The sequence below is a fragment of the Nocardiopsis sp. NPDC055879 genome (assembly GCF_053615935.1).
On the sequence record NZ_JBSHCT010000008.1, the window covers coordinates 172,090 to 229,240 of the forward strand.

General features: G+C 68.8%; 50 protein-coding genes and 3 tRNA genes (2 of these 53 running past the window's edge). 11 read left to right on the forward strand and 42 right to left on the reverse strand.

Features of this window, described 5'->3' with window-relative positions; all coding sequences use genetic code 11:
* Positions 1–358, forward strand: the final stretch of a protein-coding gene (locus ACWGKS_RS11655; RefSeq protein ID WP_452522542.1) for a serine hydrolase domain-containing protein. Its footprint begins 731 nt before the window's first position; the window shows 358 of its 1,089 coding nt (coding positions 732–1,089); its start codon lies off the left edge, out of view; it ends in the stop codon at positions 356–358.
* Positions 359–578: 220 nt separating this feature from the next.
* On the opposite strand, the gene ACWGKS_RS11660 is transcribed toward ACWGKS_RS11655, so the two are convergent.
* The 4 genes from ACWGKS_RS11660 to nadD all read right to left on the reverse strand — a co-directional run bounded on the left by ACWGKS_RS11660 (position 579) and on the right by nadD (position 2,468).
* Positions 579–651 (reverse strand) — tRNA-Ala (locus tag ACWGKS_RS11660).
* A 76-nt stretch (positions 652–727) separates the two neighbouring features.
* Entirely contained in the window at positions 728–1,351 is a 624-nt protein-coding gene (locus tag ACWGKS_RS11665; RefSeq protein WP_358512887.1) for a histidine phosphatase family protein, read from the reverse strand.
* Positions 1,352–1,398: 47 nt separating this feature from the next.
* The gene (rsfS, locus tag ACWGKS_RS11670) at positions 1,399–1,794 is read right to left on the reverse strand and encodes a ribosome silencing factor (RefSeq protein WP_358512885.1); all 396 of its coding nucleotides are present in this window, start codon (positions 1,792–1,794) and stop codon (positions 1,399–1,401) included.
* Between the two features lie 59 nt (positions 1,795–1,853).
* On the reverse strand, positions 1,854–2,468 hold the full coding sequence (gene nadD, locus ACWGKS_RS11675) for a nicotinate-nucleotide adenylyltransferase (RefSeq protein WP_358512934.1): 615 nt from the start codon (positions 2,466–2,468) through the stop codon (positions 1,854–1,856).
* 280 nt (positions 2,469–2,748) lie between these two features.
* On the opposite strand from nadD, the gene ACWGKS_RS11680 reads away from it, so the two are divergent.
* Complete coding sequence (locus ACWGKS_RS11680; RefSeq protein WP_358512883.1) at positions 2,749–3,831, forward strand: M48 family metallopeptidase; 1,083 nt, start codon at positions 2,749–2,751, stop codon at positions 3,829–3,831.
* A 98-nt stretch (positions 3,832–3,929) separates the two neighbouring features.
* Here ACWGKS_RS11680 and ACWGKS_RS11685 read toward each other — a convergent pair whose 3' ends face one another.
* From ACWGKS_RS11685 to ACWGKS_RS11700, 4 genes are all read right to left on the reverse strand, one after another.
* On the reverse strand, positions 3,930–4,646 hold the full coding sequence (locus ACWGKS_RS11685) for an alpha/beta hydrolase family protein (RefSeq protein ID WP_358512881.1): 717 nt from the start codon (positions 4,644–4,646) through the stop codon (positions 3,930–3,932).
* A 10-nt stretch (positions 4,647–4,656) separates the two neighbouring features.
* Positions 4,657–7,038: a bifunctional salicylyl-CoA 5-hydroxylase/oxidoreductase gene (locus ACWGKS_RS11690; protein ID WP_358512879.1), complete on the reverse strand. Its 2,382-nt coding sequence runs from the start codon at positions 7,036–7,038 to the stop codon at positions 4,657–4,659.
* A gap of 111 nt (positions 7,039–7,149) precedes the next feature.
* On the reverse strand, positions 7,150–8,796 hold the full coding sequence (locus tag ACWGKS_RS11695) for a benzoate-CoA ligase family protein (RefSeq protein WP_358512877.1): 1,647 nt from the start codon (positions 8,794–8,796) through the stop codon (positions 7,150–7,152).
* Between the two features lie 76 nt (positions 8,797–8,872).
* Positions 8,873–9,994 (reverse strand): acyl-CoA dehydrogenase family protein, encoded by a 1,122-nt coding sequence (locus ACWGKS_RS11700; protein ID WP_452456575.1) that lies wholly within the window; start codon positions 9,992–9,994, stop codon positions 8,873–8,875.
* Between the two features lie 166 nt (positions 9,995–10,160).
* On the opposite strand from ACWGKS_RS11700, the gene ACWGKS_RS11705 reads away from it, so the two are divergent.
* On the forward strand, positions 10,161–11,042 hold the full coding sequence (locus ACWGKS_RS11705; RefSeq protein ID WP_358512873.1) for a PaaX family transcriptional regulator: 882 nt from the start codon (positions 10,161–10,163) through the stop codon (positions 11,040–11,042).
* A 2-nt stretch (positions 11,043–11,044) separates the two neighbouring features.
* Here ACWGKS_RS11705 and ACWGKS_RS11710 read toward each other — a convergent pair whose 3' ends face one another.
* The 6 genes from ACWGKS_RS11710 to ACWGKS_RS11735 form a co-directional block, all read right to left on the reverse strand.
* Complete coding sequence (locus ACWGKS_RS11710) at positions 11,045–11,479, reverse strand: RidA family protein (protein WP_358512871.1); 435 nt, start codon at positions 11,477–11,479, stop codon at positions 11,045–11,047.
* Complete coding sequence (locus ACWGKS_RS11715; RefSeq protein ID WP_452456574.1) at positions 11,480–12,307, reverse strand: enoyl-CoA hydratase family protein; 828 nt, start codon at positions 12,305–12,307, stop codon at positions 11,480–11,482.
* Complete coding sequence (locus ACWGKS_RS11720; protein WP_452522547.1) at positions 12,304–13,068, reverse strand: SDR family NAD(P)-dependent oxidoreductase; 765 nt, start codon at positions 13,066–13,068, stop codon at positions 12,304–12,306. The genes ACWGKS_RS11715 and ACWGKS_RS11720 overlap by 4 nt, the downstream gene beginning before the upstream one ends.
* Before the next feature lie 168 nt (positions 13,069–13,236).
* Complete coding sequence (locus ACWGKS_RS11725; protein WP_452456573.1) at positions 13,237–14,211, reverse strand: hypothetical protein; 975 nt, start codon at positions 14,209–14,211, stop codon at positions 13,237–13,239.
* A 302-nt stretch (positions 14,212–14,513) separates the two neighbouring features.
* The gene (locus tag ACWGKS_RS11730; protein WP_452456572.1) at positions 14,514–15,797 is read right to left on the reverse strand and encodes a glutamate-5-semialdehyde dehydrogenase; all 1,284 of its coding nucleotides are present in this window, start codon (positions 15,795–15,797) and stop codon (positions 14,514–14,516) included.
* Between the two features lie 153 nt (positions 15,798–15,950).
* Positions 15,951–16,397 carry a type II toxin-antitoxin system PemK/MazF family toxin gene (locus ACWGKS_RS11735; RefSeq protein ID WP_358512861.1) on the reverse strand — a complete coding sequence of 149 codons (447 nt, stop codon included), beginning with the start codon at positions 16,395–16,397 and terminating at the stop codon, positions 15,951–15,953.
* A gap of 222 nt (positions 16,398–16,619) precedes the next feature.
* On the opposite strand from ACWGKS_RS11735, the gene ACWGKS_RS11740 reads away from it, so the two are divergent.
* Positions 16,620–17,369, forward strand: a complete 750-nt coding sequence (locus tag ACWGKS_RS11740; RefSeq protein ID WP_452522550.1) for an SDR family oxidoreductase — start codon at positions 16,620–16,622, stop codon at positions 17,367–17,369.
* 48 nt (positions 17,370–17,417) lie between these two features.
* Here the strand turns inward: ACWGKS_RS11740 and ACWGKS_RS11745 are convergent, their stop codons facing one another.
* The 7 genes from ACWGKS_RS11745 to ACWGKS_RS11775 all read right to left on the reverse strand — a co-directional run bounded on the left by ACWGKS_RS11745 (position 17,418) and on the right by ACWGKS_RS11775 (position 26,196).
* On the reverse strand, positions 17,418–18,305 hold the full coding sequence (locus tag ACWGKS_RS11745; RefSeq protein ID WP_358512857.1) for an alpha/beta hydrolase fold domain-containing protein: 888 nt from the start codon (positions 18,303–18,305) through the stop codon (positions 17,418–17,420).
* 151 nt (positions 18,306–18,456) lie between these two features.
* Positions 18,457–19,581 carry a glutamate 5-kinase gene (proB, locus tag ACWGKS_RS11750; RefSeq protein ID WP_358512932.1) on the reverse strand — a complete coding sequence of 375 codons (1,125 nt, stop codon included), beginning with the start codon at positions 19,579–19,581 and terminating at the stop codon, positions 18,457–18,459.
* 138 nt (positions 19,582–19,719) lie between these two features.
* Positions 19,720–21,084, reverse strand: coding sequence for a GTPase ObgE (gene obgE, locus ACWGKS_RS11755; protein WP_358512855.1), 1,365 nt, complete (start codon positions 21,082–21,084; stop codon positions 19,720–19,722).
* 159 nt (positions 21,085–21,243) lie between these two features.
* Positions 21,244–21,501 (reverse strand): 50S ribosomal protein L27, encoded by a 258-nt coding sequence (gene rpmA, locus ACWGKS_RS11760; protein WP_067602101.1) that lies wholly within the window; start codon positions 21,499–21,501, stop codon positions 21,244–21,246.
* Between the two features lie 13 nt (positions 21,502–21,514).
* A complete protein-coding gene (gene rplU / locus ACWGKS_RS11765; RefSeq protein ID WP_358512930.1) occupies positions 21,515–21,826 on the reverse strand; it encodes a 50S ribosomal protein L21 in 312 nt (103 codons plus the stop codon).
* A gap of 277 nt (positions 21,827–22,103) precedes the next feature.
* Positions 22,104–25,253 carry an Rne/Rng family ribonuclease gene (locus ACWGKS_RS11770; protein ID WP_452522553.1) on the reverse strand — a complete coding sequence of 1,050 codons (3,150 nt, stop codon included), beginning with the start codon at positions 25,251–25,253 and terminating at the stop codon, positions 22,104–22,106.
* Positions 25,254–25,416: 163 nt separating this feature from the next.
* Positions 25,417–26,196: a TIGR03936 family radical SAM-associated protein gene (locus ACWGKS_RS11775; RefSeq protein WP_358512928.1), complete on the reverse strand. Its 780-nt coding sequence runs from the start codon at positions 26,194–26,196 to the stop codon at positions 25,417–25,419.
* 774 nt (positions 26,197–26,970) lie between these two features.
* On the opposite strand from ACWGKS_RS11775, the gene ACWGKS_RS11780 reads away from it, so the two are divergent.
* Positions 26,971–28,587 (forward strand): recombinase family protein, encoded by a 1,617-nt coding sequence (locus ACWGKS_RS11780; protein ID WP_452522555.1) that lies wholly within the window; start codon positions 26,971–26,973, stop codon positions 28,585–28,587.
* A 71-nt stretch (positions 28,588–28,658) separates the two neighbouring features.
* Here ACWGKS_RS11780 and ACWGKS_RS11785 read toward each other — a convergent pair whose 3' ends face one another.
* The 10 genes from ACWGKS_RS11785 to ACWGKS_RS11830 all read right to left on the reverse strand — a co-directional run bounded on the left by ACWGKS_RS11785 (position 28,659) and on the right by ACWGKS_RS11830 (position 39,358).
* Complete coding sequence (locus ACWGKS_RS11785; protein WP_358509519.1) at positions 28,659–28,844, reverse strand: hypothetical protein; 186 nt, start codon at positions 28,842–28,844, stop codon at positions 28,659–28,661.
* Positions 28,841–30,781 carry a TIGR03960 family B12-binding radical SAM protein gene (locus ACWGKS_RS11790; protein WP_358509516.1) on the reverse strand — a complete coding sequence of 647 codons (1,941 nt, stop codon included), beginning with the start codon at positions 30,779–30,781 and terminating at the stop codon, positions 28,841–28,843. Before ACWGKS_RS11790 ends, ACWGKS_RS11785 begins: the two co-directional genes overlap by 4 nt.
* Before the next feature lie 190 nt (positions 30,782–30,971).
* On the reverse strand, positions 30,972–32,150 hold the full coding sequence (gene rodA, locus ACWGKS_RS11795) for a rod shape-determining protein RodA (protein WP_452522558.1): 1,179 nt from the start codon (positions 32,148–32,150) through the stop codon (positions 30,972–30,974).
* A complete protein-coding gene (gene mrdA, locus ACWGKS_RS11800) occupies positions 32,150–34,255 on the reverse strand; it encodes a penicillin-binding protein 2 (RefSeq protein WP_358509510.1) in 2,106 nt (701 codons plus the stop codon). Before mrdA ends, rodA begins: the two co-directional genes overlap by 1 nt.
* 4 nt (positions 34,256–34,259) lie before the next feature.
* The gene (mreD, locus tag ACWGKS_RS11805; protein ID WP_358509507.1) at positions 34,260–34,820 is read right to left on the reverse strand and encodes a rod shape-determining protein MreD; all 561 of its coding nucleotides are present in this window, start codon (positions 34,818–34,820) and stop codon (positions 34,260–34,262) included.
* A complete protein-coding gene (gene mreC / locus ACWGKS_RS11810) occupies positions 34,817–35,716 on the reverse strand; it encodes a rod shape-determining protein MreC (RefSeq protein ID WP_358509504.1) in 900 nt (299 codons plus the stop codon). The genes mreD and mreC overlap by 4 nt, the downstream gene beginning before the upstream one ends.
* Position 35,717: 1 nt before the next feature.
* Positions 35,718–36,752 carry a rod shape-determining protein gene (locus ACWGKS_RS11815; protein ID WP_358509501.1) on the reverse strand — a complete coding sequence of 345 codons (1,035 nt, stop codon included), beginning with the start codon at positions 36,750–36,752 and terminating at the stop codon, positions 35,718–35,720.
* Between the two features lie 254 nt (positions 36,753–37,006).
* A complete protein-coding gene (gene ndk / locus ACWGKS_RS11820; RefSeq protein ID WP_067602072.1) occupies positions 37,007–37,411 on the reverse strand; it encodes a nucleoside-diphosphate kinase in 405 nt (134 codons plus the stop codon).
* A gap of 158 nt (positions 37,412–37,569) precedes the next feature.
* Positions 37,570–37,974 carry a DUF4233 domain-containing protein gene (locus ACWGKS_RS11825; RefSeq protein ID WP_358509496.1) on the reverse strand — a complete coding sequence of 135 codons (405 nt, stop codon included), beginning with the start codon at positions 37,972–37,974 and terminating at the stop codon, positions 37,570–37,572.
* A 34-nt stretch (positions 37,975–38,008) separates the two neighbouring features.
* Entirely contained in the window at positions 38,009–39,358 is a 1,350-nt protein-coding gene (locus tag ACWGKS_RS11830; RefSeq protein WP_358509493.1) for a bifunctional folylpolyglutamate synthase/dihydrofolate synthase, read from the reverse strand.
* A 111-nt stretch (positions 39,359–39,469) separates the two neighbouring features.
* Between ACWGKS_RS11830 and ACWGKS_RS11835 the strand changes: the two genes are divergently transcribed.
* Positions 39,470–40,714, forward strand: a complete 1,245-nt coding sequence (locus tag ACWGKS_RS11835) for a hypothetical protein (protein ID WP_358509490.1) — start codon at positions 39,470–39,472, stop codon at positions 40,712–40,714.
* Positions 40,715–40,864: 150 nt separating this feature from the next.
* Positions 40,865–41,731 (forward strand): hypothetical protein, encoded by an 867-nt coding sequence (locus ACWGKS_RS11840; protein WP_452522562.1) that lies wholly within the window; start codon positions 40,865–40,867, stop codon positions 41,729–41,731.
* A 66-nt stretch (positions 41,732–41,797) separates the two neighbouring features.
* Here ACWGKS_RS11840 and ACWGKS_RS11845 read toward each other — a convergent pair whose 3' ends face one another.
* Positions 41,798–43,204 carry an LVIVD repeat-containing protein gene (locus ACWGKS_RS11845; protein ID WP_452522564.1) on the reverse strand — a complete coding sequence of 469 codons (1,407 nt, stop codon included), beginning with the start codon at positions 43,202–43,204 and terminating at the stop codon, positions 41,798–41,800.
* A 131-nt stretch (positions 43,205–43,335) separates the two neighbouring features.
* On the reverse strand, positions 43,336–44,745 hold the full coding sequence (locus ACWGKS_RS11850; RefSeq protein ID WP_358509481.1) for an LVIVD repeat-containing protein: 1,410 nt from the start codon (positions 44,743–44,745) through the stop codon (positions 43,336–43,338).
* A gap of 364 nt (positions 44,746–45,109) precedes the next feature.
* On the opposite strand from ACWGKS_RS11850, the gene ACWGKS_RS11855 reads away from it, so the two are divergent.
* Positions 45,110–45,823 (forward strand): DUF305 domain-containing protein, encoded by a 714-nt coding sequence (locus tag ACWGKS_RS11855; RefSeq protein ID WP_358509478.1) that lies wholly within the window; start codon positions 45,110–45,112, stop codon positions 45,821–45,823.
* Positions 45,824–45,948: 125 nt separating this feature from the next.
* Here ACWGKS_RS11855 and clpX read toward each other — a convergent pair whose 3' ends face one another.
* The 5 genes from clpX to ACWGKS_RS11880 all read right to left on the reverse strand — a co-directional run bounded on the left by clpX (position 45,949) and on the right by ACWGKS_RS11880 (position 50,840).
* Positions 45,949–47,226 (reverse strand): ATP-dependent Clp protease ATP-binding subunit ClpX, encoded by a 1,278-nt coding sequence (gene clpX, locus ACWGKS_RS11860; RefSeq protein ID WP_358509474.1) that lies wholly within the window; start codon positions 47,224–47,226, stop codon positions 45,949–45,951.
* A gap of 294 nt (positions 47,227–47,520) precedes the next feature.
* Positions 47,521–48,177 carry an ATP-dependent Clp protease proteolytic subunit gene (locus tag ACWGKS_RS11865; protein ID WP_358509471.1) on the reverse strand — a complete coding sequence of 219 codons (657 nt, stop codon included), beginning with the start codon at positions 48,175–48,177 and terminating at the stop codon, positions 47,521–47,523.
* Between the two features lie 60 nt (positions 48,178–48,237).
* Positions 48,238–48,786, reverse strand: coding sequence for a ClpP family protease (locus ACWGKS_RS11870; protein ID WP_067602127.1), 549 nt, complete (start codon positions 48,784–48,786; stop codon positions 48,238–48,240).
* A gap of 288 nt (positions 48,787–49,074) precedes the next feature.
* The gene (gene tig / locus ACWGKS_RS11875; RefSeq protein WP_452522568.1) at positions 49,075–50,538 is read right to left on the reverse strand and encodes a trigger factor; all 1,464 of its coding nucleotides are present in this window, start codon (positions 50,536–50,538) and stop codon (positions 49,075–49,077) included.
* Between the two features lie 227 nt (positions 50,539–50,765).
* Positions 50,766–50,840 (reverse strand) — tRNA-Pro (locus ACWGKS_RS11880).
* 117 nt (positions 50,841–50,957) lie between these two features.
* On the opposite strand from ACWGKS_RS11880, the gene ACWGKS_RS11885 reads away from it, so the two are divergent.
* From ACWGKS_RS11885 to ACWGKS_RS11895, 3 genes are all read left to right on the forward strand, one after another.
* Positions 50,958–51,031: transfer RNA gene (locus tag ACWGKS_RS11885), tRNA-Gly, on the forward strand.
* A 461-nt stretch (positions 51,032–51,492) separates the two neighbouring features.
* The gene (locus ACWGKS_RS11890; RefSeq protein WP_358509464.1) at positions 51,493–52,002 is read left to right on the forward strand and encodes an adenylyltransferase/cytidyltransferase family protein; all 510 of its coding nucleotides are present in this window, start codon (positions 51,493–51,495) and stop codon (positions 52,000–52,002) included.
* Positions 52,003–52,108: 106 nt separating this feature from the next.
* Positions 52,109–53,971 carry an ABC transporter ATP-binding protein gene (locus ACWGKS_RS11895; RefSeq protein WP_358509461.1) on the forward strand — a complete coding sequence of 621 codons (1,863 nt, stop codon included), beginning with the start codon at positions 52,109–52,111 and terminating at the stop codon, positions 53,969–53,971.
* 72 nt (positions 53,972–54,043) lie between these two features.
* On the opposite strand, the gene ACWGKS_RS11900 is transcribed toward ACWGKS_RS11895, so the two are convergent.
* From ACWGKS_RS11900 to ACWGKS_RS11915, 4 genes are all read right to left on the reverse strand, one after another.
* Positions 54,044–54,565, reverse strand: coding sequence for a (2Fe-2S) ferredoxin domain-containing protein (locus ACWGKS_RS11900; protein ID WP_358509458.1), 522 nt, complete (start codon positions 54,563–54,565; stop codon positions 54,044–54,046).
* Positions 54,566–54,770: 205 nt separating this feature from the next.
* Positions 54,771–55,037, reverse strand: a complete 267-nt coding sequence (locus ACWGKS_RS11905; protein WP_358509455.1) for an Rv0909 family putative TA system antitoxin — start codon at positions 55,035–55,037, stop codon at positions 54,771–54,773.
* Between the two features lie 143 nt (positions 55,038–55,180).
* Positions 55,181–56,521: a magnesium transporter gene (gene mgtE / locus ACWGKS_RS11910; RefSeq protein WP_358509452.1), complete on the reverse strand. Its 1,341-nt coding sequence runs from the start codon at positions 56,519–56,521 to the stop codon at positions 55,181–55,183.
* A 274-nt stretch (positions 56,522–56,795) separates the two neighbouring features.
* On the reverse strand, positions 56,796–57,151 hold the end of the coding sequence (locus ACWGKS_RS11915) for a PP2C family protein-serine/threonine phosphatase (RefSeq protein ID WP_358509449.1). Its footprint extends 748 nt past the window's final position; only the last 356 of its 1,104 coding nucleotides appear in the window; its start codon lies off the right edge, out of view; the stop codon is at positions 56,796–56,798.

Below are 57,151 nucleotides of genomic sequence, written 5' to 3' on the forward strand. Positions count from 1 at the left end.
GCTCACGTCCAGCAACGACCTGTACAGCACCACCGGTGACCTGATCACCTTTCAACGGGCGCTGCTCGACGGAAGGATCCTGGACGACCCGAGCCCACTGACCGAGCGGCGCAACCGACTGCGCAACCTCCCGATGATCCACTACGGGCTGGGCACCATGTACTTCCACGTCAATCGGCTCTTGGCCGGTGGCCGGGCGCCTCTCACGCTCATCGGCCACGCCGGCGGCACCGGGACCTGGCTGTTCCACTGCCCCGAACTGGACCTGCACCTGGCCGGGAGCATCGACCAGACCAAGGGGGCCGCGGTCCCCTTCCAGTACCTGGCCGGTTTCCTGAACGCCTGGCGTTCGTCGTAAGCCCTCTGGCCAGAAAGAACAAGGCCCCCGGCGAGCACACACCGGGGGTCTGGGGGTCGCCCCCCAGAAGAAACGACGAAACGACCTGGCGAGGCGGACGAAGTCCCCCGAGCAGAGTCGTCCTGAATATCGGGGGTCTGGGGGTCGCCCCCAGAAGAAACGACGAAACGACCTGGCGAGGTGGACAAAGTCCCCCGAGCAAGGTCGTTCCGGAGTGGAGTGGAGCTATGGGGATTCGAACCCCAGACCTCCTCCATGCCATGGAGGCGCGCTACCGACTGCGCCATAGCCCCTTGTGGGAGTCGTCGGGGCTGCGCCCTTTCGACTCCCTGAACTTTAGCGGATGATCGGCCGTTCGTCGAAACGGAATCAGGCGTCGTCGCTGAGGACGACGGGCTCGGGGAGGCTGGCGGCGTTGTGTTCCATGAGTCGCCAGGTCTCACCACGGGCCTGGAGGACGGACCAGTTGCAGTTGCCGAGGGGGCCGAGGAGCTCGCGGCGTTCGTCGGGGATGTCGAGCATGCGTGAGATCCCCACACGCAGGGCCGCCCCGTGGCTGACCATGACGAGGAGGCCGCCGGCGGGGGTCTTGGCGAGTCCCCGTTCGATGGCCGCGCGCATGCGGTCGCCGACGTCGGCGATGGCCTCTCCGTCGGGGATGTCCATGGTCGGGTGTTGGGCGGGGTAGCGCTCGGCGAGTTCGGTGGCGGTGTGCCCTTCCCAGGATCCGCCGTAGCGTTCCCGCAGGCCCTTGTCGAACTCCACCGGAAGCCCGGAGGCACGTTCGAGGTATCCGGCGGTGTCGGCGGCGCGCTTGAGGTCGGACGCGACGATGAGGGCGGGGTTCAAGGTCGCGAGCAGCCGACCGGCCCGTTCGGCCTGAGCGTGGCCGACCGGGTCGAGGTCGATGTCGGTCTGCCCCTGGAAGCGTTTCTCGACGTTCCAGGAGGTGCGTCCGTGCCGCCAGAACAGCACACGAGGGGTGTCACTCACGTGGTGTGTCTCTCTTGTCCGGCGGCCCCTGCGGCCGCGTGGGCTTGCTACTCGTCCAGCGGGGTGCGTTCGGCCCCGCGGGAGCCCTCGGGGAGCTCGATCTCGGGGCAGTCCTTCCAGAGGCGTTCGAGCCCGTAGAAGCCGCGCTCCTCCTCGTGCTGGACGTGCACGATGATCTCGGCGTAGTCCAGCAGGACCCAGCGGCCGTCGCGTTCGCCCTCGCGGCGGACGGGCTTGGCGCCGGACTTGATGCGCAGCTGGTCCTCGACCTCGTCGACGATGGCGCGGACCTGACGGTCGTTGGGCGCCGAGCACAGCACGAAGGCGTCGGTGATCATGAGCTGTTCGCTGACGTCGTAGGCGATGATCTCCTGGCCGAGCTTGTCGGAGGCGGCCTCTGCGGCGACCTGGACCAGTTCCACTGCCCTGTCGGTGGCTGTCACGTTGTGGTTGCTGCCTTCACTTGATCGGGTGCGACCGGTGACGGTTGTGGTCCGTCACCTCATGGCTCCAGGTAGAGCCCGGTCTTGTGGATGTAGCGGACGATGCCGTCGGGTACCAGGTACCAGATGGGTTCGCCCTTGCGGACGCGTTCGCGGCACTCGGTCGAGGAGATGGCGAGCGCGGGGACCTCCACCAGGGAGACCTTGCCTTCGGGAAGGCCGGTGTCGCTGAGGTGGTGTCCGGGCCGGTTACAGCCTACGAAATGCGCGAGGTCGAAGAGTTCGTCGACGTTGTGCCAGCTGAGGATCGCGCCGAGGGCGTCGGCTCCGGTGATGAAGTACAACTCCACGTCGGGCCCGTAGGAGGCGCGCATCTGGCGGAGGGTGTCGATGGTGTAGGTCGGCCCGGAGCGATCGATCTCGGCACGATCGACCCGGAATTGGGGGTTCTCGGCCGTGGCGATGACCGTCATCAGGTAGCGGTCCTCGGAGGGGGTGACCTTGGCGGGGTCCTTCTGCCAGGGCTGTCCGGTGGGAACGAAGACGACCTCGTCGAGCCCGAAGAGGTGGGCGACCTCACTGGCGGCCACGAGGTGACCGTGGTGGATGGGGTCGAAGGTTCCACCCATGATGCCGACCTTGGTCGGGGACGTTCCGACCCGTCTCTGTCTCAGCGCGGTCTCGTCCTGGGGGGAGGCGCCGGTGGCCTGGTCCGTCACTGTGCGCTCCGTTTCGCCGTATCACTGTCTTGGTGGCCCGTTTCAGCCACCTGAGGGTAGCCGACCCCGGGTACCGGTGGTCGACCGTGTGTCGTGTCATCATCGCCCTGAACTGCTCGAACAAGGCCTGTGCCCGCTTCCTTCCCCGCAGGTCGTGAAGGATGTGCACGAACGCGTCATATCTCGTTCGCCGCAAACCGTGGCCAAGCCGCATCGTGACGCATAGCATGCCGATATGGCCAACTCACCAGATCGCGTCCGTGTCCGGCTCACCGATATCTCCGCGCGTGCCTACGAGCACCCCGCCGATCGTGGCGCCCTGGTGGCGCTGCGATCCCTGACGGGTTTCGACACCCTCGTCAAGTCCGTTTTCGGGCGGATCAACGAACGCTCCCTGCGCCTGATGTTCCTCTCCAGCGCCGTGCGGGTCAGCCCCACCCAGTTCCCGGAACTGCACGACTACCTGCGCGACGCGGCCTACGTCCTGGACCTGGACGAGGTTCCCGAGCTCTACGTCAAGATGGATCCCCAGCCCAACGCCATGGCGATCGGCCGCAAGAAGCCGTTCATCGTCATGACGACCGGTCTGTTCGACCTGTTCGACGCCGAGGAGAAGCGGTTCGTCATCGGGCACGAGGTCGGGCACGTGCTCAGTGGCCACACCATCTACCGCACGTTGCTCCTGTTGCTGGTGTGGCTGTCCACCAAGATCATGTGGATCCCGTTGGGCGCCATCGCCATCCAGGCGATCCTGGCGGGGCTGCGGGAGTGGCAGCGCAAGTCCGAGCTGTCCAGTGACCGTGCCGGGCTGCTCGCCTGCCAGAACCCGGACGCCGCCAAGCGCGCCCTGATGAAGCTCGCCGGTGGTTCCAACCTGTCCCAGATGAACCCCGATTCCTTCATGGAGCAGGCTCGCGAGTACGAGGGCGGCGGCGACGCCGTGGACAGCGTGCTGAAGCTGATGACCACCGTTCCGGCGACGCACCCCTTCGCGGTGGTCCGGGTGGCCGAGCTGCACCGGTGGGTGGAGAGCGGCGAGTACCAGCGCGTCGTCGACGGCGACTACCCCCGCCGCTCCACCGACCGTGACGCCAAAGTCACCGAGGAGGCGGGCAACGCGGCCAGGTCCTACCGGGACGAGTGGAACCGCACCAGCGACCCGCTGGTCAGCACCCTGCGCGGGGTGGCCGACGGCGCCGGGCGCGCGGGCGGCCGCATCTTCGACTCGATGGCGGACCGCTGGCGGAACGGTGGGAACCAGGGCGACACCCGGGGCGAGTCCGGTTCGGGCGGCACGAACGGCTCCAACGACAACTGACCTCGACCGGAACACCGTCGTGGTCGATGGCGGGGGTGGAGGGGGCGATCGGTATGGTCGCCCCTCCACCCCCGCCGTTCGTCGTGCGGGCCCGGTCGTCAGCGGGCGCCGAGGGCGTCGCGCACGGTACGCCAGGCGGTGTGCGCGGGGTCGATGACGGCGAAGTGGTCGGCTCCGGCGATCTCCCGGTACTCCACGGGGTCACCGGCGGCCCGGGCCGCGGCCACGTAGTCGCGGCTGTGTTCGACGGGAACCCGTTGGTCGGCGGCGCCGTGCACGATCAACTGCGGGACTCCGATGGGGAGTCGGTGCAGGGGCGAGGATTCCGTGTACAGCTCGGGGGCGGGATCGGGGCCGAGGAAGGGTGCGACGGCGTCCTCTCCCAGCCCGGCGTCGGCGCAGCGGCGCAGGTCGGTGATGGGCGCCAGGGTGACCACGGAGGTGACGAGGGAGTCCGCGGCGGTCATGAGGGCGAGGTGCCCGCCGGCGGAGTGACCGATGGCGACCACGCGTGAGGTGTCCAGCCCGTCCTCGTGGTCGGCGGTGGCGGCGAGCAGGTCCAGGGCGCGGGCGACGTCGTGGGCCGTCCGTGGCCAGCCACCGCCGTCGGTTCCGGTGCGGCGGTATTCGACGTTCCACACGAACCACCCGGCGGCGGCCAGGTCCCCGGCCAAGGGGTCCATGAGGCGCGCGTCGTGCAGGTCCCGCCACCAGCCGCCGTGCAGTAGAACCGCGACCGGGGCGGGTCCGTCGTACCGGCGTGGCTCGTGGCGGTGGACGATCTGGCTGGGGTGGTCGCCATAGGCGGTCGACACCGTGGTCTCCCTAGGGCTCGTCTCGGGTGGTGTGGGGACGCCACCGTCGGTGCCGGGTGGAGTCGTCGCCGGACCGTAGCAGTTCGAGTCGGGGACGCGGCCCGTCGGTGCGTCCGGTGGGGGGTTTGCGGCTACCGGCGCGGAAGGGGACCGGCCAGGTGACGCCGGGGCCCGCGTAGTCCTGTTCGGCGGCGGCGTGGAGGGTCCAGTGCGGGTCGTACAGGTGGGGGCGGCCCAGGGCGCACAGGTCGGCGCGACCGGCCAGGATGGTCGAGTTGACGTCGTCGTGGGAGGAGATGGCGCCCACGGCGATGACGGGGACACCGAGTTCGCGGCGGACTCGTTCGGCGTAGGGGACCTGGTAGCTGCGCCCGAACGCGGGTTCCTCGTCGGGGGTGACCTGTCCGGTGGAGACGTCGATGGCGTCGGCTCCGGCCGCGACGAGGGCGCGGGCGATCCGGACCGCGTCGTCGCCGGTGGTGCCGCCCTCGACCCAGTCGGTGGCGGATACGCGCACGGTGAGGGGTTTGTGGTCGGGCCAGGCGGCGCGCACGGCGGTGAGGACTTCCAGGGGGTAGCGGAGCCGGCCGGTCAGGTCGCCCCCGTAGGCGTCGGTGCGTCGGTTGGTGACCGGGGACAGGAACGAGGACAGCAGGTAGCCGTGCGCGCAGTGGAGTTCGAGCAGGTCGAACCCGGCCCGGTCGGCGGCGTGGGCGGCGGCGACGAAGTCGTCGCGGATGGCGTCCATGGCGGCCCGGTCCAGTTCCCGGGGTACCTGGTTGACTCCGTCACGGTAGGGCAGCGGCGATGGGGAGACCACCGGCCAGTTGCCGGTGGTCAGGGGTTGGTCGATCCCCTCCCACATCAGTCGGGTGGAGCCCTTGCGGCCGGCGTGCCCGAGCTGCACTCCGACGCGGGCCCGGCTGTGCTCGTGCGCGAAGTCGGTGAAGCGGCGCCAGGCGGTCTCGTGTTCGGGTGCGTAGAGTCCGGCGCAGCCGGGGGTGATGCGGGCGTCGGCGGACACGCACACCATCTCGGTCATGACGAGTCCGGCGCCACCGAGGGCCTTGCCGCCCAGGTGGACGAGGTGGAAGTCGCCGGGGGTGCCGTCGGTGGAGGAGTACATGTCCATGGCCGAGACGACGACCCGGTTGTCCAGTTCCAACGCGCCCAGGCGGAAGGGGTGGAACATGGGCGGGCGAACTGCGGGGGCGCCTTCTCCGCCCGTGACCTCGCGGGCCACCTTGTGGGCGAACCAGTCGTCGACCCGGGCGACGAACTCCGGGTCGCGCAGGCGCAGGTTGTCGTAGGTGACGCGGCGGCTGCGGGTCAGCAGGTCGAAGGCGAACGGCAGCGGGTCGGCGTCGACGTGGCGGTGGATGTCCTCGAACCATTCCAGGCTGGCCTGGGCGGCGCGTTGGGTGCTGGTCACCACGGCTCGGCGTTCGTCCTCGTAGGCGTCCAGGGCACTCGGCAGATCGGGGTGCTCGTGCAGGCGGGCGGCGAGCGCCAGGGCGTCCTCCATGGCCAGCTTGGTGCCGGATCCGATGGAGAAGTGCGCGGTGTGCGCGGCGTCGCCGAGCAGGACGACGTTGCCATGGTGCCAGGTGCGGTTGCGGACGGTGGTGAAGCGCTGCCAGCGGGAGTTGTTGGGCAGCAGTCGGTGCCGTCCCAGGACGTCGGCGAACAGCTTCTCGCAGCGGGCGATGGCGTCGAGGTCGCTCTCCCCGGGGGCGAGGTCTCGGTCGACGAACCCGGCGGCCTCCCACACGTCCTCGGCCATCTCCACGAGGAACGTACTGGCGTCGGTCGCGTAGGGGTAGCAGTGCAGCTGCATGATCCCGTGCGGGGTGCGCAGGATGTGGAAGTTGAACGCGTCGAAGACCAGGTCGGTGCCCAGCCACATGAACCGGTTGCTCCGCGGTTCGAGGGTGGTGCCGAACGCGTCGGCGTGGGCGGTGCGCGTGGCGCTGTTCGCTCCGTCCGCGGCGACCACGAGGTCGTACTCGGCGGCGAGTTCCGCGGCGGGCGGCGCCTCGGTGCGGGTGTGGACGCGCACTCCGAGTTCGGCGCAGCGGGCGCGCAGGATCTGTAGGAGGGCCCGGCGGCCGATGGCGGCGAAGCCGTGCCCGCCGGAGGTGGTGACGGTGCCGTCGAAGTGGACGTCGATGTCGTCCCAGCGGGCGAACTCCGCGGTGAGTCGCTCGTAGGCTCGGGGGTCGGCGTGTTCGATGCCGCCGAGGGTCTCGTCGGAGAGCACCACGCCGAATCCGAAGGTGTCGTCCGGGGCGTTGCGTTCGTAGACGGTGATGTCGTGGGTGGCGTCGAGTTGTCGGGCCAGGGCCGCGAAGTACAGTCCCGCGGGTCCAGCGCCGATACACACGATGCGCATCGCGCCGCCTTCCTGTTCGTTGACGTCCTGTTCGTCGACGTCACGGTCTGCCGGGTGCCGTCGCCCGCGCGTCGGGGCGGGCCGCTCGGTGGTCGGGACTCGCGTGTGGTGTCACAGGGTGCCCTCCCGCAGCCGGAAGCGCTGGAGCTTGCCGGTGGCGGTCCGGGGCAGTTCGTCGACGAAGACCACCGAGCGCGGCGTCTTGTACGGGGAGATGCGGGAGCGCACGTGTTCGCGCAGGCGATCGGCCAGGGCGGTGTCGGCGGTCGGACCCGGCCGCGGCACCACGTACGCCCGTACGGCCAGGCCGCGTTCGGGGTCCTCCACCCCCACCACGGCCGCCTCCTCCACGTCGGGGGAGGTGAGCAGCGCCTCCTCCACCTCGGCGGGGGCGATGTTGTAGCCGGCGGAGACGATCATGTCGTCGCTGCGCGCCCGGTACCAGAAGTAGCCGTCCTCGTCGCGTACGTAGGTGTCTCCGGTGTGGTTCCAGCCGTGGCGGACGTACTCCCTCTGGCGCGGGTCGTTCAGGTAGCGGCAGCCGACGGGGCCGCGGACCGCCAGGTGTCCGGGTTCGCCGTCGGGGACGGGGTCGCCCTTGTCGTCGAGGACGGCGGCGGTGAACCCGGGGACGGGCCTGCCGGTGGAGCCGGGGCGCATGTGGTCGTCGGTGGAGGAGATGAAGATGTGCAGCATCTCGGTGGCGCCGATGCCGTCGAGCAGCCGCACACCGGTGGCCTCGAACCAGTCCCGCCAGGTGACCGCCGGCAGGTGCTCACCGGCGGACACGCACCGGCGCAGGGTGGACAGGTCGCGGTCGCCGCGTCCGGCGAGCATGGCCCGGTAGGCGGTGGGCGCGGTGAACAGGATGGTGGCGCCTCGTTCGGTGACGGCGTCCAGCAGCGCCTCGGGGCGCGGGCGTTCCAGCAGCACCGTGGCGGCTCCGGCGCGCAACGGGAAGATCAGCAGTCCGCCGAGTCCGAAGGTGAACGCGAAGGGCGGGCTGCCGACGAACAGGTCCTCGGGGGCGGGCTTGAGCACTTGGGCGGAGTAGGTGTCGGCGATGGCGAGCACGTCGCGGTGGAAGTGCACGCACCCCTTGGGGTCGCCGGTGGTACCGGAGGTGTAGGCGATCATGCAGGCGTCGTCGGCGGCGGTGCGCACGGCGGTGAACGGGTCGGGGTGGGCGGCCACCCGTGCGGTGAGGTCGTCGGGGCCCTTTCCGCCGTACACCAGGGTCGAGGGGGCGTCCTCCCCCACCCGCCGGGACGCCTCGTCCAGGTCGTCCAGGAAGCGGGCGTCGCACAGCGCGTGGGCCACGTGCGCGGAGCGCAGGATGGTGGCGAGCTCACCGGCGCGCAACATCGGGAGGACGGTGACGACCACGCCCCCGGCCTTGAGCACGGCCAGCCAGCAGGCGGCGAGCCAGGGGGCGTTGGGGCCGCGCAGCAGCACCCGCTCCCCCGGTCTCAGGCCGCGTTCCTCCACCAGGACGTGGGCGATGCGATCCACCCGGTCCCGCAGTTCTCCGTAGGTCAGCGTCTCGTGTTCGCCCACGACGCAGCGCCGGTCGGCGCCGTGGCCGGCGATGGTGCCGTCCAGGAGCTCTTCCGCGCAGTTGAGGCGCTCGGGTACGTCCAGGGGTTCGATGAGCGGCCACTGTTCCAGGGGCGGCAGGTGGTCGCGGGTGAAGGTGTCCTCGTACGCGCTCGGGGTCGAGGACGGTGGGAGCGGTCGGTCGGGCGGAGAGTGCGACATTGCTGGACCTCCGAGTGCGGGGTGCGACAGCGGGCGGCGTGGCCGTGGTGACGGCTCGGTGTCGGCTCGTGGACGACTACATGTGACGGGCGATGATCTGGCGCTGGACCTCCGAGGCCCCTTCATAGATGCGGGGTGCGCGGACCTCTCGGTACAGGTGTTCCAGGAGGTGGCCCCGGTGCAGGGCACGCGCACCGTGCAGTTGGACGGCGGAGTCGACCACGTACTGGGCGGTCTCGGTGGCGAACAGCTTGGCCATCGCCGCCTTGAGCGTGACGTCGGGCCCACCCGAGTCGTACTCCTCGGCGGCGGCGTACACCAGCAGGCGGGCGGCCTCGGTACGCGTGGCCATCTCGGCGAGCGTGTGGGAGACGGTCTGCAGAGCGGTGAGGGGTCCTCCGAAGGCGCGACGCTCGGCGGTGTGCTCCTTGGCGGCGGCCAGAGCCGCCCGGGCCATGCCGACGGCGAACGCGCCGACGCTGGGACGGAACAGGTCCAGGGTGCGCATGGCCACCGAGAACCCCTGGTCGGGGGCGCCCACCAGGTCCTCCGAGCCGACCTGGACCCCGTCGAAGACCAGGTGCCCCAGAGCGTGCGGGGACAGCATCTCCAGGGGCTCACCGGACAGGCCCGGGCGGTCGGCGGGGACGCAGAAGGCGGTGACGCCCCGGGAACGGGTGCCGGGGGTGGTTCGGGCGAAGACGGTGTAGAAGTCGGCGTCCGGCGCGTTGGAGATCCACGTCTTCTCACCGTGCAGTCGCCAACCGTCGCCGGACGGTTCGGCGCGCAGCTCCAGCGCGGCGGCGTCGGACCCGGCCTCGGGTTCGGTGAGGGCGAAGGCCGCCACCGCCCGTCCCGCCGCGGCCTCGGGGACCCAGCGCTTCCGCTGTCGGTCGCTCCCGGACTGCAGGAGGGGGTAGGTCCCCAGCCCTTGGAGGGCCAGGGCGGTCTCGGCGTGGGTGTCGACACCGGCCAGGTGTTCGCGGAGCAGGCACAACCGAGTGGCGGGGGCCTCGCGCAGAGGTCCGTCGTCGGCCGTGCCGGGGAACAGCGCTGGCAACAGCCCGCTCTCGCCCAGGCCCTGGAGCAGTGCCCGGTCGACGCGTCCCGGTTCGCCGGGGGTGTCGTCGAGTTCGGTCGCCCGGTCGGTGACCCATCGGGCGAACTCGTGGTCGTTTTCGTGGGGCGGGAGCGCCATGGGCGACCTCGACTCTCTCGGGAACGTGATCCGCCTCACTCCGAAGATGCACCCAGAACGTGACGGCCGTCAAGAGAGTGATATGAACTTACCGGGAAACCAAACGTGATGAGGGTGAAGGCCGAGCACCGCAAGGGGTGCCGACACCGGCGGCTATCGTGTGCCCATGATTGTCAACAGCGACCGAGCAGCCCCGGACCCCACAGCCGACGCCGACCGCGTCCTGCGCCGTCCCCGGGCCCTGATCGTGTCGTTCTTCGGCACCTACGCCCGCGACGTGGGCGGATGGACGGGGGTGGCCGACCTGATCGCGTTGATGGGCGGACTCGACGTCGACGGCCCCTCGGTCCGCTCGGCGGTCTCCCGGCTCAAACGCCGTGGACTACTGGTGTCCGAGCGTCTGGGCGGCGCTGCCGGCTACCGGCTCTCCGACGAGGGACGCCGCATACTCGGCGAGGGTGACCAGCGCATCTTCGGCCACCGGGTGGCTCGCGCCGAGGACGGTTGGGTACTGGTGGTGTTCTCCGTTCCCGAGTCCGAACGTCGCCGCCGGCACGCGTTGCGGACCCAGCTGACCCGGCTGGGGTTCGGCACCACCGCCGCCGGGGTGTGGATCGCACCCGCGCACCTCACCGACCAGGCGCGCGCCACCCTGCGGGAACTGGACCTGGAGGAGCACGCGGAGCTGTTCCACGCGACCCACCTGGACTTTCGCGACCTGACCACGTCCGTCGCCCGCTGGTGGGACCTGCCCGCGCTTCAAGCGATGTACCGGGGGTTCCTCGACGAACACGAGCCGGTGCTGACCGCGTGGCGCCGCCGCGGCACACCTTCGGACCACGACCCCGAGCAGCGGGCGATGGCCTTCGCCGACCACCTGCGCGCGGTGGACTCCTGGCGGAGGCTGCCGTTCCTCGACCCGGGGCTGCCACCCGAACTGCTGCCCGACCGGTGGGCGGGCAGCAGGGCCGCGCGTGTCTTCTTCGACCTGCACGCCCTGCTGCGCGGGCCCGCCCTGGACCACGTCCGCGCCACCGTGGCCCCCTGAGGTCAGTCGGTCGGCCCCGGGATGACGGCGTCGCAGACCAGTTCCAACAAGGCACCGGGTTCGAACAACTCGGCCACCCCGAACAACGCCACGGCCGGGTAGTGGCGACCCATGTGGGCGCGATAGACCCGGCCCAGTTCCCGCCCGGAGGCCCGGTAGCCGGGCACGTCGGTGGTGTACACGCTCAGACGGGTCAGGTGTTCGGGTGAACCACCACAGGCTCGCAGGGCGGTGACGACGTTGGCCAGGGCACCGTCGAACTGGTCGACCAGGGACTCGGCGGCCAGCCGCCCGTCGGGCCCGGAGGCGATCTGTCCGGCCAGGTGGACCAGACGGCCCGGGGCGGGGACCACGGCGTGGGAGAAGCCCGGGTTGGGTCCGAGTTCGGGCGGGTTCACCAGTGTGTGCGGGGTGGGCGGCAGGTGTACGGGTTCCACTCAGCGTCCCTTCCATTGGGGGGTGCGACGGCCGGTGAAGGCGGCGTGGAATTCGGCGTAGTCCTCACCGCGCATGAGCAACGCCTGGGTCATGGCCTCCAGTTCGATGGCCCCGGACAGACTCATGTCGAGTTCCCGGGACACCAGGGCCTTGGTCTGGGCGTAGGCGAAGGAAGGGCCCTTGGCCAGCCTCTCGGCGAGCCGGTCCACGGCGGCGTCGAGCTCGTGGTCCTCCACCAGTTCGCTCACCAGACCGATGCGTTCGGCCTCGTCGGACTCCACCGTGTCGCCGAGCATGAGGACGCGGGTGGCGTTTCCCAGGCCGACCATGCGGGGCAGCAGGTAGGCGGCGCCCATGTCGGCCCCGGACAACCCCACCCTGGTGAACAGGAACGCGAAGCGGGCCGAGCGGGCCACCACCCGGAAGTCGGAGGCCAGGGCCAGGACCGCGCCGGCGCCGGCGGCCATGCCCTGGATCCCGGCGATCACGGGGATCGGGCACTCGCGCATCGCCCGGATCACCTCCCCGGTCATGCGGGTGAAGGCGAGGAGTTCGTCGGGGGCCATCTCCAGGGTCCGGCCGATGATCTCGTCGACGTCGCCACCGGAGCAGAAGGCCCGGCCCTGGCCGCGCAGGACCAGCACGCGGGTGTCGTCGCGGTGCGGCAGTTCCAGCAGCAGGTCCCGCAGGTCGGCGTAGGCCTCGAAGGTGAGTGCGTTGAGCCGGTCGGGCCGGTTCAGGGTGACGGTGGTGACCCCGTCGACCCGGGTCAGGTCGAAGTGGTCCCACCGGTCGGTGAGCGGCACGGAGCCGCGAAAGGCGCTCATCGTTGGGTGTCTCCTCCGTCAAGGGTGAGGGACTGGCCGTTGATCGCCCCGGCCAGGGGGCTCGCCAGGTAGGTGACGGCGGCCGCCACCTCCTCGGGTTCGATGAGCCGGCCCAGGGGCGTTGCCTCGGCGAGGGCGCGTTCGGCCCGGCCGGGGTCGCGTCCGGTGCGTTCGGCGATACGGGCCACCGAACGTTCGGTCATGGGGGTGCGTACGAAGGAGGGGCACACGGAGTTGACGGTCACGCCGGTGCCGGCGACCTCGTCGGCCACCGAACGGGCCAGGCCGAGGACGGCGTGCTTGGCGGCCGCGTAGGCGACGGTGTAGCGGGTTCCGGTGTGCGCGGCGGTGGACGCGACGAAGATCGCGCGCCCGTGGTCGCGTTCGAGCATGCCGGGTAGTAGGGCCCGGGTGAGCAGGAACGCGGAGGTGGCGTTGGCGTCCAGGTGGTGACGCCACAGGTCGAGGTCGGTGTCGCGCAGGCGGGCGCTGTGCGCGGAGCCGGCATTGTTGACCAGGACGGACACGGGGCCGAGTGATTCGGTGAGTTCGGACACGGCGACTTCGTCGGCGAGGTCGCACACCCGGGTGGCGACGAAGTGCCCCCGCTCCCGGGCGTCGTCGGCGAGCAGAGCGAGGCGATCGGGGTCACGGCCCAGGGCCACCACCTCGTGCCCGGCCTCGGCGAGCGCGAACACGACGGCTCGTCCGATGCCACCGGAGCCGCCGGAGACCACGGCGAGCCGTTGGGAGTCAGCCATGGCGCGAACATATCACTCAATCATGACCGTCGTCACGGGTGCGATATAAACCGGAAAGGGTTGGCGGCACAACGACGGCAGCGCCGCCGGCCGGAGGCCGTCGACGCTGCCGTGATCCGTTCACCCGGGCACCGACGAAGTCGGAAGGTCCGAGGCGAGTGGGTACCCCTAGAAGGCGGGACCGGCCTCGATGGCCGCGTCCACGGTCTCGGCGCGGGCCTCCTCGACCTCGTCCGCCAGGTCGGCCTCGTGGGCCTCGAACTCGGCGGTCACCTCGGCGGCCAGCGCGCGCATGGCGACCTCCTCGGTGACGATGCCGCCACGCACGCGGTTGGCGTCACCGATCTGGGCGGTCGGGCTGTTGCCGGTGGCCACCAGGTCGCCGCCGACGATGTTGTTGTCGATGTAGGCACCACCGGAGACGCCGGTGACGGACAGGTCACCGTCGACGTAGTTGACCGAAGCGCAGAAGTCGTCGCTCTCGCCGGCACCGACCGCGATCGGGCCGGAGCTGTCGCTGTAGGTGGCGTTGCCCAGGACCTCGCTGTCGCACAGGATCCCGCCGGAGGCGGAGCCGTTGACGGTGAGGTCGCCGCGGACGACGCTGTCGTAGATGTCGGCGTAGACGACACCGTCGGCGTTCACGCCGTCGGTGATACGGCCGCCGTTGACGTAGAGCTCGCCGGTGGTCGCGTCCACGGACGCGGCGGAGGCACCGACCACGTAGACGAAACCGTCGTTGGCGGCGCCCTCGGCGGCCTGGGCCCGCAGAGCGGCGACCGAACTGCCGTCCTCCAGGTAGGTGCCGTAGGAACCGGAGTTGACCACGTCACCGTCGACCGTGGTGTCGGAGGCGTCGAAGTAGGCGTCGCCGGCGACGGACACCTCGCCCTCGATGGCGCCACCGATGATGTGGAGGTTGGCGTCCTGCTCGACGGTGACGTCGCCCTGGACGACGGTGCCGTCCAGGAAGCAGCTCGCGCCGGAGGGGACCTTCAGATCGGTCGGCAGGGTGATCTCACCGCCGTGACCGGAGCACAGGGTGACCAGATCGGCCTGGGCAGGAGCAGCCATCATGGTGACGCTGCCGATCGCCAGAGCCGCGGTGGCGGTGGACGCGGCGATCTTACTCCCGAGCTTCATGCGGGGGATTTCCTTTCGTCGTGACCGGTGGGGGCCGGACGCTCCTGATTAGGGTGCGGGAAGAGCGCCGTGTGACACCAAAGCGAAAGTACCGATCGGCGACGGCTTTGGGAATACTTGTCCGGGGAAGTTTCGCCTCTGCCCAGGTTTCGCCGAAGGAAACAACCGAGGTGACGCAAGTGACCGTCATGGCGCGTGTGCCCATCGGTACCGGGGTTCACCACGGTGGCATGAGAACGGGGAAGGGCCGCCCGATTCCTCGAACGGCCCTTCCCCGAAGTCGCATGCCACCCGGCGTGTGGTCACTTCAGGTGACCGTCACCGGTGACCACGTACTTGGTCGATGTCATTTCGGCGAGACCCATCGGACCCCTGGCGTGCAGTTTCTGGGTGGAAATACCGATTTCCGCGCCGAATCCGAACTCGCCACCGTCCGTGAAACGGGTGGAGGCGTTCACCATCACCGCGGCCGAGTCCACCCGGGCCACAAAGTACCGGGAGGTGGCCAGCGAGTCGGTGATGATCGCCTCGGTGTGCTGGGTGGAGTACTCGCGGATGTGCGCCAACGCCGCGTCGACGTCGGGCACCACTCGCACGGCCAGGTCCATGTCCAGGTACTCGGTCGCCCAGTCCTCCTCCGTCGCCTCGACCACCGTGGCCCGGGTCGGGTGGGCCGCGGCGATCTCCAGGACCCGAGGGTCGCCGTGGACGGTCACACCGGCCTCGGCGAGGGACTCCAGTGCCCGCGGCACGAACGCCTCGGCGACCGCCTCGTGCACCAGGAGCGTCTCCGCGGAGTTGCACACCGAGCAGCGCTGCGCCTTGGCGTTGGTGGCGATGGCCACCGCCTTGTCCAGGTCGGCGTCGGCGTCCACGTACACGTGGCACAGGCCCTCGCCGGTCTCGATCACCGGAACGGTGGAGTCACGCACGATGGCCTGGATGAGCGAGCCGCCGCCACGTGGGATGAGCACGTCGACCAGGCCACGCGCACGCATCAGCGCGGTGGAGGACTCACGGGTGCGCCCGGGGACGAGTTGGATCGCGTCGACCGGCACCTCGGTGCCCTCCAGCGCGTCCCGCAGCACCCGCACGATGGCGGTGTTGGAGTTGTAGGCCGAGGACGATCCGCGCAGTAGCGCGGCGTTCCCACTCTTCAGACACAGTGCGGCCGCGTCGACGGTGACGTTGGGCCTGCCCTCGTAGATGATCCCGATGACACCCAGTGGCACGCGGATCTGCCGCAGGTCCAGGCCGTTGGGGAGCACGCCTCCGCGCACCGACTCGCCCACCGGGTCCGGCAGCTCGACGATCTCGCGCACGGCCTCGGCGATGGCCTCGATCCGCCGTGGAGTGAGGGTGAGCCGGTCGATCATGGCCGGGCCGGTGCCCTCGGCTCGGGCGCGCTCGACGTCCTCGGCGTTGGCCGCGGTGATCTCGTCGGACCGCTTGAGCAGGTTATCGGCGATCGCGTTCAGGGCGGCGTCCTTGGCCGACCTGCTGAGCGTGGCGAGGTCGACGGCCGCGTCCTTGCCGCGTCGGGCCACATCGTGGACCTCACGCTCGATGTCACTGTTGACTGTCATTTCGGGCTTCCTTGCTCGGGAGGCCGCCCCGGCCGGTGGCGCCTGCGGCGTCGAAGGGCACCGTCGCCGGAGGGATTCCCTCCAGCGTATAGCGCCTGGTCGACCACCGCAGGGGTTGTCCACGGGCCGAGCCGGTCCCGGGGTCGGAAGAGGTCAGCGCCAGCCGTAGCGGTCGCGCAGGACGGCGGCGACCTTCCAGAAGATGTCCTCGTTCATCACGGCGGCCTCGCGGCGGATGTCGTCCTCGTCGAACTCGAAGAGGCGGTCCACCCGCAGGTAGGAGTCGCGTTCCTCACGGTCCCAGGGGCCGGAGCCGATGGGCAGCCAGTCCTGGCGCTCGTGGTCGTCGGGCCGCTGGGAGGACAGCATCAGGCCGTGCAGGCGGCGACCCTTGCGGCCGACCACCAGCATGGGCCGGTCCTTGCCCTGGCTCGCGTCCTCCTCGAAGGGCACCCACGTCCACACGATCTCGCCGGCGTCGGCGAGACCGTCCCTTTCCGGGGCGTAGACGAGCTTGGTGGCGTTGCGGCCGGTCGGGATCTCGCGGACGGCGCCCTCGTGCGGATGGGAGTCGCCGTGCTGTGTCGTCTGTTGAGTCACGCACCGCATCCTAGTGCCGCGTCTCGGAGCGGTCGTGGTCACTCGGGTGGATCCGGCTCCGGCAGGACACGAGGGCGCGGACGCGGTGGCCCGCCTCGGTCGTTCCACCGACCCGGGTCATAGTGTCGACGCGATGGACCCGGCCCGACCCCCGGTGCTCGACACCGCGTGGAGGCTCGACCGGGGCGGACCCACGATGAAGAGCGGCACGGAGAAGCGCACATGAGCAAGGGAACGATCCTGATCACCAGGGCCTCGGCGGGCCTGGGCGCGGAGATGGCGCGCCGGTTCGCCGCCCTCGGCTACGACCTGGGCCTGTGCGCCCGGCGCACGGAGAAGTTGGGCTCCCTCAGGGACGAGATCGTGGCCGCGCGTCCCGATCGCCGGGTGGTGCTCAAGGCACTGGACGTCACCGACGACGAGGCGGTCTTCCGGGTCTTCGGGGAGTTCGCGGCCGAGTTCGGCACGGTGGACCGGGTCATCGTCAACGCGGGGCTGGGCAAGGGCGCCGCGCTCGGCAAGGGCCGCTACGACGCCAACCGGCAGACCGCCATGACCAACTTCGTGGGGGCGCTGGCCCAGTCGGAGGCGGCCATGGAGATCTTCCGTGCGCAGGGTCACGGCCATCTGGTGATGATCTCCTCGATGTCGGCCCTGCGCGGCATGCGCAAGGCCATGACCGTCTACGCCGCCACCAAGGCGGGCGTGGCCGCCATCGCCGAGGGTCTGCGTTCCGAGCACGTCCCCGGTCTGGACGTGTCGGTGATCTATCCGGGCTACATCCGCTCGGAGATGAACGAGCACGTTCGGCAGAAGACCCGATTCATGGTGGAGACCGAGGTGGGCGTACGTTCCATGGTGGCCGCGATCGAGAAGCGCAAGGTCAAGGCGTACGTCCCCGCCTGGCCGTGGGCGCCGATCGGTTTCCTGATGAAGCGCCTGCCTCTGCCCGTGGTCAGGAGGCTGTCCTGAGCGACGGCCACGTCACCCCGCCCACCGAACGCGTCCCACGAGGGTGTTTCACAGCTCCTCGACGGTCCGCATGATCCGCGCCCGCGCCTGGCCCCCTTCGGGGACGGGGAGCAGCGGGTGGACGTGGAGCGCCCCCTCCTCCTCGAACAGACGTACCTCTCCCCCGGCCCGGGTCACCTGGTCGTACAACCGGCGGGTGTCGGGCCAGAGCAGGTCGCGAGTGCCGATGTACAGGTCCATGGGCGGCAGGCCGGCCATCGGCCCGTAGATGGGGCTCAGCCGGGGTTCGGTCAGGTCGTCGCCGCCCGCCCACTCCTTGGCGGCCTCCAGGAGCCCGACCGGGTTGAGCCAGGGGTCCGCCCCCTCCACCTCCAGGATGTCGGGGTTGGACATCGTCAGGTCGAGCCAGGGAGAGATCAGGACCAGCCGTGTCGGGGCGGGCAGGGCGACCTCCGGCAGGGTCTGTGTCAGGGCGAGGGCGAGCCCTCCGCCCGCGGAGTCCCCGGCCAGCAACGTGCGCGTCGGATCGACGTCCGCCATCAGCTCCCGATACACCTCGTGCAGGAACCCGAAGGCCTCCCGGTAGGTGTGTTCGGGGGCCAGCCCGTAGATCGGCACCTCCACCCGACAGCCGGCGTCGACCATGCGCGAGATCAGCACCCCGTGCCAGCCGGAGATCTCGCTGACGTAGGTGCCACCGTGCAGGTACAGCACGGCCTTCTCGGGTTCCCGCACACCGCGGGGACGCACGGTGAAGGTGGAGAAGCCACCGACCCGTCGACGCGTGATCCAGTGCCGTCGGGTGAGCCAGTGCGGAGCGGACGGGTCCTCCTTGGGCTCGTTCATCCACTCACGAGCGCCCTCCACCGATCCCATGGGGCCCTTGCGCACCACTCGCAACCCCAACGCCAACAGGTGGGTCAGCAGACTCGACATGGGTGGCACCCTCCTCAGGACATCCTGCCCCGACCCTTTCACGGACCGACGACGGCACACGAGAAGGGCGCACACGGCGAGGAGAGATCTCGGGCACTTCCACCCGACCCGTCGAAGGAGCGTCGGGGCATCGGCTCCGCCCGGCCCCGCTCTACAGCACCACGAGGTCGTCGCGGTGGACCAGCTCGCGTTCGTAGGTGGGGCCCATCTCGCGGGCCAACCACCGGGTGGATCGACCCATCAGGTCGGGGACCTCGGCGGCGTCGTAGTTGACCAGCCCTCGAGCGACCAGGGTGCCCGACTCGTCGCGCAGGTCGACCGGATCGCCGGCGCTGAACTCGCCGTGCGCCTTGACCACACCGGCCGGCAGCAACGACGCCTTCTCCTCGACCACCGCCTTCACCGCTCCCGGGTCCAGGACCAGGCTCCCCCGTCCCGCGGTGGCGTGCGCCAGCCACAGTTGCCGGGCGGAGGGGCGGCGGCCGTCGGCCGGGGCGAAGAACGTGCCGACCCTCTCCCCCGCCAGGGCGGCCCGGGCGTTGGCCACCGAGGTCAGCACGGTGTGCACGCCGGCCTCGGTGGCGATGCGCGCCGAGTCCACCTTGGTGACCATGCCGCCGGTACCGACACCGCGTTTGCCGGTGCTGCCGATGTCGATGCCGTCGAGATCCGCGCGGCCCCGGACCAGGTGCACCACCGAGGTGCCCTCGTCGGCCGGATTCCCGTCGTAGAGGGCATCCACGTCCGAGAGCAGCACGAGCGCGTCGGCGCGCATCAGGTGGGCGACCAGGGCCGCCAGGCGGTCGTTGTCGCCGAACCGGATCTCGTGGGTCGCCACGGTGTCGTTCTCGTTGACGATCGGCACGGCGCCGATGTCGAGCAGTCGGCGCAGGGTCCGTTGGGCGTTGCGGTGCTGCACTCGCCGCATCATGTCCTCGACGGTGAGCAGGACCTGGGCCGCGGTGAGTCCGTGTCCGGCGAGTTCGGCGGTGTAGGAGGCCACCAACAACCCTTGGCCGACGCTGGCGGCGGCCTGCTGTGAGGCCAGATCACGAGGGCGCCGGGTCATGCCCAGCGGACTCATTCCGGCCGCGACCGCACCTGAGGAGACCAGGATCACCTCTTGGCCGAGGGCGCGGCGCGCGGCCAACACCTCGACCAGGTCCCGGATACGGCCGGCGTCGATGAGTCCGTCGGGGGTGGTCAATGAGGAGGACCCCACCTTGACCACGACCCTGCGGGCCTGGGCCACGGAACGGCGACCGGCCGCCTCCATGGGTTCGACGTGCTGCTTCGGGGTGTCTGCGCTGTGCACCACGAGGGACTTTCCATCCGTGGCACGGCGCCTTTTCCGGGCGCCGTGCGCTTGCCTGTGTGGGTTCGGCCGGTGTGGAGCGGTCGGTCCCCGCGCGGGTCAGCCCAGCCGGGCGTCGGTGCCGCGCGGGCCGGACGGGACGACCTCGGCGTCGAGCGAGTCGTCCCAGTCGAAGACCACCGAGTCCTCCTCGGTACCGATGCGCACCTCGGCCCCCTGGGTGGCGCCGGCCTTGGCCAGTGCCCCCTCGATACCGAGCCGGTTGAGTCGTTCGGCCAGGTAGCCGACGGCCTCGTCGTTGGAGAAGTCGGTCTGGCGCACCCAACGGGCCGGCTTGTCGCCACGCACCCGGAAGATGTTGTTCCCCAGCGGGACCACCTCGAAGGGCGTGTCACCGATGAGCTTGGGCCGCAGCACGATGCGGGTGGGTTCGGCCGCCGGTTCGCTCTGTCGCGCGGCGGCGACCTGCTCACCGAGGGCATAGGAGAGTTCGCGCAGGCCCTCACGGGAGGCCGCGGACAGCTCCATGACCTTGTAGCCGCGCTCCTCCAGCATGGGACGGACCATGTCGGCGAGCTCGCGGGCGTCGGGCACGTCCACCTTGTTCAGGGCGACCACGCGCGGCCGGTCGGACAGGTCGACCCCGGTCTGCTCCCCGTAGGCGGCCAGTTCGGCCTCCAGGGCCTCCAGGTCGGTGACCGGGTCGCGGCCGGGCTCGAAGGTGGCGCAGTCCAGCACGTGCAACAGGGTGGAGCAGCGCTCGATGTGGCGCAGGAACTCCAGGCCCAGGCCCTTGCCGTCACTGGCGCCGGGGATGAGCCCTGGCACGTCGGCGACGACGTACTGGACCGAGCCCGCCTCCACCACGCCCAGGTTCGGGATGAGGGTGGTGAACGGGTAGTCGGCGATCTTGGGCCGGGCCGCGGACATCGCGGCGATCAGCGAGGACTTGCCGGCGCTGGGGAAGCCGACCAGACCCACGTCGGCGATGGTCTTCATCTCCAGACGCACGTCGACGACCTCGCCCTCCTCACCCTTGAGGGCGAAGCCGGGGGCCTTGCGCTTCTTGGAGGCCAGCGCGGCGTTACCGAGACCGCCGTTGCCGCCCTGGGCCAGCACCAGGCGGGTGCCGTGACCCACCAGGTCGGCGATGACCTCGCCGTCCGTCCTGGTGACCACGGTGCCGTCGGGCACGGTCAGGACCAGGTGCTCGCCGTTGGCCCCGGCCCGGTGACCGCCCTGGCCGGGCGTCCCGTTCTCGGCGGTGCGGTGCGGCCTGCGCTGGTAGTCCAGCAGGGTCGCGCTCTGGGTGTCGACCTCCAGGACGATGTCGCCGCCCCGGCCGCCGTTTCCACCGTCCGGTCCACCCAGCGGTTTGAACTTCTCACGGTGCACGGAGGCGCAGCCATGCCCGCCGTTCCCGGCCTTGACGTGCAAGACCGCCTCGTCGACGAAGTCAGGCATTGCTCTCCCCGTAACTCGTGGGGCCACCGCCTCCTGGCGGGGCCGTGATGCGACGTGCCACCCGCGCTATGCGCCGTCCTCGAAGGGACTCCCTAGTGACAACGCGAAGGGCGGGCCAGTGTTCCCTGGCCCGCCCCGAAGAAATCGTCGCGGCTCGACCTAGACGGCGGCCGGGACGATGTTCACGGCCTTGCGGCCGCGGAAGTTACCGAACTTGACCTCACCGTCGACCAGGGCGAACAGCGTGTCGTCGCCACCGCGACCGACGTTGGCGCCCGGGTGGAACTTGGTGCCCCGCTGACGAATGAGGATCTCGCCGGCGGAAACGGCCTGGCCACCGAAGCGCTTCACGCCGAGGCGCTGGGCATTCGAGTCGCGACCGTTCTTAGTGGACGAAGCGCCCTTCTTGCTTGCCATTTCTCCAGGCCTCCTACTTCGCCGCGATACCGGTAACGCGCACCTGGGTGTGCTTCTGGCGGTGACCCTGGCGCTTCTTGTAACCGGTCTTGTTCTTGTACTTCATGATGTTGATCTTGGGGCCCTTGGTCTCACCGAGGACCTCGGCGGTGACCGTGTAGCCGCTCAGCTTGTTCGCCTCGCTGACCACGTTGTCACCGTCGACCACAAGGATGGGCTGCCACGTAAGGGTGGCACCGGTCTCCTCGGAGACCCTGTCGATGTTCAGGACGTCGTCGACAGACACCTTCTCCTGTCGGCCGCCCGCTCGCACGATCGCGTACACCGGGGAACTCTCTTCCTGCTCGCTCAACGAAAAATGCGCTCACTGATGACCGTGATGCCACGATCCACGAATCGCCTGTAGCGGGGCGCGGGGATCTGAGGGAAACAAACCCACCTGGTGGAGAGCACTGCGGTCTCGGGGCGCGCGAACACTTGGGGCGCGCCGACGCACCGTCCATCAGATTACCATTGCCCTGGTACAGACCCGCACAGTCGGTCCGGTCCGGACCCGGTCGTTACCGGGTCCGGACCGAATTCTCGTCCCGCCTCGCTCGACCTCAGCCCGCGTCGACGGCGGAACCACCGGTCGGTGAGGTCACCGCCGCCTTGGTCCGCCGGGTGCGGCGACGCTTGGGCCGTTCGGTGGCGCCTTCGGCGTCATCGTCGGCCGAGTCGGACTCGTCGCCATCCGCCGTCGCCTGCCCACCCTCACCGCTGTCGGCCTCGACGGCCTTGCGGGTGGTGGTGCGCCGGCGGGTCCTCTTGACCGGGGCCTCTGCGACCTCGGCAGGTGCCTCCTCCGTCTCGGGGGCGGCCTCGGCCTCCTGGGGAGCCTCAGCGGTCTCCTCGGCGGCCTTCTTCGCCTTGGAGGTGCGCTTGCGGGTCCTCTTGACGGGGGCCTCCTCGGCCTCCCCGTCCGAACCCGCGGCGTCGCCCTGGTCGGCGTTCACGGTCGGCTCGGTGCTCTCCACCGCGGTGTCGGTCTGCTCGCCCTTGGCGGCCTTACGGCTCCGGGTGCACTTGGCGGGCTTGTCGCCCTGCCCCGCGGTGTCCTCGGCGACCTCGACGGGACGGTCGACCTGGTCGTTCTCGACCGCGGGCCGCTCGGCCCCCTCGTCCTTGGCGGGCTGCTCGGACTTCTCCGACTTGTCGCCCTTGTCGCCGGATGCGTCGGACGCGGACTCGGAGTCGCCCTTGCCCTTCTTCTTCTTGCGACCGTTACCGTTGCCACCGCCGTTGCCACCGCCCTTGTTCTCCACCGGCTCGGAGGAGATCACCAGGCCACGGCCGTTGCAGTGGTCACAGTTGTGCGAGAACGCCTCCAGCAGCCCCTGGCCGACCCTCTTACGGGTCATCTGGACCAGCCCGAGCGAGGTGACCTCGGCCACCTGGTGCTTGGTGCGGTCCCGGGACAGGCACTCCAGCATCCGACGCAGCACCAGGTCGCGGTTGGACTCCAGCACCATGTCGATGAAGTCGATGACGATGATGCCGCCGATGTCGCGCAGCCGCAGCTGGCGGACGATCTCCTCGGCCGCCTCAAGGTTGTTCTTGGTGACCGTCTCTTCGAGGTTGCCGCCCTGACCGGTGAACTTTCCGGTGTTGACGTCGACCACGGTCATGGCCTCGGTCCGGTCGATGATCAGCGAACCACCGCTGGGCAGCCACACCTTGCGATCGAGGCCCTTGTTGATCTGCTCGTCGATCCGGTACGCGGAGAAGACGTCCCGGTCCTCGGTCCAGTGCGAGAGCCGCTCGGCGAGGTGGGGCGCCACATAGTCGACGTACTCGTGGACGGTGTTCCAAGCCTCGTCACCGGAGACGACCAGACTGGAGAAGTCCTCGTTGAACACGTCACGAACGACCCGGATCGTCAGGTCCGGCTCGCTGTTGAGCAGGGACGGGGAGCTCGCCGACTTGGACTTGCGCTTGATGGAGTCCCACTGCTTGGCCAGGCGCGTGATGTCACGCTCCAGCTCCTCCTCGCTGGCGCCCTCGGCCGCGGTGCGCACGATCACGCCGGCGCCGGAGGGCATCACCTTCTTGAGGATCTGCTTGAGGCGGGCACGCTCCTTGTCGGGGAGCTTGCGGCTGATGCCGGTCATCGAACCGCCGGGCACGTACACCAGGTAGCGGCCGGGCAGGCTGATCTGACTGGTCAGGCGGGCACCCTTGTGTCCGACCGGGTCCTTGGTGACCTGCACCAGGACGGACTGACCGGACTTGAGCACCGACTCGATCCGCTTGGGCTGGCCCTCCAGACCGAAGGAGTCCCAGTTGACCTCGCCCGCGTACAGGACGGCGTTGCGGCCCTTGCCGATGTCGACGAAGGCGGCCTCCATCGACGGCAGCACGTTCTGCACCCGGCCCAGGTACACGTTGCCCACGTAGGAGCGGTGCGTGGCCCGGTCGACGTAGTGCTCGACGAGGACGTCGTCCTCCAGGGTGGCGATCTGGGTGCGGTCGCCGATGCTCCGGATCACCAGGTCGCGCTTGACCGCCTCACGGCGGGCCAGGAACTCCGACTCGGTGACGATCGGGGCGCGGCGCCGGCCCTGTTCGCGGCCTTCGCGGCGGCGCTGCTTCTTGGCCTCCAGGCGCGTGGAGCCGCGGACCGCCTGGACCTCGTCCTCGATGGGACGTTCCTGGCGAGGCTCGCGCACCTTGACCACGGTGTTGGGCGGGTCGTCCGAGGTGCTCTCGCCGCTCCCGGAGGAGCCGGAGCCCGAACCGGAGCGGCGGCGACGCCGACGGCGCCGACGGCTACCGCCGTTCTCGCCCTCGTCGTCGGAGTCGTCATCGGAGTCGGCGGAGGGCTCGTCGCGTCCTTTGCCGTCCTTGGTGTCGGAACCCTTGGTGTCCTTGTGGCGCTCTTTGACGGTGTCCTCGCCGGAGTCGGCGGAGTCGAACTCCTCACCACCGTTGTCCTCGGGACCGCGCGACCGGCCACGGCCACGACCGCCCCGACGACGGCGCCGACGGCTGGGACGCTCCTCGGAGCCCGTCTCCTCGGCGGGGGCCTGAGCCTCGGCGTCGGAGTCCTGCTCGGTCTCCTCTTTCTCGACCTCGACCTCGACGGCCTTGCGGGTCTTGGCCGGGACGTTCTGCTGGGCGACCGGAGGCTGGAAGAGCATGCCGCCGGGCGGGGAGAAGAGGGAGCCGGAGGCGCCGGGGGTGTTCTCCTCGGTCTCCTCTTCCTCGACCGTTTCCGGGGCGGGTGCCTCGACGGTCCTGGGTGCGCGCGAGCGCGCTCGGGAGCGGGTGCGTCCGCGGGAGGCGCTTTCCTCGGCGCCCTTCCCGTCATCTCCGGAGTTCCCCTTGGGGGCGGCGCTCTTGTCGGCCGCATCCCGGGGAGCGTCGTCGTCCTCGGAGGCCACTCGGGTGCGTCGACCACTGGTGGCGGCGGGAACGTCCGCGGGCCGGCCCGCGGCACGGACCGTGCGCCTGCGCACCGGCGTGGGCGAAGAGGTCTTGACCGTTCCGCCCTCACCCGAACCGGCGAGCTTGGTGCTCGGCGTGGTCGGTGGCGTGAAGACGTCGTCGGGTTCGGGGGGTGGTCCGGCGGCGCGGCGAGCGCCCTTGGTGGGCGCGGGTGTGGTCACCCGAACCCCGCCGTTCCCCGCCGGGGGTGTCCCCGCCGTGTTCTCGGTTGTTTCAGTTGTACCCGCGGTGCCGTCGGCACCGCTCTTGGGCTCGTTGTCGAGCATCCGGGCGGTCTCCCGTCAAAGTTCTCGGGCGCGCCGTCGGGCCGCGTACGGTCCGACGCTGCGGCTCACGAGAACTGTCGTCGCTGTGTCAGCGCCGGCGGCACCGGGGTGTCGCCGGGGCAAAGTCCTGTGGTTTCGCCCATGTACCCCGCGTTGGGATCGCTCATGGGCGCGATCCCGTCATGGGCGACGGCCGTGGTGCTCGGGTGCGTCGATCGTTCGTCTCATCGTGCGCGGACCCGGTGCTCTCTGTGGTGGAAGCTTCGGGTCGGTCCGCGTCGAACGGGTCGGCGATCGCACCTGTCACCTCGTCCAGCGGCCCCTGCGCCAGCCGGGTCATCGTGGGTGATGACGGCGGCGCGAGGTCGGCCACGTGGCGAAGGCCGGTCAATACGTCGTCTGGTCGGACAGCAGGTGTCGTGTGCCGTACGACCATTCGAAGTATGGCATATGTCGTGTGTCGCTCCCCTGGGGCGCGCCCATGGGGACCGTCGCACACGTCGATACCGAGTACGGCCGGGCGGGTGTCGAAGCGGCGTCGGCCCTTCTTCGTCATCCGTTCCACCTCGACGCTTTCGGCGGCCAGGTAGTCGGCCACCGCCTTGGCGGCGTCGCCGGGGTCGACGTCCGTCATCTCCACGCGCCATATGGAGGCCTGGAGCCGGTCGGCCAGGCCCGTCACCCGAGCCTCGACGACTTCGAGCACGTCGATCCCGTCGGGCATGGTCGCGTCGATCGCGTCCCTGACCTGATCGGGTCGGCACTCCTCGGCCATGGTGAGCTCTAGATACTCCGCCTCACTGGCGACCCCTGTGGGAGCCGCACCTGTGTAGGAGATCTTGGGATGTGGTGAGAAACCGGCGGAGAACGCCACGGGTAGGGAGGCCCTGCGTAGGGCTCTCTCCAGGGCCCGGGCGATGTCACGGTGACTCGCGAATCGCATGCGTCCACGTTTGGCGTAGCGGACTCGGAGCCGTTGGCCGGGTTTGGCGGTGGAGGGTGAGGTGGTGCCCTCGTGTGCGGGGGGCAGCTCAACTCCTTTCCTCATGCCCCCTCTGTGCGGGCCGTCGGTGGCGACCCGAAAGGGGCTGTTCCTCGTCCTGTTCAGCGTACGGTGCGCCGTGGTGCACATGCGCCGGCAGGACTGCACATACCGGTTCCTGCCCCGCTGACCTGGAATCGAAAAGTCTCGAACAGATTCCGAAGGGTCGTCCGAACCGGTGTCCACCACCTGAACACGGAGGGCCGGAAAAAAAATCCAAAGAAAATCCGCAACCGATGGCAACCCACCGGCACCCCCGCGAGTCTTACTTTACGTACGGCCCGGCGCGAGCGGGGCGCCGGGCCGTACACCTTCCTCCCGGGAGACTCCGAACCTCACGCGAGCGCGACGCGGACACAGCGAACGCGAGCGCACCGCAGGACGAAGACACCCGGAGCGCGAACTTTACTCTTTCACCCCAGGACACACCAGTGCCCTGGGGTTCTTTGTGTCCCACCCCGCGCACACGGTTCTTCGGTGACCTCCCACGCGAGCGCACCGGGGTCCTGGGACGGTGCTCCGTGCGCCCACGTGGGCCCTCATCGCATCAGGGACAGGTCAGAGCACGGTCAGTGGCAGCGTCGGACGCCCCTCGGCCGCGTCGTTGATCTGGATCTCGGTGCCCATGTTGTGACCGATGGCACCAGGATCACATCCGACACGTAGCCTGGTCACATGACTGGGAAGACCAATCGTCGGCCCACCAAGGCGCGGGCCGCGTACGACGTGAACGAAGCATGGACCGGGGCGGACCTCGCTCTGTTGGCGGAACTGAAGGAAGCCGAGGAGCGGCTACCAGCCGATGCCCCTCGCGCCCTGCTCTCGGTTCGCCTGTCTGTTTTCTCCGACGACACCACCTCTCCCGTGCGGCAGGAACTGGACCTGCGCCTGCTGGCCCGAGAGAAGGAGCACCGGGTAATAGGTGTCGCCAGCGACCTGAACGTGTCAGCAACGAAGGTCCCGCCGTGGAAGCGAAAGGCGCTCGGCGACTGGCTGAACAACCGCGTCCCCGAGTTCGACGCTCTGCTCTTCTGGAAGCTCGACCGGTTCATCCGGAACCTGAACGACCTCAATACGATGGTCCGATGGTCCGAGACCTACTCGAAGAACCTCGTCTCCAAGCACGATCCGATCGACCTGACAACGACCATGGGCAAGATGATGGTCCAGCTCCTCGGCGGGGTCGCGGAGATCGAGGCGGTGAATACGAAGACCCGAGTCGAGTCCCTGTGGAATTACGCCAAGACGCAGACAAGTTGGGTCGTCGGTAAACCCGCCTACGGGTACAAGACAACCCGCCGCGAGGACGGGAAGACCACCTTGGCCATCGACCCTCAGCCGGCCAAGGCGCTACACGAGGCACGGAGGCTGATCGTCGAGGAGGACGTGTCCACCTCCGAGACCGTCCGGCGGTTGAAGGAGCGCGAGATGGTCCCCCAGTCGACGACCACGTCGACCATGATCCGCCGGCTCCGCAACCCTGCCCTCCTCGGCTACCGAGTAGAAGAGGACAAGCAGGGCGGCATCCGCCGGTCGAAGGTCATCCTCGGCAACGACGCCCAGCCGATCAAGATCACAGAGCCGATCTTCACCGAGGAGGAGTGGGACACCTTGCAGGCGAAGCTCGACTCGCGAGGCAAGAACCAGCCTCACCGGCAGCCGAGCGGGGCGACGAAGTTCCTGGGCGTCATGAAGTGCATCGACTGCGGGACCAACACGATCGTCCACCACACCCGGAACAAGCACGGGGACTACGCCTACCTCCGGTGCCAGGGCTGCAAGAGCGGCGGGCTGGGGTTCCCCGACCCCAACGCGGTGTACGAGGGCCTGGTCCAGCAGGTGCTGTCCGTGCTCGGCGATTTCCCCGTCGAGACCCGGGAGTACGCACGCGGCGAGCAGAGCCGTAATGAGGTCAAGCGGTTAGAGGAGGCCATCGCCTACTACATGAAGGGGCTGGAGCCCGGCGGCCGGTACACCAAGACCAGGTTCACCCGGGAGCAGGCCGAATCCACGCTCGACCAGATGATCGCCGATCTGGAGGCCATCGACCCCGAGTCGACCAAGGACCGGTGGGTGTACGTGAAGGGCGACAAGACCTTCCGCCGGCACTGGGAGGAGGGGGGCATGGAGACCATGACTCAAGACCTCCTGCGCGCCGGAATCACTTGCGAGGTGACCCGGATCAAGGTCCCGAAGAAGCGGGCACCGAAGGTGCACCTGAAGCTGAAGATCCCCAAGGACGTGCGCAAGCGCCTGGTCGTCAAGAACAACGACTTCGCTGAAGTGTTCTAGACAGGAACGCAAGCTTGCAGCCGGGGGCTCTTTTGTGTTTCAGGTGGCCTCTTTGGGCCGCCCAGCTCTGGCTATCCCCATTCCACCTCGAAGGTCACCTCGGTCTCGGAGTGGGCTTCTGGGATCTCACGAGGGGCGCTGTGGAACCGCTCGGGCTCGGGCCTGCGGGTGAACGGGAGGCCGGCGAGAAGATTTTTTTGCTCGGCCTCGGACAGGGTCATGAACTGTTCGGCGACGTGGTCGAAAGCCCTGTTCATCGGCGGTTCACCACCGTCAGGGGCAGGAGCTTCCTGTCAAGGTCTGCCAGTTGTGGGGTTGAGCCCATGCTGGGGCACACGCCGCAGTCGTAGCAGGGGTTCCAGCGGCAGTCGTCGACCTCCAGCGATTCCTCGCCGTGCAGGGAGTCCTGCCAGTCCTGCCAGAGCCAGGCCCGATCCAGCCCGGCGTCCAGGTGGTCCCAGGGCAGGACCTCGTCTTCGTCCCGATCTCGGGTGGTGAACCAGTCCAGGTCCACCCCGGTACCGGCGAGGCCGACCTCGGCCGCCTTCTTCCAACGGTCGTAGGAGAAGTGCTCGCTCCAGCCGTCGAAGCGGCCGCCCTCCTCCCAGGCCTGTTCCACGATCCGACCCACACGGCGATCGCCGCGGGACAGCAGTCCCTCGATGATCGATGGTCGGCCCTCGTGGTAGCGCAGACCGATCGACCTCCCGTACTTGCGGTCACCGCGCAGTCGGTCCCTCAACTTGCGCAACCTGGCGTCCACGTCCTCGTGGGAGGTCTGGCCGACCCACTGGAACGGTGTCTGCGGCTTGGGCACGAACCCGCCGATGGAGACCGTGCAGCGGATGTCCTTGCGCCCGGTCACCTCTCGCCCGGTCCGAATGACCTCGGTGGCCAGGTCCGCGATGGCCAGGACGTCCTCGTCCTCCTCGGTGGGCAGCCCGCACATGAAGTACAGCTTCACCTGTCGCCACCCGGCCGCGTAGGCGGCGGTGACGGTACGGATGAGGTCCTCTTCGGTGACCATCTTGTTGATCACCCGGCGCATGCGTTCGCTGCCGCCCTCGGGCGCGAAGGTCAACCCGGAACGGCGGCCGTTGCGCGTGAGTTCGTTGGCCAGGTCGATGTTGAAGGCGTCGACCCGGGTGGAGGGCAGCGACAGGCCGGTGTTGGTGCCCTCGTACTCGTCGGCGAGGTTCTTGGCGATGTCACCGATCTCGCTGTGGTCGGCGCTGGACAGGGAGAGCAGACCGACCTCCTGGAAGCCGGAGTTGCGCACGCCCTCCTCCACCATCTTCTGGACGGTGTCCTGGTTGCGCTCTCGTACCGGGCGGGTGATCATCCCGGCCTGACAGAAACGGCAACCGCGGGTGCAGCCGCGGAAGATCTCCACGCTGTAGCGCTCGTGCACGGACTCGGCCGTGGGCACGATGGGTTTCTTGGGGTAGGGCCACTCGTCCAGGTCCATCACGGTGTGCTTTTGCACCGTGCCCGGAACCCCCGGCCGGTTCGGTGTGTAGGCGGCGATCCGGCCGTCGTCGTGGTAGCCCACGTCGTAGAAGCGCGGGATGTACACCCCGCCGGTGGCGGCCAGGCGCGACAGCAGTCCGTCGCGCCCACCCGGTTCGCCCTCCTCCTTGAACTCCCGGATGATCTCGGTGACGGCCAGGGTGATCTCCTCGCCATCGCCCAGCACCACTGCGTCCAGGAAGTCCGCGATGGGTTCGGGGTTGAAGGCCGCGTGCCCGCCGGCCAGCACGATCGGGTCGTCCTCGGTGCGGTCGGCTGAGCGGCGCGGGATACCGGCCAGGTCCAGCGCGGTGAGCATGTTGGTGTAGCCCATCTCGCTCGCGAAGCTCAGTCCGAGCACGTCGAAGGCGCGTACGGGGCGGTGACCGTCGACCGTGAACTGCGGGATGCCGTACTCGCGCATCAGCCCCTCCATGTCCGACCAGACGGCGTAGGCACGCTCGGCCAGGACCCCCTCGCGTTCGTTGAGGATCTCGTACAGGATCTGCACGCCCTGGTTGGGTACGCCCACCTCGTAGGCGTCCGGGTACATCAGCGCCCAACGGACCCGGGTGTCGTCCCACTCCTTGACCACGGAGTTGAGCTCACCGCCCACGTACTGGATGGGTTTGCTCACCCGATTCAGCAGGGGTTCGATACGTGGGAAGAGACTTTCGACGGACATGGTGTGTGCCTTCGATCGGCGGACATCGTGTCTGCCCGGCTCCTGGCCGGATACCCGCGGGGCCGGTATCACCCACGCGCGGTGGATCTCCCAGGCTACCGCCGAAGGGGGCCTCCGACCGGTTTTCCACAGGGTCTTCGGTCCGGGTCCCTGTCGGGTGCGCCCCTGGCGGGGCCCGGACCGAACTGGCTCAGTACTCGAAACCGCGGTCGCGGGAGTTGACGCCCAACACCAGCCCCAGGGCGAGCATGTTCGCCATGATCGCGGTACCGCCGTAGGAGACGAACGGCAGTGGAAGACCGGTCACGGGCACCACGCCCAGGCACATACCGATGTTGATCAGGCCTTGGAACGCGAACCAGGCGGCCACTCCCACGCACAGCATCCGCGGGTAGGGCAGGTCGCAACCCAGGGCGATCCGCAGGATCCTCCAGACGATCACGCCCATCAGCACGATGATCGCGGCGGCCCCGACGAACCCGAGTTCCTCCCCCGCCACGGTGAAGATGAAGTCGGTGTGCTGTTCGGGTACGAACCGGCCGTGGGTCTGCTCGCCCTGGAACAGGCCGGTGCCGTCGAATCCGCCGGACCCCACCGCGATGAGGGCCTGGGCGGAGTTGTATCCCGAGCCCTGCGGGTCGGCGGCCGGGTCCATCAGGGTGGCGATGCGGTCGACCTGGTAGGGCTCCAACATCTCGAACCACCACACGGCGAACGCGCCGGCGGCCCCGACGGCGAGCATGCTCCCCACCCACACCAGGGGCGCCCTCGACAGGGTGAGCATGCCGAGGAAGGTCGCGCACAGCACCAGGGTGGTGCCCAGGTCGGGTTGGAGCATGACCAGGGCGAGCGGGATCGCCACGACCAGCACGCACAGCAGCACGTCGCGGCTCATCGGCCGGGTCTCGCCGTCCCGGGGTTCGCCCAGGAAGGTGGCCAGGACCAGGACCAGTCCGATCTTGGCGAGTTCGCTGGGCTGGAACTGGAACCCGGCGATCACGAGCCAGCCCCGCGACCCGTTGACGACCGCACCCAACGGGGTGAGCACCAGGACCAGGGCGATGACCGTCACCGCGTAGACGATGGGCGCGTAGGCACGCACCGTCCGGTAGTCGATCGTCGCCACGACCAGGCACACCACCCACGCCACCGCCAGGTGGGCCAGGTGGCGCAGGAGCGCGTCCATGGAGTCACGGGGGTCTCCCCCGTCACCCGGCAGGGTCGCGGACCACACCAGCAGCGCCCCGATGGCTCCCAGGAAGAGCACCGAGAGGACGAGGACCCAGTCGAGGCGTCGAGCGTTCCCCATCGCGGTGGCGGCGGTCCGGCCGAGGTTCCGTCGCCGGGACGTTCCGCTGTAGGTGTCCATCAGGGCTCCAGCGAGTCGATGGAACCGTCCGAACGAACGGTGGGCAGGTCGGAGTGGGGCTTGCCGTCGGGCAGCAGTTCCTTTCCGTCCCCGATCCCGTAGATGGCCTCGTAGATCTCGCGGGCGATGGGCGCGGCCGTCTCGCCACCGGTACCGCCCTGGGAGACCAGGACGGCCACCGCGTACTGCGGGTCGTCGGCCGGGGCGTAGGAGGCGAACCAGGACGACACCTGGCGCTGCTCGGCGTCGGCGCTACCGGTCTTGCCCGCCACGGACACCTCGTCCTGCGGGAAGTCGCCGAAGGCACCGCCACCGGTACCCGTCTTGGTCACCTCGGTCAGCGCCTCCTGCAGGTAGCGAAGGGTCTCGTCGCTGACGGGAAGCTCGCCCTTGACCGTCGGTTCGATGGGTTCCACGTCGGATCCGTCCGCGGCGACCAGGGCCTTGGCCACGCGCGGCTCGTACAGGGTCCCGCCATTGGCGATGGCGGCGTAGGCGGAGGCCAGCTGCAACGGGCTCACCAGCACGTCGCCCTGTCCGATGGAGAAGTTGATGGCCTCGTTGGCACGCCACTCGAAACCCTGGACGCAGTGTTCGTGCGCGAGTCGTTGAAGGTAGGAGGCGTGCGATGGGTTGGTCTCGGCGATCTCCGGGTATCCCTCGTCGGCGCGGGCGCAGTTACCCTCCCGGGTCTCCTCCCAGAAGGTGCGCTTCCACTCGCGGTCGGGGATGCGACCACCGGTCTCGTAGGGCAGGTCCACCCCGGTCGGCGAGCCGAATCCGTAGCCGCGGGCCATCTCGGCCATCGCTTCCTTCGGTTCACCGTCGGGATGCAGCCCGCCGTCCTGTTGCCACATCTGGTAACCGAAGTTGTAGAAGACGGTGTTGCAGGACTTGACGATGGCCTGCTTCAGACTGATGCTGCCCTGTCCGGCGCCCGCGTAGTTCTCGTAGGACTGCCCGGCCAGACTGACCGAACCGGGGCAGGCGTAGCTGTCGTGCAGCGAGTAACCGTTCTCGGCCGCCGCCGACATCGACGACACCTTGAAGGTGGAGCCGGGCGGGTAGGTGCCCTGAACGGCTCGGGAGAGCAGGGGTTCGCCCGCCTCCTCGCTGAGGATGTCGTCGAAGGTCTGCTGGTCGATCCCGCCCTGCCAGATACTCGGGTCGTAGGTGGGCAGGCTCGCCATGGCGACGACTCCACCGTTGGTGACGTCGAGGACCACGGCGGCGCCGGAGTCGGCGCGGTACTTGGGTCGTGCGCCCTCCATTCCCCGGGCGAGCGCCTCCTCGGCGGCCTTCTGCACCTCGATGTCCATGTGGGTGACGATGTGGCGGCCGGCCACGGGCAGTTCGTCGGAGATCACGTCCATGACCTCGCCGTGGTTGTTCACGCCCAGGGTGCGAAGACCGGCGGTGCCGCGCAGTTCCTGGTCGTAGACGGCCTCCAGGCCGTCCCGGCCCACCTGGTCGATTCCGGTGAAGCGGGTGCGCAACTCCTCCCGGGCGTCGAGTTCCTCCTGGGTGACGGGCTGGAGGTAGCCGAGCATCTGTCCGGCGTGCTCGCCCTGCGGGTACTCGCGCGAGGCCTGGGCCTGCGCGGTGATGCCGGGAAAGTCCTCGGAGCTCTCCATGATCTGCAGTGCCACCTGGCCCTCGATCCCCTCTGCGAGGGTGACGGGCTGGTAGGGCGAACCGGGCCAGCATGGGCGCTCGACCTCGGGGCTGCACAACCGCACGCGCTGTTGGAGGTCCTCCACGGGGACGTCGAGGACCTCGGCCAGGTCCGTCAGGACCTTCTCGCCGCCGTCCTCCATCGCCTGGAGCTCGTGGTAGTCGGCGGAGACGACGAGTTCGGTGCGGTTGTTGACCAGGGGTCGCCCGGCCGAGTCCAGGATCTGGCCTCGGGTGGCCGGCACGACCAACTGCTGGTGGTGGTTGGCCACCGCGAGCTCCCGGTAGTGGTCGGCCATGGGCACCTGCAGGTACCAAAGACGACCCACCAGGGCGGCGAACATGATCAGCACCATGAACTGGACGAAGAGCAGACCGGCCCGGCCGAGTTTGGGGCCGGGGAGCCTGGGGTCGATCGGTGGTTTGCGCACGACGTCACCACCTGCCCACGGAGGTCGGTCCCTGGATGGTCGCGAAGTCCTCCTCGGTGAACATGGATCGCGCGCCCAAGACCGGCAGGGTGACCAACGGGGCGACCAGAGTGGTCGCCAAGGTACCGATTCCGACGTTGGCGGCCACCGAGCCCACGGTCACGTGGGCGTCGCCCATGACCAGCCCGATGAACGCGTACCCGAGTCCTACGATGAGAGAGCCCACGGCCACGACGCCGAGGGCGGTCCACCAAGGGATCCGGCCTCCGACCGAACCTCCCAGACCGGTGTTGGCGCGCAACAGGGCCACCAGGTAGGCGGCCACGCACAGCACCAGGGCGTAGCGGCCCATGGGGTGCTCGGCGGGCGGCAGGACGTCCATGGCCAGTCCGGCCGCGAAACCGCAACCGGCGGCCGCGGCGGGGCTCGTGGTCAGGGCGACCGCCACCACGGCGGCCAGCACCAGGTCGGGCCCCGGCCCCCAGTCGAACGGGAGCCGGTTGACGATGGTGGCCTGGACGAGCACCGCGACGGCCACCATGAGCAGGGTTGCGACGGACCTCACTGGTCCCCCTCCGGTTCGGGCTTGGGCGGCAGGAGGGAGTCGCGCGGGTCCTCGGACGGACCCTTGACGACCACTCCCACCACGTCCAGGGCGGCGAAGTCCACCGCCGGGGTGATCTTGGCGATCCGGCTGAGCGCGCCGGGCGCCACCTCCACCTCGTCGACGGTTCCGATGGGCACCCCCGGAACGAAGGGCGCGCCCTCGTGCGAGCCGAGCGTGACCACCCGGTCGCCCTGGTCGATGGGCGCCTCCAGGTCGAACAGTTCCAACGTCATGTCGGCCTCGGGACCACCGGGGACGCTCCCCCCGGTGATCGCGCCGATCTTGCGGGACTCCTCCAGGCGGGCGCCGACCGAGGAGTCGACGTCGGTGGCGAGTTTGACGGTGGCGGTGCGCGGACCGGCCTCGATGACCCGACCGACCAGACCGTCGCCGTTGACCACGGTCATGTCCGTTTCGATGCCCGAATCCGTGCCGGCGTCCAGGGTCGCGGTGTGCGCGTAGCCGCGCGCGGTGGTGCGGGTGACCGCCTGGGCCGGAACGACCTCGTAGGAGCCGAGGCCGGACAGGTGCAGCATGTCGTCGAGCCTGTCGGCGCGATGGTCGTCGATCCGGGCGGCCTGGAGTTCGGACTCCAGCTCGGCGTTGGCGTCCTCAAGCTCGCCGATGCGGTCGGCCGCCTCCGGCCCGGCACTGAATCCTTCGTGGACACGAACGAACGGCCCGGAGACCAGACCGACGGCGGCGGCGGTGGGCGCGAAGACCAGTTCGCCACCGCTGCGGGCGATCGAGGTGACCGGATCACTGCCGGGACGCGCGTCGACGACCAGCAGGACCAGGGCGATCGCGGCCAGCACCGCGAGGACCAGCCGGGACCGCGTGGTGTCGCTCAGCATGTCAACGCCGCCGTTCCGGGACGAGGACCTGATGCAGGCGCTCGTAGTTCTCCACGCAGGTGCCGGAGCCGATGGCGACCGAGTCGAGCGCGTTCTCGGCGACGTGGATGGGCATCCCGGTCTCGTGGAGGAGTCGTTCGTCCAGGCCGCGCAGCAACGCGCCGCCGCCGGTCACGGCCACTCCGCGGTCCATGATGTCGCCGGACAGCTCCGGCGGGCACTTGTCGAGGCTGGTGCGGACCGCGTCGATGATCGCGATGACCGGTTCCTCGATGGCCTGACGCACGTCGGACTCGGACATCACGATGGTCTTGGGCAGACCGCTGACGAGGTCGCGTCCACGCACCTCGGCGTGCAGCTCCTCCGCCCCGGTCGGATAGGCGGAGCCGATGGCCACCTTGAGCTCTTCGGCGGTGCGCTCCCCGATCATCAGGGAGTACTCCTTCTTGACGAAGGTCGTGATGGCCTCGTCGAGCTCATCGCCCCCCACCCGGATGGACTGGGAGGTGACGATCCCGCCCATGGAGATGACGGCGACCTCGGTGGTACCACCGCCGATGTCGACGACCATGTTCCCGGTGGGTTCGTGCACGGGCAGCCCGGCGCCGATCGCGGCGGCCATGGGCTCCTCGATGATGTAGACCCGCCGGGCTCCCGCCTGGTAACCGGCCTCCTTGACGGCGCGGTGTTCGACGGAGGTGATACCGCTGGGCACCGCGACGATGATGCGGGGCTTGGCGAAGTGGCGACGGCGGTGGATCTTCTGGATGAAGTAGCGCAGCATCCGCTCGGTGACCTCGAAGTCGGCGATGACGCCGTCCTTGAGCGGTCTGATGGCCGTGATGTTGGAGGGCGTGCGCCCGATCATCTGTTTGGCCTCGATACCGACCGCCACGATCTTGCCGCTCGATGTGTTGAGCGCGACCACAGAAGGCTCGTTCAGTACGATTCCGCGCCCGCGCACGTACACCAACGTGTTGGCGGTACCCAGGTCGACGGCCATGTCCCGGCCTAGAAATGCAAGGTTGTTCGGCATGTAACGTCCTCAGAGGCGCCCTACAGGCGCGGAAACGCGGACGACCATACGTAGTCGTTCCGGCACGTTATGTATGCAGTCCCCCGTATCGTAACCCTAGGCACTTAGTCCGTTACGCAAACACACCGATTCGTTGCCCCGCTCCGCGCACACGGCGCGAAGAACACCACCGAACGCCCCGGAAACGACGAACGCGCCCCCGAAGGGACGCGTCGCGTCGATACTCGTCGCCCACGAGGGGCGCGCCGCAACCCTTACAGGTCCGGGAAGAAGAGCTTGATCTCGCGCTCGGCCGAGTAGGTCGAATCCGAACCGTGCACGATGTTCTGCTGCACCTCCAGGGCGAAGTCGCCGCGGATGGTGCCCGGGGACGCCGTCACCGGGTCGGTGGCGCCGGCCAGGGCACGGAAGGCCTCGATGGCGCGCTCGCCTTCGACCACCATGGCGACCAGCGGTCCACCGGTGATGAAGTCGACCAGCGACTCGAAGAACGGACGCGTGGCGTGCTCCTCGTAGTGCGTCTTGGCGGTGTCGGCATCGAGCGTGCGCAGCTCCATGGCGGCCAGGTTCAGGCCCTTGCGCTCGATGCGCGAGATGACCTCACCGACGATGTTGCGGCGGACACCGTCCGGCTTGATGAGAACGAGAGTGCGCTCCACGTGCGTTTCAACTCCTCACTGGACCCCCGCGCGGCACACGCGGCACTGGGCCCTCGGCGAGGCCGCGCGCGGTGGGGTGTACGGGTGTGCGTCCGGGACCGGCGGATGAGGGGAGGCCCGCTCGACGCGGCTCCTGGCCCGCCCGGACGTGCGTCACACTATCGCGTTTGCGGCCCCGACGACGCGGTGGTCACGTCCTCACCGCCGGAAGCGCCCTCGCCCGCCACGGACTCCGCGCGCGCGGCGTGGGCCGCCCGCGTCTCGTCGACCCGACGGCCCAGGATCACCGCGACCACCCACAGGGACACGAACACGATCGCGACCAACAGCGCGCCACTGACCATGAACGAGCTGAACAGGAAGGCGGCCTGCAGGGCCCAGGACGCGTAGTGCGCCCAGGTGTACTTCTGCAACCCGGACAGCAGCAGCGCGGCCACGGCCATGCCGCCCCACACCCCGCCGGCGATGGACGGGTCCACCCCTTCCAGCTGGATGGCGATGGGGATCGCCAGGCCGATCACTACGGCCTCGAACACGAGCACTACGGCGCAGACCACGCGCATGGTGTTTCCCTTCGTAGGAGGATCGTGGCGCCCGCTATCCGCCGGCGCCGCGCAGCAGGTGCACGACGTCTCCGGAGGTGACCACGGAACCGGTGACCAGCACGCCGACCCCACCGAACTCGCCTTCCGCCTCGGCCAGGCCCACGGCCCGGTCGATGGCGTCGTCGAGTCGGGGAGCCACGTGCACCCGGTCCTCACCGAAGATCTCTTCGGCGAGCGCGGCCAGCCTCTCCGGTTCGAGGGAACGCGGCGAGGAGTTACGGGTGACGACGATCTCGTCGAGCAGTGGTTCCAGGGGATCCAGAATCCCCTCGACGTCCTTGTCGGCCATGATGGCCACCACGCCGATCAGCCGGGAGAAGGCGAAGGCCTCCTCGACGGCGGCGACGGTGGCGATCATCCCGGCCGGATTGTGTGCGGCGTCGGCGATGACGGTCGGGCTGGTGCGCACGACCTCCAGACGCCCGGGTGCTTCCAGCCCCGCCAGAGCCTCGGCCACGATCATGGGATCGAGCCCGATGGCGTCCTCGGCGGCGGAGAAGGCCTCGACGGCGGCGACGGCGACGGCGGCGTTGCCTGCCTGGTACTCGCCGAACAGCGGCAGGAAGAGGTTGTCGTAGGTCCCGGTGAGGCCCTTGACGACGATCTGCTGACCTCCGACGGCCACCTCACGGGAGGTCACCCCGAACTCCAGACCCTCGCGTGCGACGGTCGCACCGACCTCGGCCGCGTGCCGGAGCAGGACCTCCGCTGCGGGCAGCGGCTGCTGCGCGACCACGGCGAGGGAGTCGGGTTTGATGATGCCCGCCTTCTCCTCGGCGATGCCGTCGAGGGTGTCGGGCAGGTAGTCGGTGTGGTCGATTCCGATGGGTGTCACCACCGCGACGTCTCCGTCGACGACGTTGGTGGCGTCCCAGGTCCCGCCCATGCCCACCTCCACCACGGCGACGTCCACGGGGGCGTCGGCGAAGACGGCGTAGGCCATGACGGTGAGGATCTCGAAGAACGACAGAGGGGCGTCGTTCATCGAGTCGGCCATCTCGATGTAGGGGTGGATGTCGTCGTAGGCCTCGACGAACCGCTCCTGGGAGATGGGCTCGCCGTCCACGACGATGCGTTCGCGTATCGTCCGCAGATGCGGGCTGGTGTAGCGGCCCGCGCGCAGGCCTCGTCCACGCACCAGGGCGTCGATCATGCGTGCCGTGGACGTCTTGCCGTTGGTCCCGGTGACGTGGATGACCCGGAAGTTGCGCTGCGGGTCGCCCAAGAGGTCGAGGACGGTACGGACCCGGTCCAGGCGTGGATCGATGTCGGTCTCTGGGGCGCGGGAAAGGATCTGCGCGGTGACCTCGGCGTAGCGCTCATGGGCGCCCTGGCCGCTCACAGGGTCTCGTTGGTCGGGGTGTACACCCGCGTCAGTGTACGCGGCCTCACCTGGGCCCGGGCTCCGGGTCGGTCGTGCGAAGCCCGATGTCACCGAGACCATACTTGGAGCATGCCAAGCCTTGACCCCTTCTTCTCCGAGTGGGCCGGCCGCGCCCCCGGACAGGCCCGCAGCCTGGACCGGGCGACCGCCCTACTGACGGCCTTGGGCCTGTCCAGCGAGCGCGCCCCGGTGTTGGGGGTGGTGGGTTCCAAGGGCAAGGGGAGCACGGCGACCGTGGCCGCGGCGACCCTGTCCGCGGCCGGGGCGCGCACGGTCCTGGTGACCGGGCCGAGCTTTCGGGGGTACCGCGAACGCGTGCGGGTGGACGGGACCTCCGTCACCGACACCGAACTGGACGCCTTGGGCGCGGAGATCGAGAACGCCCGGGGGACTCTCCCCGAACACGGCGGCTACCTGGCCCCGAGCGGGTTGTTCCTGGTGGCGGGGCTACTCAAGGCGCGTGAGATCGGCGCCGACGTCTGTGTCCTGGAGGCCGGCATGGGCGGTCACCGGGACGAGCTACGTCTGGTCGGCCCCGAGGTCGTGGCGCTCGGTATGGTCTTCGCCGAACACCTGGGGGTTCTCGGCGACACCGTGACCGAGATCGCCCGGGAGAAGACCCGGGTGGCGGGTGAGCGCACCCGGGCCCTGGTCTCCCTGCCGCAAAGCCCCGAGGTCTCCCCCGTCATCGAGCGAACCCTGTCGGAGGTCACCGCCGGCCGTGTCTCCCCCGAGATCGTCGACCCGGATCTCCCCGGCTCGGCGCCGCCTCCGGCCCTGCGTCCCCCGGGTCTGTCGGCCGCCTCGGGTGTCCTGGGCGTGGCCGCGGGGACCCGCGCGCTCGAACTCCTGGGCCACGGGCCCGCCCCCACCGACCGTCTGCACCAGGTGCTGGGGACCCTGAACCTGCCCGCCCGGCTGTCCGAACATCCCGTGCCCGGCAGCGCGACCGCCCGCGCGCTGGTGGACTCGGCCATCGACCGCGTGGGAGTGGCGACCGCCCTCGCGCGGGCCCACACCCGTTGGGGCGGTGTCGACCACGTGCTGCTCTGCCTGCCCGACCACAAGGACGTGTCCGGCGCCATAGGTGCCCTCGGTGGAACACCGGTCACCGCCGTGCGCTTGCCCGAGGCCCACCTGCGCTTCGACCACGACCTACCCGCCCACTGGGACCGGATCGACGCCGAGAGGATCACCCCGGACTTCGTGGCGTCCCTGGGCGACCGCGTCCTGGCCCTGGGCACGGTGTACTTCACCGGCCGTATGACCGAGGTCCTGGACGCCCCCACCGATCGCCTCTTCGCCCCTCGCTGACCTCGGGTTCCGGCCATACCCGTATTCGTCGATTCCTCGAAAACACCGACGCACCGCCGGAAATCACGCCATGCTCACTCTTGGTAACCCCTCGCAGGTCGGAATGTCTTCATGGCGTTGTTCGACCGTGTCCGAACCCCAGGAATCCGCATGCCCACACGAGAACACGAAATTCCTCTGCGGTTGGTACAGAACCAGCCCGCGATGGCCCCCGTACTACTGGAATCCCTCGGTTTCGAGGTCCCGCGACACACCGAAGTGCTCAACACCAGTTCGGTGCTGACCAACTGCGACCCCAAGGAACTCAACAGCGACGGTGCCGTGGTGTTGCGAGACGGCACCACGAACGTCATGGCGGTGGTGATCGAACGTCAACACGGGTATGACCGAGAAAAGCACCGTAGTTGGCCCGCCTACTTGGTCACCCTGTACGTCCGATTGGGGTGTCCGACGATGCTCCTGGTCCTGTGCCCGACCGACACCATCGCGTCGTGGTGCGCCAAGCCGATCCGCACCGGCCATCCGGGTTTCGACCTGGAACCTCTGGTGATCGGGCCAAGCGACACACCAAGGATCATCGAGAAGGAAGAAGCTCGGAAACTTCCCGAACTGGCGCTGCTGTCCGCCAGGGCGCACGCCGACCACGACCCTGAAGCCCTGAAGGTCGTGGTGGAGGCTTTGAACTCCACGACCCCGGAAAATCGGACCTTCTATTATGACTATGTGCTCGCCGGCCTCAACGAGGCCGCTCGGAAGGAGCTGGAGGACTTGATGGCCGTGGAAACCTACGAGTGGCAAAGCGATTTCGCCCGCAAGTACGTCGGGATCGGTCGCGAGGAAGGTCGATCCATCGAGGCCGCCGAGAACGTCATCACTTTTCTGCAGGCTCGCGGGCTCACCATCACCCCCGAGGTTCGCACACGGATCGAATCCTGTACGGATCTGAAGACTCTGCGGCGATGGGTCCTGGCGGCGGCCAAGGTCGACCGGGCCGAGGAACTCTTCGAGCGGGAGTAGAACCCGGTTCGCCCACGGGGCGCGGGAAGGGGTCTCCCCCTTCCCGCGCCCCGTCCTGTCAGCCGGTCAGCGGCCGGGTCGGTAGCTCGGTTGGGTCTGCGGGTTGAACTCGTCGTAGGTGACGCGTTCGGCCGGGCGCAGACGCGGGTCGGTCAGTTCCAGGACGTCCAGGCCCCGGCGCATGTCCGAGGAGTAGACGTGGCCGTTGTAGTAGTAGGCCGACCAGGAGCTGCCGTTCTCGATGTCGGGGTCGATGCGGTCGTCCGGGTCCCAGTGGCCGATCTCGCGGGGGTTCTTCGGGTCGTTGAAGTCGATCACCGAGACACCGCCCTGGTACCAGGCCTGCACGAAGTAGTTCTGGCCGGGCACCGGGATCAGGGAACCGTTGTGCGCCACGCACACCTGCTCGTCGCCCTGGTGGCGTTCCAGTTTGTAGTAGGACTCGAAGTCGAGGGTGGCGTCGGTGCCCTCGCCGTCCAGGGTGTAGATGGCGTTCGCACCGCGTTCCGGGCCGATCTCCTCGGTGCAGGTGGCCGCGCCGCCGCCGCCGAGCTCGTCGGTGAAGATCACCGTGCCGGCGTCGTTGGTGAAGGTCGCCGAGTGCCAGAACGCGAAGTTCTCGTCCTGGACGACCTCGGTCACGACCGGTTCGACCGGGTCGGAGATGTCCATGAGGACGCCGTCGCCCATGCAGGCGCCCGCGGCCAGGTCCTTCTCCGGGTAGGCGGTGATGTCATGGCAGCCCTCGGTGGGACGTAGCAGGCCGTCCTGGTCGTGGTTGCCGCCGTCGGGGAACAGCACGGGTTCGTTGACGAGCGCGGCCGAGGCCGGGTCGTCCAGCGGCACCTCGATGACGGAGATCTTGTCGTGCGGCGGCTGACAGTTCGGGAACTCCTCGGCCGGGGCGTAGGAGGACACGTAGACGTACTCGCGTTCGTCGTCGCCGGGCACGAGGGTGAGGGTGTGCGATCCGCAGTCGGTACGCACGGCCGCCACGTACTGGGGGTTGGCCTTGTCTGAGATGTCGAAGACGCGCACGCCCTCGAAACCGTCCGGGTCGGTCACCGGAACCGCGGGGGCACCGCACTCGTCGCTCGCGTTGGGGTAGTCCACGGCGAAGTACACCAGGTCGCCACTGACCGACAGGTCCCCCTGGCCGCCCGGGCACAGGACCTCGGAGACGATCTCCGGGTCCGCCGGCTCGGATACGTCGTAGATGACGAACCCGTCGTAGTTGCCACCGATGACGTAGTCACCGGTGAAGGCCATGTCCGAGTTGGTGTTGCTGACCGCCTCGGGCTTGGGCAGGTTGGCGATGTGTTCGACGTTCTCGCTGGTGACGTCCTCGGAGGGCGGGGCATCGGCCTGGGCGCTCGCCGGGCCGAGCAGCCCCGCGAGCAGGGTCGCCGCCGCGGTGAGGGCCACGACGGTCGATCGTCGAACTCCTCCGTGTCTCGGGGAAGCTGCGGGCATGCTTTCTCCTGTTGGTCGCATAGAGGGCGGGGGCTGTATGCGGCGGGGCCGCGGCGAACGCCGCGGCCCCTGGTCCTCCCGTTTGCCCTGACTCCCCAGGAGGAGCCACCGGGAGGGATTCGTGGGGTCGGTCAGCGGCCGGGTCGGTAACTCGGCTGCGACTGGGGGTTGAACTCGTCGTAGGTGACGCGTTCGGCGGAGCGCAGACGCGGGTCGTCGATCTTCAGGACGTCGAGTCCACGGGTGATGTCGGAGGAGTACACGTAGCCGTTGTAGTAGTACGCCGACCAGGAACCACCGAGGACGAGCCGATCGTCGTCGATCGGGTCACGGTCGAAGTGGCCGATCTCGCGGGGGTTCTTCGGGTCGTTGAAGTCGATCACCGAGACACCGCCCTGGTACCAGGCCTGCACGAAGAAGTCCTGGCCCGGGACCGGGATGAGCGATCCGTTGTGGGCGACGCAGTTCTCGGTGGCGGTCTGCACGCGCGGAAGCTTGTAGTAGCTCTCGAAGGTGAGTTCGGGATCGTCGTCGGTGCCGCCGATGGTGTAGATGGCGTTGGCGCCGCGCTCCTCCCCGTACTCCTCGGTACAGATGGCGCCGCCGCCACCGCCGAGCTCGTCGGTGAAGATCACCGTGCTCGCGTCGTTGGTGAAGGTCGCCGAGTGCCAGAACGCGAAGTTCTCGTCCTGGACGACGTCGGTCACCACCGGGTGGGCCGGATCGGAGGTGTCCATGAGGATGCCGTCGCCCATGCAGGCGCCCGCGGCCAGGTCGATCTCCGGGTAGGCGGTGATGTCGTGGCAACCGGTGGTCCTGGTGTTACCGCCGTCGGGGAACAGGACCGGCTCGCTGACCAGGGCGGCCTCGGACGGTGCGTCGATGGGGATCTCGACGATGGAGATCTTGTCGTGCGGCGGCTGACAGTTCGGGAAGTTCGCGTTGGGCGAGTAGGAGGACACGTACACGTAGTCGTGTTCGCCGTCCTTGCCCGGGACGAGGGTGTGGGTGTGCGATCCGCAGTCGGTGGCCACCGCCGCCACGTACTCGGGGGCGGCCTTGTCGGAGATGTCGAACACTCGAATGCCCTCGAACCCGTCCGGGTCACTGGTGGGCACGGACGGCGCACCGCACTCGTCGCTCGCGCGCGGGTAGTCGACGGAGAAGTACACCAGGTCGCCGCTGACCGACAGGTCGCCCTGACCGCCCGGACACAGGACCTCGGAGACGACCTCGGGGGCCTCCGGCTCGGAGATGTCGTAGATGACGAAGCCGTTGTAGTTGCCGCCGATGGCGTAGTCGCCGGTGAAGGCCAGGTCCGAGTTGTAGTCGTCCATGGCCTCGGACTTGGGGAGGTTCGCGACGTGGGTGACGTTGGGGCTGGTCTCGGCGTCGCTTTCGAAGGGGGTGGTGTCGGCGGCCGCACCGACGGGGCCGAGGAGGCCCACGGTCAGGAGTGCGGCGGCGGTGAGGGCGACACCGGTGAGTGCTCTGCGGTGAAGCGGGCGTCCTGCACGGGGGTGGGTGGGGGATGACGCCATGTGTACTCCTGATTCCTAATGGAGCGAAACAGAAAGAACGTACACAGTTCAACATCAATATGTATAGAGGGAAACAAAGGAAATATAGGTCTTAACAGTTCGAAGGCGCGGTACTGCGGGCCTCTGCGACGGTGACATCCTCCTGTCTTCGGGGACACACGACTGTGGCCCTCAGGACATCCCCACGAACACGCCGCCATCGGCCGCGCACCGACGGCGGACGCCTGGAGCCGGCCGGACGAACACCGGCTCCGCACTGGACAAAACACCCACGGAGTGAGTAGAAAACCCGCAGGATGTCGCATACCACCGACACCGGCGGTCCCCACCCGGCCCGTCCGCCCCACCCCCTGGAGGAGACCACGTGCGTCGCCTGGCACTCGCCGCCGGAACCGCCCTCGTCCTGCTCGCCGCCCCGGCCTGCAACGCGGACGACGACGGACAGGAGTCCGCCAACGTCATCTCCCCCGGCGCCCCCGGAGAGTCCTCCACCCCCGCGACCGCCGAGGAGATCGCCGCGCTCGCCGAGGAACAGGGACACAACGAAGCCGACGTCACCTACCTGGTGATGATGATCGAACACCATTCCCAGGCCCTGGAGATGACCGACCTGGTCCCGGACCGTTACCGGCGCGACGGCGTCGAACGCATCGCCGACCGCATCGCCGCGGCCCAGGACCCGGAGATCTCCGCGATGGAGAGCTGGCTGGAGGAGAACATCTTCGGTCCGGCCCGGGACAACCCCGCCCACCAGAACTTCTGCGGTCTGGAGGGCGAGGGCGGCCACCACTCGGAGGGCGAGGACGTCCCCCTCTGTGACCTGGAGGTCGACCATGACGACATGCAGGGCATGGTCTCCGAAGAGGACATGCGACGGCTCACCGACGCCGAGGGCGACGAGTTCGACCACCTGTTCGTGGAATTGATGACCGCCCATCACGAGGGCGCGGTGGCCATGGCCGTGGACGTCCTCTCCGATGGACACGACCAGACCGTGATGCGGATGGCCAACGACCTCATCGCCGAGCAGAACACCGAGATCGCCCGCATGGAGGCGGTCCTGGAGGACGAGGACTGATCCTTCCCGGCCGAGCCCCCGGGGTGCCCCGGGCACCAGGTGGTCGCACACACGACGGGGCGCCCTCGCTCGATGCGAGGGCGCCCCTTGTCGTGCGAGAGCGGTTCAGGGCCGCACGGAATCGATCAGGCGGACTTCTCCTGGCGATCGTCGTCCTCCGGCTTGCGGCGCGGGACGATCGTAGGGTTGACGTGCTGCTCCACCGACTCGCGCGTGATGATCACCTGGCCGACGTCCTCCCGGCTGGGCACCTCGTACATCACCGAGAGCAGGACCTCCTCGATGATGGCGCGCAGACCACGGGCACCGGTACCGCGGATGATGCCCTGCTCGGCGATGGCCTCCAACGCGTCCTGGGTGAACTCCAGCTCCACGTTGTCCAGCTCGAACAGCCGCTGGTACTGCTTGACCAGGGCGTTGCGCGGTTCGGTGAGGATCTGGATCAGCGCGGCCTTGTCCAGGTTGTGCACGCTGGTGATCACCGGCAGACGACCGATGAACTCCGGGATCATCCCGAACTTGAGCAGGTCCTCCGGCATGACCTCGCCGAACAGCGCCCGCTCGGACTCCTCGGTCTTGGGCCGCAGCACGGCGTTGAAGCCCATGCCCTGCTGCCCGGTACGGGACTCGATGAGCTGTTCCAGCCCGGCGAAGGCGCCACCACAGATGAACAGCACGTTGGTGGTGTCGATCTGGATGAACTCCTGGTGCGGGTGCTTGCGCCCGCCCTGCGGCGGAACACTCGCGGTGGTGCCCTCCAGGATCTTCAGCAGCGCCTGCTGCACACCCTCCCCGGAGACGTCCCGGGTGATCGACGGGTTCTCGCTCTTACGGGCGACCTTGTCGACCTCGTCGATGTAGATGATCCCGGTCTCGGCCTTCTTGACGTCGTAGTCCGCGGCCTGGATCAGCTTCAAGAGGATGTTCTCGACGTCCTCGCCGACGTAACCGGCCTCGGTCAGCGCCGTGGCGTCGGCGATGGCGAAGGGAACGTTCAGGATCTTGGCGAGGGTCTGCGCCAGCAGGGTCTTGCCCGAACCGGTCGGACCCAGCAGCAGGATGTTGGACTTGGCGATCTCCACGTCCTCGTCACCGGGACGGTCGCCCTCGGAACGAACCCGCTTGTAGTGGTTGTACACCGCCACCGACAGAGCCTTCTTCGCCTGCTCCTGACCGATCACGTACGAGTCGAGGAAGTCGAAGATCTCCCGCGGCTTGGGAAGGGAATCCCACGTGAGCTCGGTGGCGTCGGCGAGTTCCTCTTCGATGATCTCGTTGCACAGATCGATGCACTCATCGCAGATGTACACGCCGGGGCCCGCGATGAGCTTTTTCACCTGCTTCTGGCTCTTACCGCAGAATGAGCACTTCAGCAGGTCCCCGCCGTCGCCGATGCGTGCCACCCAGCCACTCCTCAAAACTAAGGCCACCCCGCCCCCGACGCGTTTCACGTCGGACGGCACGGAAGCGAACTCCCGTGAATCTTCCGTCCACGACCGACCGGTCACGGACGGGGCGATCTGTGTGTCGCTCCCCGCCAGGGTAAGCGAAAAACCGGACCGGCTTCACCACCGGGTTGTTCCAGGCGGGTCCCGAACCGGTCCGGCGCATGCTTTACGAGGCCGGAGAACCCCTACCGGAACATCCACGCGAATGCGCGGAGTCCGGTTCGGCTCGGGGTTTCTCCGGCGGGTGCCCTACTTCAGGGAAGCCTTGCGGTAGGGCAACACGAAGTCGATGAGACCGTACTCGACGGCCTCCTCCGCGGTGAGGATCTTGTCGCGCTCGATGTCCTTGGACACCTGCTCGGGCGAGCGACCCGTGTGCTTGGACAGGGTCGTCTCCAGCTGCTGCCGGATCCGGGTGATCTCGTTGGCCTGGATCTCGATGTCGCTGGCCTGGCCGTGCATGCCCTCGGTGGCGGGCTGGTGGATCATCATGCGGGCGTTGGGCAGCGCGCCGCGCTTGCCCGGGGTGCCGCCCGCCAGCAGGATCGCGGCGGCCGACGCGGCCTGTCCGATGCACACCGTCTGGATGTCGGGGCGCACGAACTGCATGGTGTCGTAGATCGCCATGAGGGAGGTGAAGGAACCACCCGGCGAGTTGATGTACATCTGGATGTCCCGCTCGGAGTCGAGCTGCTCCAAGGTGATGAGCTGGGCCATCAAGTCGTTGGCGGAGACATCGTCGATCTGCACGCCGACGAAGATGATCCGCTCCTCGAAGAGCTTGTTGTACGGATTCATCTCCTTGACGCCGTACGACGTGCGCTCCACGTAGGACGGCAGCACGTAGCGGCTCTGGGGAGCCATCGAGGCCGCGCCGCCGATCAGACTGGGGTTGAACTCGGTCATTTCACGCCTTCCACGCACTACGCCGATCCATGGACTGGGTCAGGACAGCACTGAGTACGGTCAACTGGTCACATCGAGGGTGCCTTCGAGCACCTCGTCGATGAAGCCGTACTCCAGCGACTCCTGGGCCGTGAACCAGCGGTCCCGGTCGGCGTCCTTCTCGATCTGCTCGACCGTCTGCCCGGTGTGCTCGGAGATCTTCGTGATGAACATCTTCTTCACGTAGAGCAGCTGGTCCGCCAGGATCCGGATGTCGGAGGCGGTGCCCCCGATGCCACCGGACGGCTGGTGCATCATGACGCGGGTGTGCGGCAGCGCGTAACGCTTACCGGCCGCACCGGCGCACAGAAGCATCTGCCCCATGGACGCGGCCATACCGATACCCACGGTACGCACGTCGTTGGGGATGTACTGCATGACGTCATAGATCGCCATGCCCGCCGTCACGGAACCACCCGGCGAGTTGATGTACATGGTGATGTCCCGCTGGCGGTCCTCGGCGGACAGCAGCAGGAGCTCACCGACAAGGCGGTTGGCGATGTCGTCGTCGACCTGTTGGCCGAGGAACACGATTCGCTGGCGCAACAGGCGCTGAGGCGTCTGCTCAATAAAAGGGGAAAGTTGCGGGTCCGACGTACGAGCGTCGAATCCCGGGGACTCATCAAAGGTCGGCGGCACTCTCGTCACCTGCTCCGGAATCGAAACGGTTGCGATACAGCGACACTAACGCCGCTGGGCGTCGGGCTCGTCCGTATAACGTCCCTGTTCGCTTTGAGCGCAGGGTGCGGGAGGGGTGGAAGACACCTTTTCTCCTGACAGCGAACAAAGCACCACGGGCCCCGATCGCCCCGGTTCCGGGGCGGTCGGGGCCCGTGCGAACGCTACGGACCCGAAGGACTACTTGCTGTCGTCCTTGGCGTTCTCGTCGGCCTTCTCGGACTCGGCGGCGTCGTCTTCGACGACCTCCACGGTCTCGACGACCTCGACGTCCTCGGTGGCGGCGGCAGCGGCCTTGGCCGCGTCCTCCACCACGTCGGTGTCCTCGGACGCCTCGACCTGCGGGGTCTCGATGACGTTGCCGTCCTCATCGGTCACCTTGGCGTCGGCCAGGACCAGGTCCATGGCCTTGCCGCGGACGACCTCGGTGAAGGCGACGCGGATCTGGTTCGACTCGACCAGGTGCTGGGCCAGCTGGTCCGGGCTGACGCCCATGCGCTGGGCCTGCTCGAACACGTACTGGCTGAGCTCGCCCTGGTCGGCGCTCAGGTCCTCCTGGAGGGCCAGCTGGTCGAGGATGAAGCCGGCCTTGACCGCCGAGTTGGCGCCGGTCTTCAGCTCCTCCTCGAACTCCTCCTCGGTCTTCTCCTGCGACTCGAGGTAGGCCTCCTTGGTCAGACCGCTCTGGGCAAGCTGCTGCTCAAGGCTCTGGCGACGACGGGTGATCTCCTCGTCGACGACCGCGTCGGGCAGCGGCACCTCGACGGACTCGATGAGCTTCTCCAGCGCCTTGTCGCGGGCGGCGGAGAGCTGCTGCATGCGACGCACGTCGGCCATGCGCTTGCGCACGTCCTCGCGCAGCTCGTCGATGGTGTCGAACTCCGAGGCCAACTGGGCGAACTCGTCGTCCAGCTCCGGCAGCTCCTTCACCTTGACCGAGTGCACGGTGACGGTGACGTCGGCTTCCTCGCCCTCGTGGTCGCCACCCACCAGGGTGGTCTTGAAGGTGGCCTCGCCCTCGGCCTCCATGCCGCGCAGGGTCTCGTCGAGGCCCTCCAGCATGGCGTTGGTGCCGACCTCGTAGGAGTAGCCGCTCACGGCCACGTCCTCGAGCTTCTCACCGTCGACGGCCGCCGACAGGTCGATGGACAGGTGGTCGCCGTCCTCGATCGGACGGTCGGCGCCCACGAGCGTGGAGAAGCGCTCGCGCAGGGTGCCGATCTGCTCGTCGACCTGCTCATCGGTGGCGGCCGCGTTGTCGACGGTCACCTCGATGCCCTTGTAGTCCTTCACCTCGAACTTGGGGCGGACGTCGACCTCGGCGGTGAAGGCGAGCTCGTCGTTGTCCTCCAGCTTGGTGACCTCCACGTCGGGCTGACCGAGCGCGAAGATCTCCTCCTTCTGGATGGCTTCGTTGTAAAGCTCCGGAACGGCGTGGTTGACCGCTTCGCTGATCACCGCACCTCGGCCGACGTAGCGGTCGATCAGCCGCGCCGGTGCCTTGCCCGGGCGGAAGCCCTTGATCCGAACCTGCTTCGCGAGCGACTTGTAGGTCACGTCGAAAGCGTGCTCGAGCTCCTCGAAGGGCACCTCGATGGTCAGCTTGACCCGGGTCGGGCTGAGCTCCTCGACATCGGTCTTCACGGGGCGGTACTCCTAGGTTTGCCGGCTGGTGTCCGCGTCGGCCCGCAGTCGCACCACACGAACGGCGAATGCACGCGAGCACCCCGGACCGTGGAGACCACGTTCTACTGGGGTGCCCTGCGACGGGCTGGGACTTACAGTTTCCTGCTGATCGCACCAAGTCTAGGGCAGATACGCAGGGGGCCACGGCCGCCGGCCGAGAGGCCGGACGGCCGCGAAAGATTTCGTCGGGGTGGCGGGATTCGAACCCGCGGCCTCATGCTCCCAAAGCATGCGCGCTAACCAAGCTGCGCTACACCCCGTTGCCCGGCGGGGACACACCAATCCGAAAACGAGTGTGCGACCACCGCCCTGGAGACTGTACTCTTATCTCCAGCGGCAGGACGAGTCTAGAGGAAACTCAAGGGCTCTGAAGCCATGCGGGCGTAGTTCAATGGTAGAACCCCAGCCTTCCAAGCTGGTCATGCGAGTTCGATTCTCGTCGCCCGCTCCACTCGGAGCGAGCCGTGTGCCTCCAGGCACCGGCTCGTTCCGCTATTTCACCAGGGGGGCGACCCCCTCACCCCCGCCCCACTCGGAGCAAGCCCTATGCCTCCAAGCACCGGCCCGCTCCGCTATTTCACCAGGGGAACGACCCCCTGACCCCCGCTCCACTCGGAGCGAACCGCGCACCCCCCGACACCGGCCCGCTCCGCCATTTCACCAGGGGAACGACCCCCTCACCCCCGCCGCACCACTTTTCCGTTCCACATCGCGAACTCTTCACGTGATGGGACACACATACCGCTCACGGGGTTCCCGGCAACGTCCGTCACACCCGCGGTGAACACCGTTCGGTTCTCCTCCCCAGAGGCGGAATACCCCCGCCCGGCAGGTACGTTGACCTTTCGGGTGAGCCCGTCCACGCGAGCGGACGCGGACGCCCCTCGGTCGTATGGAGGGAACGGGGGCCACATGCGGGAATCTGGCACGGACGAGGCGTACCAAGCGGCCACGCCGCTGGGTCTGCGTTGGTTCGAACGACCGGACCCCCTCGAACGACCGGTCGTGGTCACCGGGGTCTTCGACGTACTGCACGTGGGACACATCCGATTCCTGGGTGCCATCGCCGAACGCGGCCACCCCCTCGTCGTGGGCATCGAGTCCGACGAGCGAGTGCGAGCCTGGAAGGGCCCCGAACGGCCGATCAACCCGGCCGAGGAACGGGCCGAGACCATCGCCGCGCTCGCCTGTGTGACCGGTTCCTTCATCATCGACGGACCCCCCACGGTCGCCGACTGGGCCGCCTACGCCGACCTGCTTCGCCCCCTGGCCCCCGCCGCCCTGGCCTTCACCGCCGGGGACCGCTACACCCAGGCCAAGATCCGCGGCGCGGAGGCGCTCGGCGCCCGCTCCTGGGAGCTGCCCTTCACCCCGGGCCGCTCCACCACGGCGGCGCTGGGTCGCCTCTCGCACTCGCTCTGAACCCTCGATTCCCCACCATCCCCCTCCCCCGCATGCTCGGGAAGCGGCACGGCCCCATCGGTGTTGACACATGCGTGGCGAACCGATGTACGAAACGAGGCCGTCGATGATGTCAGGGAGGCCCTCCTACAGGGCCCTGGTCAACGATGGGAGCGCGCGAGGGCAGAGGCTGCCCCCGGGGATCACCCGACGCATCCTGTCGTACGCCCGACCGCACTGGCGGTCGATCCTGTTGTTCCTGTTGGTCACCTCGATCGGCGCGGGCGTGGTGGTGGCCAACCCCCTGCTGCTGCGAGCCATCATCGACCAGGGAATCATCCCGGGGAACACCTCGGTGGTGGTGTGGTTGGCGGTCGCCGCGGGTGCTCTGGCCCTGCTGGAGGGCGTCATCACCCTGACCGGCCGGTGGTTGTCGGCCCGGATCGGGGAAGGCGTCATCTACCTGCTGCGCACCCAGGTGTTCGCCCACGTGCAGCGAATGTCGATCTCCTTCTTCACCCGCACCCAGACCGGTTCGCTGATCAGCCGCCTGAACACGGACGTGGTGGGCGCCCAGCGGGCGATCACCTCGGTACTGCAGTCGGTGGTGTCCAACCTCATCAGCGTGGTGGCCGTGCTCATCACCATGCTGGCCCTGTCCTGGCAGGTGACCCTGCTGGCGTTGGTACTGGTACCGCTGTTCATCGTGCCCGCGAAACTGCTGGGCCGCAGACTCGCGACCATCTCGCGCGACGCCATGGACAACAACGCGTCGATGAGCTCGCTGATGACCGAACGGTTCAACGTCGGCGGCGCCATGCTGGTGAAGCTGTACGGCCGTCCAGACGAGGAGAACCGCGGGTTCTCCGAGAAGGCCGCGCGCGTTCGTGACCTGGGAGTCCAGCAGGCGGTGTTCGGTGGCCTGCTGTTCACCATGCTCGCGACCATCACCGCGCTGGCCGTGGCGATGGTCTACGGCGCGGGCGGCCTGCTCGCGGTGCGGGGCTCCTTCGAGGTCGGCACCCTGGTCGCGCTCACCACCCTGCTGACACGGCTGTACGGTCCGGTGACCACCCTGTCCAACGTGCACGTGGAGATCATGACCGCCCTGGTGTCCTTCGACCGGGTCTTCGAGGTGCTGGACCTGGAACCGCAGATCAAGGAGGACCCGCACGCCCGGCCGTTGCCGGAGGGTCCGTTGAGCGTGGAGTTCGACCAGGTGTCCTTCCGTTACCCGGGCGCCGCCGGGTCGTCGGTGGCCTCCCTGGAACTGGCCCCACAGGCGGAGAAGGACGAGGACACCCAGGTGCTGAGCGGGGTGTCGTTCCACGCCGAACCGGGCCGGATGGTGGCGTTGGTGGGCCCCTCAGGTGCGGGAAAGAGCACGCTCACCCACCTGGTGTCACGACTGTACGACCCGACCGAGGGGCGGGTACGGGTGGGCGACCTGGACCTGCGTGAGGCGACCGGCGACTCCCTGCGTTCGGCGATCGGCGTGGTGACCCAGGACGCGCAGCTGTTCCACGACACCGTCGGCGCCAACCTGCGCTACGCGCGTCCGGAGGCCACCGACTCCGAGTTGGTCGAGGTGCTGCGCATGGCACGTCTGGGCACGCTTCTGGAGCAGCTGCCCCAGGGCCTGGACACCATGGTGGGAGATCGCGGTTACCGGCTCTCCGGGGGCGAGAAGCAGCGGCTGGCGATCGCTCGGTTGCTGTTGAAGGCGCCGTCGGTGGTGATCCTGGACGAGGCCACCGCCCACCTGGACTCGGAGTCGGAGGCCGCCGTTCAGGAGGCCCTGGCCGTTGCCTTGGAGGGGCGCACCTCCCTGGTGATCGCGCACCGGTTGGCGACCGTGCGGGAGGCCGACCAGATCCTCGTGCTGGAGGACGGGCGGATCCTGGAGCGCGGGTCACACGAGGAACTCCTCGGCGCGGGTGGCCTCTACACGGCGCTGTACCGCACCCAGTTCGCCCCGCAGAGTCGCTGACGGCCCACGGCGCGGTCCGGGCCTCCGGATCGCGCCAGTGCCGCGTCGGTCAGGGTTCACCCCGTCGCGGCACTAGACCTTCTCCGGCTTCTTCCTTTTCTTCTTGGACTTCTTGGACTTCTTCTTGTCCTTGCCGTCCTTCTTGCTCTTCTTCTGCGCCTTGGCGTCCTCGCCCTTGCCGTCCTTGGGCTTCTCGCGCTTGGGCTTCTTGCGTTTCTTCGGCTTCTTCGCGTCCTTGGAGGTGACGTGGTCCGCCAAGACCTCGGGAAGCGGGGCCAGACCGGGACCGCCCTCGAAGATCCAGTCGTCGACGGCTTCCAGCAGGTCGTCCTCGGTCATCTCACCCAGCCAGACGGGGCGGCCACCGGCGGCGCGGCCCATCGCGGAGGGCTGGACCACGACGACGTTGGCCTGGAAGCAGATGCCCAGACACTTGCTGGTGCGGACGGGAACACGGCGGGCGGAGTGGTCGTCGATGGCGCTCAGGCGGGCGAGCTGGGCGTCGTGGTCGACGCCGGGGACCTTCTTCTCCGTTCCGCAGCAGCATCCTCGACAGACCGTGAGTTTGCAGGGCGCGTCCTCGACCGCACTCATCCCCCACCCCCTCACCCGCTGGTCGGGTTCGCCTTATCCGGCCAGGGTAATCATTCGTAGCACCACCCTGACCAGCGGGTACTCGATCGGTTGGGTGATCTTCCGGTGTGGGGGCACCGAAACGGCGAGGAGCGGATGGGGCGCCCACTTTCGTGGACCCGCCCCACCCGCCCCGTGTTCCGAGGAATCTTCGCCCGGCTCGAAACTATCCGCGCCGGTCGTCCTCGTCGGAACGGCCCTGTCCGCGGTCCTTCGAATCGCCGGTGTCCTCCTCCGAACGCCCCGCCCCGTCACCCTGCTTGCGCAGGTAGTCGGTGGCCGCGCCGGAGGCCTTGTCGATCTTGTCGTCGTGGGCGCCGCCCGTGGCCTTCTTCGCGGCGTCGGCGGCCTTCCCCACCAGACCCTCGGCCTTGTCCGCGTTGTCCTCGACCGTCTTGCGCAGCTTGTTGAACGCGTCACCCGCACCGGCCATGGTCTCCCCCTGGGGTCGTCGTCGATCGTCCGGGCCCACCCCGGGTTTCTCCGGGGTCCGCCCTGGTCACCCATCGTACGGAAGAGGGCATGGTTCAAGACACCTCTTCGACCGACGAGTTCGTCGGACGGGCCCCGTTCCGGTCAGATCCCCAGCACCGCGCGCGCGATCGCGAAGTAGATGAGCAGGCCGGTGGCGTCCACGAGTGTGGCCACCATCGGGGAGGAGACCACCGCCGGGTCCACTCCGACCTTGCGGGCGAGCAGCGGCATCGACGAGCCGATGATCGCCGCCCAGGTGCAGATCGCGACCACCGACAGGGCGACCGCCACCGCGACCGCGAAACCCACGAGCAACGAGCCGATGGCCAGGGCCAGGAGCGCGAGGATCACGCCCAGCAACAGGCCGACCCGGCTCTCCTTCCAGATCACCGATGGAAGGTCGCGCACCCGCACCTCGCCGACGGCCAGGGCGCGCACGATGGCCGTCGCCGACTGGGCTCCGACGTTGCCGCCGGTGCCGATGAGCATGGGCACGAACATGGCCAGCGCCGTCACCTGTTCCAACGTCGCCTCGTACACCTGCATGACGTTGACGGTGAACGTGGCGGCGACGATGAGCAGCATCAACCACACCGACCGTGCCCCCACCAGACGGAGCACTCCGACCGAGGCGTAGTGGTCGTCGATGGGACTGGCACCGGACTGGAGCGCCATGTCCTCGGAGTCGGCGGCCTCGATGACCTCAAGGGCGTCGTCGACGGTGAGCATGCCGACGAAACGGTCCTCGGAGTCCATCACGGGCAGGGCGACCAGGTTGGCCTCCTGCATGAGTCGGGCTGCGTCCTCGACGGGTTCGTAGGCGCGAACCCGAGGCGCGAACACGTCCACCAGGTCCTTGAGGATCATGTCGACGTCGCTGACCACCAGGTCGCTGAGGGTGACGGTGCCGACCACACGGCGGCCGTCGCTGACCACCGGCAACGTGTAGATGATCTCGGCGCCGGCCCCCTTGGCGCGGACCACCTCCAGCGCGCGGCCGACGGTGAGGTCACGGTGCAGGACGACCGTCTCGGGGGTCATGTACCGACCGACGGAATCCTCGGGGTAGCCCAGGAGGGCGGCGGTCATCCTGCGTTCGGAGGGGCTCAGGCCGGCCAGGGCACGGGTGGCGATCTTGGCGGGGGCCTCCCCGATGAGCCTGGCGCGGTCGTCGGGCTCCATTTCCTCCAGGAGGTCGTGGAAGTCGGTTCCACGCAGGCCCAGGAGGATGTTCTGCTGTTGGCTCGAATCGAGTTCCTCGAACACCTCCAGCTCCCGGTCCTTGTCCAGGAGCCGGAAGGGGATGATCGCCTCGCGTCCGGTCATGCGGGAGAGTTCGTCCGCGATCTCGTGGGGCCTGTGTTCGGCCAACCAGAGTCTGATCCCGGTCAGGTCGTTCGTCTCGACCAGATCGATGAGTTCTTCAGCGCGCTCGCCGTCCATGCGAAGCACCCCCTTGCATCGCCGGGGCCCGGCGCACACGTCCGCCGGGCCGGTGGTTCGGGAAAGGTCCGGCCCCTCGTCGCTGGTGGGGTCGGCCGTGCGAGCGTCGGCGTCTGGGGGGACGGGGAGGGCGGGCACGGCGATCCGGGGACGTGTACGAAGAACCTCGTACGGGGTCGGGGAACATGACGACCCTACCTCTGGCGGCGGCCGTCCGGTCTCATCCGGGACCCGTCGGCGCGGGGCGTTCGCCCATGAGCGCGCGGTGGGGTCTTCAGTTGCGCCAGAGGACGACGAGCGCGCAGTCGTCGTTCTTGTCCTTGCTGAGGGTGTCGACGATCTCGCTCGCCCCGGTGGCGAATCCCTGGGTGACCAGGGTGTCCGCGGCGCCGAGGAGTTTGTCGATGCCGGCGTCCAGGTCCTCGCCGGGGGTCTCGATGAGCCCGTCGGTGCAGAGCATGATGGCGTCGCCGGGACGGAGCCCGCCCTCGACGAAGGTGTAGGTCAACTCCGGGATCACGCCGAGGACCACGCCCTTGGCCTCGGTGGTGCTCCATACCCCGCCGCCGCCGTCGTAGTGCAGGGCGGGCGGGTGCCCGGCGGAGGCCACCTGGTACTCGCCGGTGACGA

Excerpts from the sequence above, each read along its gene's own strand:
- ACWGKS_RS11705 (WP_358512873.1), top strand. The coding sequence starts at position 10,161 with ATGATTGTCAACAGCGACCGAGCAGCCCCGGACCCCACAGCCGACGCC.
- ACWGKS_RS11695 (WP_358512877.1), bottom strand. The coding sequence starts at position 8,796 with ATGTCGCACTCTCCGCCCGACCGACCGCTCCCACCGTCCTCGACCCCG.
- rpmA (WP_067602101.1), bottom strand. The coding sequence starts at position 21,501 with ATGGCAAGCAAGAAGGGCGCTTCGTCCACTAAGAACGGTCGCGACTCG.
- obgE (WP_358512855.1), bottom strand. The coding sequence starts at position 21,084 with ATGCCTGACTTCGTCGACGAGGCGGTCTTGCACGTCAAGGCCGGGAAC.
- ACWGKS_RS11725 (WP_452456573.1), bottom strand. The coding sequence starts at position 14,211 with ATGAAGCTCGGGAGTAAGATCGCCGCGTCCACCGCCACCGCGGCTCTG.
- ACWGKS_RS11865 (WP_358509471.1), bottom strand. The coding sequence starts at position 48,177 with ATGACCGAGTTCAACCCCAGTCTGATCGGCGGCGCGGCCTCGATGGCT.
- ACWGKS_RS11745 (WP_358512857.1), bottom strand. The coding sequence starts at position 18,305 with ATGTCGAGTCTGCTGACCCACCTGTTGGCGTTGGGGTTGCGAGTGGTG.
- ACWGKS_RS11730 (WP_452456572.1), bottom strand. The coding sequence starts at position 15,797 with ATGACAGTCAACAGTGACATCGAGCGTGAGGTCCACGATGTGGCCCGA.
- ACWGKS_RS11740 (WP_452522550.1), top strand. The coding sequence starts at position 16,620 with ATGAGCAAGGGAACGATCCTGATCACCAGGGCCTCGGCGGGCCTGGGC.
- mreC (WP_358509504.1), bottom strand. The coding sequence starts at position 35,716 with ATGCTGAGCGACACCACGCGGTCCCGGCTGGTCCTCGCGGTGCTGGCC.
- ACWGKS_RS11835 (WP_358509490.1), top strand. The coding sequence starts at position 39,470 with ATGCCAAGCCTTGACCCCTTCTTCTCCGAGTGGGCCGGCCGCGCCCCC.
- mgtE (WP_358509452.1), bottom strand. The coding sequence starts at position 56,521 with ATGGACGGCGAGCGCGCTGAAGAACTCATCGATCTGGTCGAGACGAAC.
- ACWGKS_RS11690 (WP_358512879.1), bottom strand. The coding sequence starts at position 7,038 with ATGCGCATCGTGTGTATCGGCGCTGGACCCGCGGGACTGTACTTCGCG.
- ACWGKS_RS11780 (WP_452522555.1), top strand. The coding sequence starts at position 26,971 with ATGACTGGGAAGACCAATCGTCGGCCCACCAAGGCGCGGGCCGCGTAC.
- ACWGKS_RS11890 (WP_358509464.1), top strand. The coding sequence starts at position 51,493 with ATGCGGGAATCTGGCACGGACGAGGCGTACCAAGCGGCCACGCCGCTG.
- ACWGKS_RS11770 (WP_452522553.1), bottom strand. The coding sequence starts at position 25,253 with ATGCTCGACAACGAGCCCAAGAGCGGTGCCGACGGCACCGCGGGTACA.
- ACWGKS_RS11895 (WP_358509461.1), top strand. The coding sequence starts at position 52,109 with ATGATGTCAGGGAGGCCCTCCTACAGGGCCCTGGTCAACGATGGGAGC.
- ACWGKS_RS11775 (WP_358512928.1), bottom strand. The coding sequence starts at position 26,196 with ATGCGATTCGCGAGTCACCGTGACATCGCCCGGGCCCTGGAGAGAGCC.
- ACWGKS_RS11715 (WP_452456574.1), bottom strand. The coding sequence starts at position 12,307 with ATGAGCGCCTTTCGCGGCTCCGTGCCGCTCACCGACCGGTGGGACCAC.
- proB (WP_358512932.1), bottom strand. The coding sequence starts at position 19,581 with ATGGAGGCGGCCGGTCGCCGTTCCGTGGCCCAGGCCCGCAGGGTCGTG.
- ACWGKS_RS11785 (WP_358509519.1), bottom strand. The coding sequence starts at position 28,844 with ATGAACAGGGCTTTCGACCACGTCGCCGAACAGTTCATGACCCTGTCC.
- ACWGKS_RS11850 (WP_358509481.1), bottom strand. The coding sequence starts at position 44,745 with ATGGCGTCATCCCCCACCCACCCCCGTGCAGGACGCCCGCTTCACCGC.
- ACWGKS_RS11700 (WP_452456575.1), bottom strand. The coding sequence starts at position 9,994 with ATGGCGCTCCCGCCCCACGAAAACGACCACGAGTTCGCCCGATGGGTC.
- ACWGKS_RS11680 (WP_358512883.1), top strand. The coding sequence starts at position 2,749 with ATGGCCAACTCACCAGATCGCGTCCGTGTCCGGCTCACCGATATCTCC.
- ACWGKS_RS11845 (WP_452522564.1), bottom strand. The coding sequence starts at position 43,204 with ATGCCCGCAGCTTCCCCGAGACACGGAGGAGTTCGACGATCGACCGTC.
- ACWGKS_RS11720 (WP_452522547.1), bottom strand. The coding sequence starts at position 13,068 with ATGGCTGACTCCCAACGGCTCGCCGTGGTCTCCGGCGGCTCCGGTGGC.
- rodA (WP_452522558.1), bottom strand. The coding sequence starts at position 32,150 with ATGGACACCTACAGCGGAACGTCCCGGCGACGGAACCTCGGCCGGACC.
- ACWGKS_RS11840 (WP_452522562.1), top strand. The coding sequence starts at position 40,865 with ATGCCCACACGAGAACACGAAATTCCTCTGCGGTTGGTACAGAACCAG.
- ACWGKS_RS11790 (WP_358509516.1), bottom strand. The coding sequence starts at position 30,781 with ATGTCCGTCGAAAGTCTCTTCCCACGTATCGAACCCCTGCTGAATCGG.
- ACWGKS_RS11815 (WP_358509501.1), bottom strand. The coding sequence starts at position 36,752 with ATGCCGAACAACCTTGCATTTCTAGGCCGGGACATGGCCGTCGACCTG.
- ACWGKS_RS11900 (WP_358509458.1), bottom strand. The coding sequence starts at position 54,565 with ATGAGTGCGGTCGAGGACGCGCCCTGCAAACTCACGGTCTGTCGAGGA.
- ACWGKS_RS11905 (WP_358509455.1), bottom strand. The coding sequence starts at position 55,037 with ATGGCCGGTGCGGGTGACGCGTTCAACAAGCTGCGCAAGACGGTCGAG.
- ACWGKS_RS11825 (WP_358509496.1), bottom strand. The coding sequence starts at position 37,974 with ATGCGCGTGGTCTGCGCCGTAGTGCTCGTGTTCGAGGCCGTAGTGATC.